General features: G+C 66.8%; 53 protein-coding genes, 1 pseudogene and 1 riboswitch (2 of these 55 cut by a window edge). Of the genes and pseudogenes, 20 read left to right on the top strand and 34 right to left on the bottom strand.

The window, feature by feature from the left end:
• From ACZ9J7_RS05095 to ACZ9J7_RS05075, 5 genes are all read right to left on the bottom strand, one after another.
• Positions 1-998: the 5' portion of an aldo/keto reductase gene (locus ACZ9J7_RS05095; RefSeq protein ID WP_476207573.1), read on the bottom strand. It extends 31 nt beyond the left edge of the window; only the first 998 of its 1029 coding nucleotides appear in the window; it begins with the start codon at positions 996-998; its stop codon lies off the left edge, out of view.
• A 30-nt stretch (positions 999-1028) separates the two neighbouring features.
• A complete protein-coding gene (locus tag ACZ9J7_RS05090; RefSeq protein WP_476207572.1) occupies positions 1029-1655 on the bottom strand; it encodes a nucleoside/nucleotide kinase family protein in 627 nt (208 codons plus the stop codon).
• 9 nt (positions 1656-1664) lie between these two features.
• Positions 1665-2030 carry a DMT family transporter gene (locus ACZ9J7_RS05085; RefSeq protein WP_476207570.1) on the bottom strand — a complete coding sequence of 122 codons (366 nt, stop codon included), beginning with the start codon at positions 2028-2030 and terminating at the stop codon, positions 1665-1667.
• On the bottom strand, positions 2030-2353 hold the full coding sequence (locus ACZ9J7_RS05080; RefSeq protein WP_476207568.1) for a DMT family transporter: 324 nt from the start codon (positions 2351-2353) through the stop codon (positions 2030-2032). The genes ACZ9J7_RS05085 and ACZ9J7_RS05080 overlap by 1 nt, the downstream gene beginning before the upstream one ends.
• A 9-nt stretch (positions 2354-2362) precedes the next feature.
• Positions 2363-2428, bottom strand: a riboswitch (guanidine-III (ykkC-III) riboswitch).
• Positions 2429-2494: 66 nt separating this feature from the next.
• On the bottom strand, positions 2495-3064 hold the full coding sequence (locus ACZ9J7_RS05075; protein ID WP_476207566.1) for a HutD/Ves family protein: 570 nt from the start codon (positions 3062-3064) through the stop codon (positions 2495-2497).
• Positions 3065-3169: 105 nt separating this feature from the next.
• Here ACZ9J7_RS05075 and ACZ9J7_RS05070 point away from each other — a divergent pair, with 105 nt between their 5' ends.
• Both ACZ9J7_RS05070 and ACZ9J7_RS05065 read left to right on the top strand, forming a co-directional pair.
• Positions 3170-3781, top strand: a complete 612-nt coding sequence (locus ACZ9J7_RS05070; protein WP_476207564.1) for a phosphoribosylanthranilate isomerase — start codon at positions 3170-3172, stop codon at positions 3779-3781.
• A 109-nt stretch (positions 3782-3890) separates the two neighbouring features.
• On the top strand, positions 3891-4292 hold the full coding sequence (locus tag ACZ9J7_RS05065; RefSeq protein ID WP_141159156.1) for a YccF domain-containing protein: 402 nt from the start codon (positions 3891-3893) through the stop codon (positions 4290-4292).
• A gap of 10 nt (positions 4293-4302) precedes the next feature.
• Here the strand turns inward: ACZ9J7_RS05065 and ACZ9J7_RS05060 are convergent, their stop codons facing one another.
• From ACZ9J7_RS05060 to ACZ9J7_RS05050, 3 genes are all read right to left on the bottom strand, one after another.
• Positions 4303-5112, bottom strand: a complete 810-nt coding sequence (locus ACZ9J7_RS05060; RefSeq protein WP_476207563.1) for a 2-phosphosulfolactate phosphatase — start codon at positions 5110-5112, stop codon at positions 4303-4305.
• On the bottom strand, positions 5109-5975 hold the full coding sequence (locus ACZ9J7_RS05055) for a DUF4031 domain-containing protein (protein WP_476207561.1): 867 nt from the start codon (positions 5973-5975) through the stop codon (positions 5109-5111). Before ACZ9J7_RS05055 ends, ACZ9J7_RS05060 begins: the two co-directional genes overlap by 4 nt.
• A 179-nt stretch (positions 5976-6154) precedes the next feature.
• Positions 6155-6376 (bottom strand): hypothetical protein, encoded by a 222-nt coding sequence (locus ACZ9J7_RS05050; protein WP_476207559.1) that lies wholly within the window; start codon positions 6374-6376, stop codon positions 6155-6157.
• A 345-nt stretch (positions 6377-6721) separates the two neighbouring features.
• On the opposite strand from ACZ9J7_RS05050, the gene ACZ9J7_RS05045 reads away from it, so the two are divergent.
• The 6 genes and pseudogenes from ACZ9J7_RS05045 (at position 6722) to clpB (ending at position 13278) form a co-directional block, all read left to right on the top strand.
• On the top strand, positions 6722-7132 hold the full coding sequence (locus tag ACZ9J7_RS05045) for a TOBE domain-containing protein (RefSeq protein ID WP_476207557.1): 411 nt from the start codon (positions 6722-6724) through the stop codon (positions 7130-7132).
• Positions 7129-7974, top strand: coding sequence for a molybdate ABC transporter substrate-binding protein (gene modA, locus ACZ9J7_RS05040; RefSeq protein ID WP_476207555.1), 846 nt, complete (start codon positions 7129-7131; stop codon positions 7972-7974). Before ACZ9J7_RS05045 ends, modA begins: the two co-directional genes overlap by 4 nt.
• A gap of 101 nt (positions 7975-8075) precedes the next feature.
• Positions 8076-8510, top strand: a complete 435-nt coding sequence (locus ACZ9J7_RS05035) for an SRPBCC family protein (protein WP_476207553.1) — start codon at positions 8076-8078, stop codon at positions 8508-8510.
• Between the two features lie 55 nt (positions 8511-8565).
• Positions 8566-9411 (top strand): ABC transporter permease, encoded by an 846-nt coding sequence (locus ACZ9J7_RS05030; protein WP_476207550.1) that lies wholly within the window; start codon positions 8566-8568, stop codon positions 9409-9411.
• On the top strand, positions 9408-10481 hold the full coding sequence (locus ACZ9J7_RS05025; RefSeq protein ID WP_476207548.1) for a sulfate/molybdate ABC transporter ATP-binding protein: 1074 nt from the start codon (positions 9408-9410) through the stop codon (positions 10479-10481). The genes ACZ9J7_RS05030 and ACZ9J7_RS05025 overlap by 4 nt, the downstream gene beginning before the upstream one ends.
• A 153-nt stretch (positions 10482-10634) precedes the next feature.
• Positions 10635-13278 (top strand): annotated as a pseudogene (gene clpB / locus ACZ9J7_RS05020) (ATP-dependent chaperone ClpB).
• Positions 13279-13322: 44 nt separating this feature from the next.
• Here the strand turns inward: clpB and ACZ9J7_RS05015 are convergent.
• Positions 13323-14003: a septum formation family protein gene (locus tag ACZ9J7_RS05015; protein ID WP_476207546.1), complete on the bottom strand. Its 681-nt coding sequence runs from the start codon at positions 14001-14003 to the stop codon at positions 13323-13325.
• 272 nt (positions 14004-14275) lie between these two features.
• On the opposite strand from ACZ9J7_RS05015, the gene ACZ9J7_RS05010 reads away from it, so the two are divergent.
• Both ACZ9J7_RS05010 and ACZ9J7_RS05005 read left to right on the top strand, forming a co-directional pair.
• A complete protein-coding gene (locus ACZ9J7_RS05010; RefSeq protein WP_387561713.1) occupies positions 14276-14509 on the top strand; it encodes a DUF3073 domain-containing protein in 234 nt (77 codons plus the stop codon).
• 166 nt (positions 14510-14675) lie between these two features.
• The gene (locus ACZ9J7_RS05005; RefSeq protein ID WP_476207545.1) at positions 14676-15452 is read left to right on the top strand and encodes a VOC family protein; all 777 of its coding nucleotides are present in this window, start codon (positions 14676-14678) and stop codon (positions 15450-15452) included.
• A 46-nt stretch (positions 15453-15498) separates the two neighbouring features.
• Here the strand turns inward: ACZ9J7_RS05005 and purM are convergent, their stop codons facing one another.
• From purM to ACZ9J7_RS04990, 3 genes are read right to left on the bottom strand one after another with little or no spacing between them, the layout of a single operon-like run.
• A complete protein-coding gene (purM, locus tag ACZ9J7_RS05000) occupies positions 15499-16644 on the bottom strand; it encodes a phosphoribosylformylglycinamidine cyclo-ligase (RefSeq protein ID WP_476207543.1) in 1146 nt (381 codons plus the stop codon).
• Positions 16641-18302, bottom strand: coding sequence for an amidophosphoribosyltransferase (purF, locus tag ACZ9J7_RS04995; protein WP_476207541.1), 1662 nt, complete (start codon positions 18300-18302; stop codon positions 16641-16643). The genes purM and purF overlap by 4 nt, the downstream gene beginning before the upstream one ends.
• 59 nt (positions 18303-18361) lie before the next feature.
• Positions 18362-18676: a hypothetical protein gene (locus tag ACZ9J7_RS04990; protein WP_476207539.1), complete on the bottom strand. Its 315-nt coding sequence runs from the start codon at positions 18674-18676 to the stop codon at positions 18362-18364.
• A 315-nt stretch (positions 18677-18991) separates the two neighbouring features.
• On the opposite strand from ACZ9J7_RS04990, the gene ACZ9J7_RS04985 reads away from it, so the two are divergent.
• The 6 genes from ACZ9J7_RS04985 (at position 18992) to fdhA (ending at position 27609) form a co-directional block, all read left to right on the top strand.
• A complete protein-coding gene (locus tag ACZ9J7_RS04985; RefSeq protein WP_476207537.1) occupies positions 18992-20092 on the top strand; it encodes an S-(hydroxymethyl)mycothiol dehydrogenase in 1101 nt (366 codons plus the stop codon).
• Positions 20092-20712 (top strand): MBL fold metallo-hydrolase, encoded by a 621-nt coding sequence (locus tag ACZ9J7_RS04980; RefSeq protein WP_476207535.1) that lies wholly within the window; start codon positions 20092-20094, stop codon positions 20710-20712. The genes ACZ9J7_RS04985 and ACZ9J7_RS04980 overlap by 1 nt, the downstream gene beginning before the upstream one ends.
• A 117-nt stretch (positions 20713-20829) precedes the next feature.
• Entirely contained in the window at positions 20830-23184 is a 2355-nt protein-coding gene (locus ACZ9J7_RS04975) for an FdhF/YdeP family oxidoreductase (RefSeq protein ID WP_476207533.1), read from the top strand.
• Between the two features lie 373 nt (positions 23185-23557).
• Positions 23558-24862 carry an aromatic ring-hydroxylating oxygenase subunit alpha gene (locus ACZ9J7_RS04970; protein WP_476207531.1) on the top strand — a complete coding sequence of 435 codons (1305 nt, stop codon included), beginning with the start codon at positions 23558-23560 and terminating at the stop codon, positions 24860-24862.
• Entirely contained in the window at positions 24859-26259 is a 1401-nt protein-coding gene (locus ACZ9J7_RS04965; protein WP_476207529.1) for a ferredoxin reductase, read from the top strand. Before ACZ9J7_RS04970 ends, ACZ9J7_RS04965 begins: the two co-directional genes overlap by 4 nt.
• 135 nt (positions 26260-26394) lie before the next feature.
• The gene (fdhA, locus tag ACZ9J7_RS04960; RefSeq protein WP_476207527.1) at positions 26395-27609 is read left to right on the top strand and encodes a formaldehyde dehydrogenase, glutathione-independent; all 1215 of its coding nucleotides are present in this window, start codon (positions 26395-26397) and stop codon (positions 27607-27609) included.
• Between the two features lie 164 nt (positions 27610-27773).
• Here fdhA and ACZ9J7_RS04955 read toward each other — a convergent pair whose 3' ends face one another.
• The 7 genes from ACZ9J7_RS04955 to purU form a co-directional block, all read right to left on the bottom strand.
• Complete coding sequence (locus ACZ9J7_RS04955; RefSeq protein WP_476207525.1) at positions 27774-30281, bottom strand: GcvT family protein; 2508 nt, start codon at positions 30279-30281, stop codon at positions 27774-27776.
• Between the two features lie 255 nt (positions 30282-30536).
• Positions 30537-31949, bottom strand: coding sequence for an MFS transporter (locus ACZ9J7_RS04950; RefSeq protein ID WP_476207523.1), 1413 nt, complete (start codon positions 31947-31949; stop codon positions 30537-30539).
• A gap of 527 nt (positions 31950-32476) precedes the next feature.
• Complete coding sequence (locus ACZ9J7_RS04945; RefSeq protein ID WP_476207521.1) at positions 32477-33763, bottom strand: molybdopterin molybdotransferase MoeA; 1287 nt, start codon at positions 33761-33763, stop codon at positions 32477-32479.
• A 198-nt stretch (positions 33764-33961) separates the two neighbouring features.
• Positions 33962-34867 carry a bifunctional 5,10-methylenetetrahydrofolate dehydrogenase/5,10-methenyltetrahydrofolate cyclohydrolase gene (locus tag ACZ9J7_RS04940; RefSeq protein ID WP_476207519.1) on the bottom strand — a complete coding sequence of 302 codons (906 nt, stop codon included), beginning with the start codon at positions 34865-34867 and terminating at the stop codon, positions 33962-33964.
• Positions 34864-35490: a cyclodeaminase/cyclohydrolase family protein gene (locus ACZ9J7_RS04935; protein WP_476207518.1), complete on the bottom strand. Its 627-nt coding sequence runs from the start codon at positions 35488-35490 to the stop codon at positions 34864-34866. Before ACZ9J7_RS04935 ends, ACZ9J7_RS04940 begins: the two co-directional genes overlap by 4 nt.
• Positions 35491-35494: 4 nt before the next feature.
• Positions 35495-37987 (bottom strand): GcvT family protein, encoded by a 2493-nt coding sequence (locus ACZ9J7_RS04930; RefSeq protein WP_476207516.1) that lies wholly within the window; start codon positions 37985-37987, stop codon positions 35495-35497.
• Positions 37988-38035: 48 nt separating this feature from the next.
• Complete coding sequence (gene purU, locus ACZ9J7_RS04925; RefSeq protein WP_476207515.1) at positions 38036-38941, bottom strand: formyltetrahydrofolate deformylase; 906 nt, start codon at positions 38939-38941, stop codon at positions 38036-38038.
• 123 nt (positions 38942-39064) lie between these two features.
• On the opposite strand from purU, the gene ACZ9J7_RS04920 reads away from it, so the two are divergent.
• Entirely contained in the window at positions 39065-39745 is a 681-nt protein-coding gene (locus tag ACZ9J7_RS04920; RefSeq protein ID WP_476207513.1) for a GntR family transcriptional regulator, read from the top strand.
• Positions 39746-39873: 128 nt separating this feature from the next.
• On the top strand, positions 39874-40152 hold the full coding sequence (locus ACZ9J7_RS04915) for a hypothetical protein (RefSeq protein WP_476207511.1): 279 nt from the start codon (positions 39874-39876) through the stop codon (positions 40150-40152).
• A 279-nt stretch (positions 40153-40431) separates the two neighbouring features.
• Here ACZ9J7_RS04915 and ACZ9J7_RS04910 read toward each other — a convergent pair whose 3' ends face one another.
• The 7 genes from ACZ9J7_RS04910 to ACZ9J7_RS04880 form a co-directional block, all read right to left on the bottom strand.
• Complete coding sequence (locus tag ACZ9J7_RS04910) at positions 40432-41241, bottom strand: IclR family transcriptional regulator (RefSeq protein WP_476207509.1); 810 nt, start codon at positions 41239-41241, stop codon at positions 40432-40434.
• 82 nt (positions 41242-41323) lie between these two features.
• A complete protein-coding gene (gene uraH, locus ACZ9J7_RS04905; RefSeq protein WP_476207507.1) occupies positions 41324-41662 on the bottom strand; it encodes a hydroxyisourate hydrolase in 339 nt (112 codons plus the stop codon).
• Positions 41659-42156 carry a 2-oxo-4-hydroxy-4-carboxy-5-ureidoimidazoline decarboxylase gene (uraD, locus tag ACZ9J7_RS04900; RefSeq protein WP_476207505.1) on the bottom strand — a complete coding sequence of 166 codons (498 nt, stop codon included), beginning with the start codon at positions 42154-42156 and terminating at the stop codon, positions 41659-41661. Before uraD ends, uraH begins: the two co-directional genes overlap by 4 nt.
• Before the next feature lie 179 nt (positions 42157-42335).
• Entirely contained in the window at positions 42336-42761 is a 426-nt protein-coding gene (locus tag ACZ9J7_RS04895) for an ATP-binding protein (protein WP_476207503.1), read from the bottom strand.
• Positions 42754-43086 carry an STAS domain-containing protein gene (locus ACZ9J7_RS04890; RefSeq protein WP_476207501.1) on the bottom strand — a complete coding sequence of 111 codons (333 nt, stop codon included), beginning with the start codon at positions 43084-43086 and terminating at the stop codon, positions 42754-42756. The genes ACZ9J7_RS04895 and ACZ9J7_RS04890 overlap by 8 nt, the downstream gene beginning before the upstream one ends.
• Entirely contained in the window at positions 43086-45044 is a 1959-nt protein-coding gene (locus tag ACZ9J7_RS04885) for a glycosyltransferase family 2 protein (RefSeq protein ID WP_476207499.1), read from the bottom strand. The genes ACZ9J7_RS04890 and ACZ9J7_RS04885 overlap by 1 nt, the downstream gene beginning before the upstream one ends.
• A complete protein-coding gene (locus ACZ9J7_RS04880; protein WP_476207497.1) occupies positions 45041-46153 on the bottom strand; it encodes a PP2C family protein-serine/threonine phosphatase in 1113 nt (370 codons plus the stop codon). Before ACZ9J7_RS04880 ends, ACZ9J7_RS04885 begins: the two co-directional genes overlap by 4 nt.
• Positions 46154-46397: 244 nt before the next feature.
• Between ACZ9J7_RS04880 and ACZ9J7_RS04875 the strand changes: the two genes are divergently transcribed.
• Positions 46398-46679 carry a hypothetical protein gene (locus tag ACZ9J7_RS04875; RefSeq protein ID WP_476207496.1) on the top strand — a complete coding sequence of 94 codons (282 nt, stop codon included), beginning with the start codon at positions 46398-46400 and terminating at the stop codon, positions 46677-46679.
• A gap of 172 nt (positions 46680-46851) precedes the next feature.
• Here the strand turns inward: ACZ9J7_RS04875 and ACZ9J7_RS04870 are convergent, their stop codons facing one another.
• Positions 46852-47424, bottom strand: a complete 573-nt coding sequence (locus ACZ9J7_RS04870; RefSeq protein ID WP_476207494.1) for a GNAT family N-acetyltransferase — start codon at positions 47422-47424, stop codon at positions 46852-46854.
• Between the two features lie 97 nt (positions 47425-47521).
• Between ACZ9J7_RS04870 and ACZ9J7_RS04865 the strand changes: the two genes are divergently transcribed.
• Positions 47522-48910, top strand: a complete 1389-nt coding sequence (locus ACZ9J7_RS04865; RefSeq protein ID WP_476207492.1) for an MFS transporter — start codon at positions 47522-47524, stop codon at positions 48908-48910.
• A 67-nt stretch (positions 48911-48977) separates the two neighbouring features.
• Here the strand turns inward: ACZ9J7_RS04865 and bcp are convergent, their stop codons facing one another.
• From bcp to ACZ9J7_RS04830, 7 genes are all read right to left on the bottom strand, one after another.
• The gene (gene bcp / locus ACZ9J7_RS04860) at positions 48978-49457 is read right to left on the bottom strand and encodes a thioredoxin-dependent thiol peroxidase (RefSeq protein ID WP_476207491.1); all 480 of its coding nucleotides are present in this window, start codon (positions 49455-49457) and stop codon (positions 48978-48980) included.
• Positions 49458-49538: 81 nt separating this feature from the next.
• A complete protein-coding gene (locus ACZ9J7_RS04855) occupies positions 49539-50207 on the bottom strand; it encodes a winged helix-turn-helix transcriptional regulator (RefSeq protein ID WP_476207489.1) in 669 nt (222 codons plus the stop codon).
• A gap of 9 nt (positions 50208-50216) precedes the next feature.
• Positions 50217-51560 carry an allantoinase AllB gene (gene allB, locus ACZ9J7_RS04850; RefSeq protein WP_476207487.1) on the bottom strand — a complete coding sequence of 448 codons (1344 nt, stop codon included), beginning with the start codon at positions 51558-51560 and terminating at the stop codon, positions 50217-50219.
• Complete coding sequence (locus ACZ9J7_RS04845) at positions 51553-52746, bottom strand: glycerate kinase (protein ID WP_476207485.1); 1194 nt, start codon at positions 52744-52746, stop codon at positions 51553-51555. The genes allB and ACZ9J7_RS04845 overlap by 8 nt, the downstream gene beginning before the upstream one ends.
• Before the next feature lie 2 nt (positions 52747-52748).
• On the bottom strand, positions 52749-54539 hold the full coding sequence (gene gcl, locus ACZ9J7_RS04840; protein ID WP_476207484.1) for a glyoxylate carboligase: 1791 nt from the start codon (positions 54537-54539) through the stop codon (positions 52749-52751).
• Positions 54540-54704: 165 nt separating this feature from the next.
• Complete coding sequence (locus ACZ9J7_RS04835) at positions 54705-55583, bottom strand: 2-hydroxy-3-oxopropionate reductase (protein ID WP_476207482.1); 879 nt, start codon at positions 55581-55583, stop codon at positions 54705-54707.
• Positions 55584-55631: 48 nt separating this feature from the next.
• Positions 55632-55792 carry the 3' end of a hydroxypyruvate isomerase family protein gene (locus ACZ9J7_RS04830; protein WP_476207480.1) on the bottom strand. It continues 640 nt past the right edge of the window, so the window shows 161 of its 801 coding nt (coding positions 641-801); its start codon lies beyond the right edge, outside the window; its stop codon occupies positions 55632-55634.

Raw genomic sequence — 55792 nt, 5'->3', positions numbered from 1 at the left:
TCCGCGGAACGGGAGCCGACGACCGCGTCGGACGCTGCGTCCAGGGCCTCCAGGTGCGCCGTGGCCAGCTCCAGGGACAGCGCGCCGAGGTTTTCGTCGATCCGGGCGGCCTTGCGGGTACCGGGGATGGGGACCACCGGCAGGCCCAGCCGCTTGCCCTGCGCGAAGATCCACGCCAGGGCAACCTGCGCTGGAGTGGCGGCCAGTTGGTCCGCCACGGACCGTACGGCGTCCACCACGGCTTGGTTGGCGCCTGCGGCGTCCGGGGCGAATCGGGGAATATTCCGCCGGAAGTCCTTTGCGCCCAGGCTGGCGGTGTCCACCGTTCCGGTGAGGAAGCCACGGCCCAGCGGGGAGTACGGGACAAAGCCCACCCCCAGGCCGGCGGCGGCCGGGACCACGTTGCGTTCCACGTCCCGGCTCCAGATGGACCATTCGCTCTGGACCGCCGCGATCGGGTGGACCGCCGAAGCGTCCTGCAGTTCCTGTGCCGTCACCTCGGACAGGCCCAGGTGCCTGACCTTCCCCTGCTTCACGAGCTCCGCCATCGCGCCCACGGTTTCCTCGATGGGCACGCGGACGTCGCGGCGGTGCATGTAGTAGAGGTCGATCACGTCGGTACCCAGCCGCTGCAGGCTCCGATCCACTGCTTCGCGTACATAGGAGGCGTCGCCGCGGATGTCCGTGTAGCCGTCCGTGGGCGTGCCCACCAGCGCGAACTTGGTGGCCAGCTGGACTTCGTCCCGCCGGTCCTTGAGCAGCTGGGAAATGAGTTCCTCGTTGCTGCCGCCGCCGTAGATGTCAGCGGTGTCGATGAAGCTGACACCGGCGTCGACGGCGTGGTGCAGGGTCTGCAGCGCCTCGGCAGGGTCCACCTCGCCGTACACCGGCGTGAGGGCCATGCCGCCGAAGCCCAGGGGGCTGACGGTCAGTCCATCACCGAGGTGGACATTTCGTGCGGCTTCATTGCTGCCGGATTCGCTGGGTGCGCTTGCCATGGTTCTCCTGTTCGTTTCCTGCGTTGAAATTTACAGCCAAGGTAGGACGCGGTCCGCCGCCGGGCGGGTGGCCTGGATCAGGCGGGCATTGGCTTCGTCGGGTCCAGTGGCCCAGGCAACCGCAGCCTCACGTTGCATGCCGAACGAAACGTGCCGGTCCACCAGGCGCTGCAGCCGGAGCGCCAGCGGAGTTTCGAGGAACCACACCTCATCCAGCTGCGCCCGCACGTCCTTCCACGGTTCCTGGTCCGCCAGCAGGTAGTTCCCCTCGGTGATCACCAGCTGGACCTCGGCGGGGACGGCAATGGAAGCAGCCACCGGCTCGTCCAGGGTGCGCCGGAACTCCGGTGCGTACACCACCGCCTCGTCCCGGAGAGCCAGGCGGCGCAGCAGCGCAAGGTAGCCGCCGGCGTCGAACGTATCAATGGCTCCCTTGCGCTGCCTGAGCGGGGTCCCCTCGATGATTGCGTTGCCCAGGTGGAAGCCGTCCATCGGCACCACCACGGAGGTGCCGGGGCTGAACTGCTCCTGCAGCCAGGCGGCGAAGGTGGACTTGCCGGACCCGGGCGCCCCCGCTACGCCCAGGATGGTCCGCGTTCCGGGCACCAGCCGGCGCCGCAGCGTATCCACGGCGATGGTGATCTCGGGGGAGTGCATGGCAAAAGCCTAGTCACCGCCGGGTGCCGGCCGCGCATCTTTTTCTGCCGGCAGCGCTTTCAGGCCCGCGGCGCAGCCCACGATCCCCGTGATGAACAGCAGCTTCACCACGCTGAAGGGCTCCACGCCGGTGGCCATGGCCCAGCCCACGGTCAGCGCGGCGCCGATGCCCACCCAGATGGCGTAAGCCGTGCCCAGCGGGATGTTCCGGATGGCCACGCCGAGGCCCAGCATGCTGAGCGTGGCGGTGACGGCGAAGACGGCGGTGGGCAGCGGGCGGCTGAAACCGTCGGACAGGCCGAGCGCGGTGGCCCAGACAGCTTCCAGGACGGCCGACGCCAGCAGCACCATCCACGGAACGGAACGCTTCAACATCACGCCACCACCTTGAGGCCAACCACGCATGCGGCGATGCCGGACAGCAGGAGCAGGCGCGCCGCCGTCGGACGTTCAACCCTGGTGGCCATCGCGTAGGCGGAGGTGAGGACCACCCCCACGCCCACCCACACGGCATAGGCCGTTCCAGTGGGAATGGACTGCATGGCCACGGCAAGGCCGCCGGTGCTGGCGGCAACGGCCGCCAGGAACAGGGCCCCGGGGGCGATTCGGCGGCGTCCGGAAACCTGTGCGGCCCGGTGCAGCGCAGCTGCCCAGACGGCCTCCAGCGCGCCGGAAAGAATGAGGATGATCCACGGCATGACAGTTCCTTTGGCCAGTCTTGTCGCGTGCCGGGTACTGAACCGTCGTCCGGAGGCCGGGGTGGGGGCCTTGGCTTCCAAGGTAGCAAGGCACGACGGCGGGCTGCCACCGTTGGTGCGCAACCTCACCAGCCCAGGTGCTTACGTTGCAGGATCCTGAGGGTCGATGGACACCACAGCCAGGAAGCCGCGGCCAAGGATTTCCGGGGAATCGCTGTCGGACCCCACCACGGCGTCGTAGCGGCCAAGCTCCAGCGGTTCGCCGGCGCTGTCGCTGACCTTCGCCTGTCCCTGCAGGAGCACCCCAAGCTGCCCTTCGAATACGGGGTGGGCGCGTTTCTTGGACAGTTCGATAATGGAGGTGAAGGCCTTGAACGCCCCGGTCCGGGTGATGACGTTGAGGTCACGGATGTCCCCGGTGGGCAGTGCCGCTGTTGTGGGGGCGCCGCCGTCGAAACGGAACGGACGGTACTTCTCAAGGGGCTGTTCCGCGCCGCCAACGGTCAGCAGCAGCAGTTCCCCCTCGATGACCGTCAGTACCCGCTCCATGCCGGGGAAAGCGGAAAAGTCGCCGGCCTTGGCCACATCCGCGATGCTGACCCGCCAGTCCCAGCCGCCGTCCGCCGACCCCTGGCGTGCGATTTCCCTTGTCACCCCGCCACCGTTGCGCCATGGTTCGGCCTTGAGCCCTGCGAAGCGGATGATCTGCATCAGCCCAGCCTAGTTCCCCGCCGCGGATGCCCGTCGCACGCCGGTCCCGTGCCTGTTACTCTCCTCCGGGGGGTCAACACGAAAAAAGCCTGAAGGAGCCCGGGAATGTTCGTCAAAGTGTGTGGTCTCAGCACGCCCGAATCGGTCCGCGAAGCAGTGGACGCCGGCGCGGATGCGGTGGGTTTCGTCCTCACCGCCAGCCCCCGGGTTGTCTCACCGTCACAGGCCGCCTCCCTGCTGGCCGGGGTACCGGACACCGTCTCACCGATCGGTGTCTTCCGGGAAGAGCCCGTCGCCGACGCCATCGCCATCGCCCGGGCCGCCGGCCTGGAGTGGGTCCAGCTGCACGGGGCCCGGTCCCGCACGGACGTGGCAACAGTGCACGACGCCGGCATGAAGCTGGTCAGGGCCATCACCATGGGTGCCTCGCCGGACGAGTTCGAGGACTGGGGTGAGGACCTCCTCCTGATCGATGCCGCCGTACCGGGTTCCGGGGAGTCCTGGGATTACGCTTCCGTGGCTGCCCTGCCCGTGCTCCGGGGACGGAACTGGCTGCTCGCCGGTGGCCTGGAGGCGGCCAACGTGGGCCAGGCAGCGGCCGCTGCGCACGCCTGGGGCGTTGACGTGTCCTCCGGCGTCGAGGCGTCCCGCGGCGTGAAGGACCTGGCCAAGATCCGGGCGTTCGTCCAGGCTGCCAAGGCCGCTGCCACGGTCTAGCGGCCATCCACGTGTGCCCGGCGGCCGCGGGTCAGGGCAAGCTCAGGGATGTCCCCCATCTTTTGTCCGGAGGGCCTTTTTGTCAGGGGGTCGAGGGCACAATGGGTGCATGAAGACACTTCTGAACATCATCTGGCTGGTTTTCGGCGGCTTCTGGCTGGCCCTGGGCTATTTCCTCGCAGGCGTGGTCTGCTGCCTGCTGATTGTCACCATCCCCTGGGGCATCGCCTCATTCCGGATTGCTTCCTACACGCTGTGGCCGTTTGGCCGGATGGTGGTGGACAAGCCTGGCGGTACTGGTGTCTTTTCGCTGCTGGGCAACGTGATCTGGCTGCTGGTAGCCGGAATCTGGATTGCCATCGGACATGTGGTCACCGCCTTCGCCATGGCCGTGACCATCGTTGGAATCCCGCTGGCCATCGCCAACCTCAAACTCATTCCGGTATCCCTGATGCCGCTCGGCAAGCAGATCGTGCCAACCAGCACTCCGTTCGTCAGCACCTACCGCTAAGGATTGCCGGTTATAGCGGCCGGAACGACCCATCCCTGAGGATGGCCGTCCGCTCACTGCCGTCCAGCTCAGCGGCGATGTCCACGTCCTCCGCGTAGCCTGCCCCGGACAGTTCCCGGCCGCTGGAGCAGTTCTGCAGCAGCTCGCGCAGCCGTGGTTCGGCGGACTCGAAAACAGCCATGGCCGCCACTGCCTCCGGAGCATAGCCGTGCCGCCCGTCACCGGCTTCGTAGCCGCCCTTCCCGGCGGCCACCAGCCCCGCGATGAAGGCGCCGGCTCCGATCTGGTCCTCCACGGAAGGCCGGATTGTGCCGTCGGGCCACCGCTCGCCGGCGGCGACCACGGCCACCACCGCATCGGCAGCGAGGTTGGCCGCCACCCATTCCGCCGTGGCCGCCGCGTTCCGCAGGCAGGCTGCGGCCACGAGCGGCACTTCGGCGGCCAGCGCATGGCAAAGCTCGGAACCGTTGGGCGAGGGCAGCACCACACGGTCCAGCGACTCCGCGGCGCGGAGGCTTGCGGGCGACAGACTCAGGCCTCCACCGCCGCGGGGCCCGGCCAGTTGGGCGCGGTGGTGGGCGGCGAAGTCCTCGGCCGTGGTGTCCCGCCAGCGGTAGGGAAATACTTCGGCGCCCCGGTCCAGGGCCACGCTGACGCAGGTACTGAAGGACAGGACATCCACCACTACCGCGATGTCGGCCCCGGCCGCCACCGTCCTGGCACCCTCCAGCCCCCACTCCAGCCGGACGGTGAAAGGGAGTTGGCGGTGCGCCGCATTGGCGGAGTGCGTGTGCCGCGGGCTCGTGCCGGGTGCGTTCATGCCAGTTCGCCTTCCAGGTTGCGGTGTGCGGTGTCCAGCCAGAGGGCCCTTGCCCGCCGGTGGTGGAACAGCGGGTCCAGTTCCAGCAGGTGGCGGACGACGGCGGACCGGCCGGCTGCGAAGTCGGCGTCGCCGATGTGTGCGTAGTCCTTCCGCACGGCAGCGACGTAGCGGGCGTACTCGTCCGGTTCGGCGCCCAGGATGGAAAGGTCCGCGTCGCACAGGAGGGCCCCGTCGTCGTCACCAGGCTCCGGCCGGTGGTCCGACGTCAGCCGGACCAACCGGGCGACTTCCGCCACTTCTTCCTCGGGCAGACCTGCGTCGGCCAGCCGGTCTTCGGCCAGCCGCGCCGATTCCTCCTCGTCCTGTTCCGCGATCCCGCGGTACACGGCATCGTGGAACCACACCGCCAGCAGCACCGTCCGCGGCGGGTCGCCAGGTTCCGTGAGCAGGTCGATCGCCTCAAGGACCGAAAGCAAGTGGGTACAGCCGTGGTAGTGGCGGTGTGGTTCGCTCCACCGGTCCAGCAGGTCCAGGAACAGTGCGTCGTGCCCGGGCATAATGGCTTCCCAACGGTTCAGCAGCGGGACCTTCAGCGACTTGTTCCGCCGGCGCGCCGGGATCCGCAGGCCGCTGGCGATGAGCCGGCGTACCAGCACCCTTCCCTCCACCGGAGCGGCGCCGGCAGCCACCAGGTCATCGAACCGGCGTTCCGGCACATCGTAGTGGTCGCCGTCGAAGGCCCGCTCAGGAATCCCGGCGGCAGCAGCGAACGAATGCAGCTCATCCAGCGATGTGTCCGACACCAGGTGCGAGAAATGCGTTCCGTGGGCAGGCCACAGCGGCGGGTCGATGTATATCAAGTGATCCTTTCCCGGACCGCTACTGTCGCGGGTTTCCGCTGGATAGATCCTAGCCCGGGCCATGCCCTCCCCTGAGGGGTCCCAAGGGCGGCTGGCTGGAGCATCAAAGGGAAGAGTCCACCCGGTACAAGACCGGGTGGACTCTTCCTTGTAGCTTTGCCAATGGCCGGAGGCGCCCGTTAGTCGGTTTTGCCGGCCAATGCCACCAGCACGCCGGCCGTAGCGAAGAACTTGTTGCTGCCCAAGTCACGGATGGTCTTGATGCCCATGCCTGCGAGCAGTTCGTCGTGCTTTTCCGTCAACCCCGCGAGTGCCGAAGGCGGCGCAGCCAGAACTTCATCAAGGGTTGAGTTTTCGAAGGCCTTGTCAAGCGCCTTCCCCAATTCAACTGATACAGCCATCTGCATGTCCTTTCGTCGATAAGGAAAATCTGCACATCCGCCACGGTGCCGCCCGCAGGGCGGGAAGGCTATGCACGGTGCGGGGACGCTTCCGCGCCCCTGCCGGACACGCTATCGCAGAGCACCCGACAAAACCTGGAAAGCGGCATCGACTTTTGTTTCGACAACGCCCGCGGACACCCGGATAGTGCCGGTTGCGGCGGAAGACCTGTGCGCAGCCGGTCAGCCGGTCCATTTTGAGCCACCTGTGCCGATCGGCGGCCTACAACGCCAGATCCAGCACGATTTCCTCATTTGCGTCATATTTTCATCATTGGAATTTCATTTGCGGCATATAATCCTCACATGGCACTCATCCGCGTCTCCGAAGCAGCCCGGTTCCTGGGCGTAAGCGACGATACTGTGCGCCGGTGGACGGAGCAGGGGACCCTGACCGCGCTTCGGGACGCCTCCGGCCGCCGGGCGGTGGACGGACTGGAACTGGCAACGCACGCACGGAAGCTCGCCCAGCTCCCGGACGACCCCAAAAACGGCAGCAGCTCGGCACGGAACCGGTTCGTCGGCCTGGTCACCAATGTCATCACGGACAAGGTCATGGCACAGGTGGAACTGCAGTGCGGTCCTTTCCGGGTGGTCTCCCTGATGAGCAGCGAGGCCGTGCGCGAACTCGGGCTGGAACCGGGGGCCGTTGCCACCGCCGTGGTCAAGGCGACCACTGTCATCATCGAATCATCGAAGGGCCGGGCCACCGCATGAACCAGCCACTTGCCCGGCCCGGGCACCCACCACTCCGGAAACGCATGCTTTCGCTCGCTGTCCTGCCAGTGGTCGCGCTGCTGCTGGCGGTCCTCCCGGGCTCCGCCGCAGGGGGCTCCGCGACGGATGCCGGTGCCGGCACCACCGCAGACGGCAAGCCCGGCGGCGGGATCACCGTTTTCGCGGCGGCCTCCCTCAAGCAGGCCTTTACCGAGCTCGCCAGCACTTTCGAAGCGGAGCATCCCGGCACATCGGTCGCGCTGAGTTTCGCCGGTTCCTCGGACCTCGCAAGCCAAATAAGCCAGGGTGCACCCGCCGACGTCTTCGCGTCCGCGGACACCGCCAACATGAAGAAAGTGCAGGACGCAGGCCTGGCCAATGGCACGCCGGAAAACTTCGCCACCAACACCCTGGCCATCGCTGTGCCGCCGGGCAATCCTGCCGGAGTCACATCGCTGAAAGACCTGGCCCGGCCCGGCATCAAGCTGGTGACCTGCGCCAGCCAGGTTCCCTGCGGCGCCGCCGCGGCCCGCGTGGCCCAGGCGGCGGGGCTTACGCTGAGCCCGGTCAGTGAGGAAAACGCAGTCACCGACGTCCTGGGCAAGGTCACCTCCGGCGAGGCGGACGCCGGGCTGGTCTACGGCACTGACATCAAGGCGGCCGGGACCAGGGTGGCAGGCATCCAGTTCCCGGAGTCGGGGAGTGCCGTGAACACCTACCCGATAGCGGGCCTCGCCGGTGGCCGGAACCAGGCCACCGCGCACGCCTTCATTGACCTGGTGGCAGGCCCGGAAGGCCAGAAAGTCCTTGCCGCCGCGGGTTTCGGACCCGGCGGACAGTAGGGTGGGGCCAGGAGCGGCCGGCGGTTCGCCGGGCCGTGCCGGTCAACACCACCCGTCCAGCATCCACCGTTCTTCAGCCGACATGTCCGGAGGAAACCAGCATGGCCCACGCAGAAAACAGCATCACCATCAACCGGCCGGCACGCGAGGTCTACGACTTCCTGGCCGACGGCCTGAACAACACCGCCTGGCGTGAGGGCGTAAAATCCATTTCCCTCAAGGAAGGCAGGGCAGGTGAGCCCGGCGCGATCTACAGCCAGACGCTGACCGGACCCAAGGGCCGCCCGCTGCCGGGTGACTACAGGATCACCACCGCAGAGCCCGGCCGCCTGCTGCGCTTCGAGGTGGTTGCGGGGCCGGCCCGGCCCACCGGCACGTACACCCTGGCCGGGGAAGCCGGCAGCACCACCGTGCATTTCGCCCTGGACGCCAAGCTTCCGCTCCTGATGCGCGTCCTCGATTCGATGGTCACGAGGACCATGGAATCCGAGGTAGCCCAGCTGTCCAGGCTCAAGCAGGTCCTCGAAAGCCGCTGAGCACTTGGGTACAGCAGGCACGGAAACGGGGAAAGGCAGCGGGGGAGCGCGACAGGTGGACAGACACGCGTACTCCGGCATCCCCGCATGGGTCCGGGTGCTGGCGGTCCTGGCGGCCGTCGTCGTCGTCCTTCCCCTGCTGGCCATGGTGCTGCGCGTCGACTGGGCCCAGTTCATTCCGTTGGTGACGTCGGGCCCATCCCTGACGGCGCTTGGGCTGAGCCTTCGAACCTCCGCGGCGAGCACCGTGCTGTGCGTCGTGCTGGGCGTTCCGCTGGCACTGGTCCTGGCCCGCGATTCCTTCCGGCTGCAGGGACTCCTGCGCTCACTGGTACTCCTGCCGCTGGTGCTTCCGCCGGTGGTGGGCGGCATCGCCCTGCTGTACACATTCGGCCGCCAAGGGCTGCTGGGGCAGACCCTGGAGGTGCTCGGGCTGCGCATCGCCTTCTCCACCACGGCCGTGGTCCTGGCGCAGACGTTCGTGGCGCTGCCCTTCCTGGTCGTCAGCCTGGAAGGGGCCCTGCGGACGTCCGGCTCCCGCTATGAAGCAGTGGCCGCCACGCTGGGGGCGCCGCCGGGCACGGTGTTCCGGCGGGTCACGCTCCCGCTGGTTCTGCCAGGCCTCGCGTCCGGCGCCGTGCTCTCATTCGCCCGCAGCCTGGGCGAGTTCGGCGCCACGCTCACCTTCGCCGGCAGCCTCCAGGGGGTGACCCGGACCCTGCCCCTGGAGATCTACCTGCAACGGGAAACGGACCCTGATGCCGCCGTCGCGCTGTCCCTGCTCCTGGTGGCAGTCGCTGTCGCCGTCGTGGCGCTCGCATACCGGCAGCCGGCAAAGAGCCGCCCCTGGACTGCAAAACGCACGACGCCGCCCGCACCCGTTCGCGGGGAAGTCCCGTGACGCTGTCCTTCCGGGCAGCCGTGGCCGGGCGGCGTTTCGACGTGGACCTGGCCGTCCAGCCGGGCGAAACGCTGGCCGTGATGGGACCCAACGGCGCCGGCAAATCAACCCTGCTGGCCAGCATCGCGGGCCTGCTGCGGCCGGACAGCGGCCGGGCGGAACTCAACGGCAGGACGCTCTTCGATGTCGACGGCGGCAAGCGGACCTGGCTGCCTCCGCATCATCGCGGCACGGCCCTGCTCGCCCAGGAACCCCTGCTGTTTCCCCACCTCAGCGCGGTGGACAATGTCTCCTTCGGGCCCCGCAGCGCCGGCGTCCCCAAGCGGGACGCGAAGGAGCAGGCCATGCGCTGGCTGGCTGATGTGGAAGCGGAACACCTCGCCGGACGCCGTCCCGCAGAACTGTCCGGCGGCCAGGCCCAACGCGTGGCCGTGGCCCGTGCGCTCGCCGCCGATCCCGCGCTCCTGCTGCTCGATGAACCGCTGGCCGCCCTGGACATCCATTCCGCGCCGCTGCTGCGCCGCCTGTTCAAGCGGGTCCTCGCGGGGCGGCAGGCCATCATCGTCACGCATGATGTCCTGGATGCGCTGATGCTCGCGGACCGCGTGCTCATCCTGGAAGACGGCAGGATTGCGGAGGAGGGGCCCACGCGGGAAGTCCTGGAACGCCCCCGCAGTTCCTTCGCCGCCGGACTCGCCGGACTGAACTTTATCCCTGGCACGTTGGACGGCGCGGGAGTGCGTACCTCCCGGGGCCTGAGGATCGCGGGGCACGACCAGGAACCAGCCTCCGCCGAACCCGGCCCGCTGCCCAAGCCGGCCGGTGCGGGCGTGGCCGTCTTCCCGCCGTCGGCCGTCTCCGTGTTCCTCGACGACGCCCATGGAAGCCCGCGGAACTCGTTCGCCGTCACCATTACCGACCTCGAACCCCACGGCGACCAGATCCGCGTCAGGGCAGGCGGGCTGGCCGCCGATATCACGCCTGCCGCCTCCGCGGACCTGGGCCTTGCGCCGGGCATGACGGTGCACTTCGTGGTCAAGGCCACCGCCGTCTCCGTCTATGGGACCTAGCGGCAGGCCGGCAGCCAAGCGACCCCGGGCAGGAAGGACCTCCGGCTCTGGACAGCCGTTTCGCCGTGGGCAAACATGGCTAAGGAACGTCGCCGCGCAAAGTTGAGCGTAGTACACTCAACTTAGTAAACCAGCCCCCGAAAGGAGCTCTCTTTGGACGTCAAATTCACCACCAAGAGCCAGGAGGCTCTTTCCGCGGCGGCAATGAACGCCTCCACGGCCGGCAACCCCCAGGTGGAACCGGCGCACCTCCTCAAAGCCCTGATGGACCAGCGGGAGGGCGTCGCTGTTGCGCTCCTCCGCGCCACGGGCACCGACCCGGACGTTGTCAGCGTCCAGGCCAGTAGCGCCATCAAGGCCCTGCCCGCCACCTCGGGCGGCTCCAGCCAGCAGGCGCAGCTGTCCCGGCCCGCACTGCAGGCCATCCAGCACGCCAAGGAGGAGGCCGACCGGCTGGGCGATTCCTTTGTGTCCACCGAGGTGCTCCTGGTGGGCCTCTCCGCCGGCAACGACGCTGCTGCCCGGCTGCTCCGCGAGGCAGGCGCGTCCCGGGAAGCCCTGCTCGCTGCCCTCCCCGGAGTCCGCGGCGACCGCAAGGTGGACAGCCCGGACCCCGAAAACACCTTCCAGGCGCTGGAGAAGTACGGCACGGACCTCACTGCCATGGCCCGCGCCGGCAAGCTGGACCCGGTGATCGGCCGGGACTCGGAAATCCGCCGCGTGGTCCAGGTGCTCTCCCGGCGCACCAAGAACAACCCGGTGCTGATCGGCGAACCCGGCGTGGGCAAGACCGCCGTCGTCGAAGGCCTGGCCCAGCGCATGGTGGCGGGCGACGTCCCGGAAAGCCTGCGCGGCAAGACGCTGATCTCCCTGGACCTTGGGTCCATGGTGGCCGGCGCGAAGTACCGCGGAGAGTTCGAGGAGCGGCTGAAGGCTGTCCTCGAGGAGATCAAGGGCTCCGAGGGCCAGGTTGTCACGTTCATCGACGAAATCCATACCGTGGTGGGTGCGGGCGCCACCGGAGATTCCTCCATGGACGCCGGCAACATGCTCAAGCCCATGCTGGCCCGCGGCGAGCTGCGCCTGATCGGTGCCACCACCCTGGACGAGTACCGCGAGAACATCGAAAAGGACGCCGCCCTGGAACGCCGCTTCCAGCAGGTGTACGTGGGCGAGCCCAGCGTGGAGGACACCATCGGCATCCTCCGCGGCCTCAAGGAGCGCTACGAGGCGCACCACAAGGTCTCCATCGCCGACTCTGCCCTGGTGGCCGCTGCCACGCTGTCCAACCGCTACATCACGGGCCGGCAACTGCCGGACAAAGCCATTGACCTCGTGGACGAGGCAGCATCCCGCCTCCGCATGGAAATCGACTCCGCTCCGGAGGAAATCGACCAGCTGCGGCGGCAGGTGGACCGGCTCACCATGGAGGAACTGGCCCTGACCGGCGAATCGGATCCCGCGTCCGTGGAACGCCTGGCCGCACTCCGCGCCGACAAGGCGGACAAGGAGGAGGAACTCTCCGCGCTGAACGCCCGGTGGGAAGCGGAGAAGGCCGGCCTCAACCGGGTGGGTGACCTGAAGGCAAAGCTGGATGAACTGCGCTCCGCGTACGACAAGGCTGCCCGCGAAGGCGACCTCGAAACCGCCTCCCGGATCCTCTATGGGGAGATCCCGGCCCTCGAGCGCGAGGTGAACGCCGCTGCCGAGGCCGAGGCCGCCGTGACGGACAAGTCCACGCAGATGGTGGCCGAGGAAGTGACCGCTGAGGATATCGCCGAGGTCATCTCCGCGTGGACGGGCATCCCGGCCGGCCGCATGCTGCAGGGCGAAAGCCAGAAGCTGCTCCACATGGAAGAGGAGCTGGGCCGGCGCCTGATCGGCCAGGCCAAGGCCGTGACGGCCGTGTCCGACGCCGTCCGCCGCGCGCGGGCCGGCATCAGCGACCCCAACCGGCCCACCGGTTCCTTCCTGTTCCTGGGCCCCACGGGCGTGGGCAAGACCGAACTGGCCAAGGCGCTGGCGGATTTCCTGTTCGACGACGAACGCGCCATGGTGCGCATCGACATGTCCGAGTACGGCGAGAAGCACAGCGTCGCCCGGCTGGTCGGGGCGCCTCCGGGATACGTGGGCTACGAGGAAGGCGGCCAGCTGACCGAGGCCCGTCCGCCGCCGCCCCTACTCCGTGGTGCTGCTGGACGAGGTGGAGAAGGCACACCCCGAGGTTTTCGACATCCTCCTGCAGGTGCTCGACGACGGCCGCCTCACCGACGGCCAGGGCCGCACCGTGGACTTCCGCAATGTGATCCTGGTGCTGACCTCCAACCTGGGCAGCCAGTTCCTGGTGGACCAGTCCCTGGACGCGGCGGCCAAGCGCAGCGCGGTCATGGCCACGGTCAACGCGTCCTTCAAGCCGGAGTTCCTCAACCGGCTCGACGAAGTGGTGCTGTTCGACGCCCTCACGGTGGAGGAACTGGCCCACATCGTGGAGCTGCACGTGGAAGAGCTGGGGCGGCGGCTGCGTGAACGGCGGCTCACCCTGGAAGTCACCGACGGCGCCAAAGCCTGGCTGGCACTTTCCGGCTACGACCCCGCCTACGGCGCCCGGCCGCTGCGCCGCCTGGTGCAGCGCGAAATCGGCGACCGGCTGGCCAAGGCCATCCTCGCCGGTGGGATCAGCGACGGCGACACCGTGCTTGTCGACACCGCCGCGGACCTTGGGGAGCTCACCGAGGGCAACGTGGACGCGCTGACCGGTGCCCCAAGCTCCGGCCTCTCAGTACGGCGGAAGGACTAACCGGCCGGCAGGGCCGGCGGAGTGCTGCCCTGGCGGGCTGGACGTCAGGGCAGCACGCTCGCGTTGATCACGTTGCCGGCATCGGCCGTGACGTAGCAATCCACCCTGCGGTCCCCGGACTCCCAACTCGTGTTGCTGGGAAAGCTGCGCTGGTAGTTGAGCTGGAACTGCTTGGCCGCCGGGCCGAGTTTCGCTGCCTGGCAGACTTCCAGCGCCTTGGCCTTGAGCGGGTCCGCTCCCGGATACTTGGCGCTCTCCGGGTAGTGGAGGGTGGCTACGAGCTGCGCTGAATGGCCCGTGTCGCACGGCACCAGGGTGGACGCCAGGGCCTGCGGGTCGAAGTCCTTGAAGCAGTCGCCCACTGCATAGTCTGCCGGCGCAACCCCATCACGTGGGAGGGGTTGCGGGGTGGCCGGCGGGGTCACTGCGGTCTGCAGCACGCCATGATCTGAACTTTTCGCCGGGTCCGTCCCGGGCGACGCGTTCAGCCACACGGCGAGCCACACCAGCGAACCGGCGACGGCAATGATGACAGCGGCGAGGAATGCCTTCCAGAACGCAGGCCTCCTGTTGACGCGCTGGTCCGGTCCCGGATCCCGGCGCGGCTGGGACCAGGTGACAGACTCCGGGGCGGGCGCTGGACCGGCGTCCCGGCCCGGCACCGTGGGCAGGTTTCCGGTTCGGGGCGGGAGGGCCGGCTTCGGCGGGACGTCCTGGTGGTTCACGGGTGCGCATCCTCCTGGGTTTTGGTTCCGCGGCTCGCCAAAGGCCACACAAAATCGGCACTTCTTTAGTGACTCTACCGAAGAAAAATCCCGGAATCCCGCGGGTGGAGGTGCGTCATGGTACCCCACGCCACTGCCCGGGCCGATTGGCGGCAAGCAGGGGCCGCCGAAAGCATGTAATCTAGGTGTACGACAAATTGACCAAACATTCCGGGGCCTCACCGATCGCCAAGGTGACCACCTCCGGTCCAAGTACAAAAGGGGGTCACGCCATGGGGCGCGGCCGTCAAAAGGCAAAAGCTACCAAGCAGGCTCGGGACATTAAGTACTACTCCCCGAACACTGACTACTCGGCACTTCAGCGTGAGCTGACGGGTCCGGGCAGTCGTTCGACGAGCCATTACTCGAGTGAGCCGGTTGAACCGGACTATTCGGCTTATGTGGACAAGTACGCGGATGATTTGGATGACGATGACGACGAGGTTGACAACCGTCGCATCGGATAGTTGTCGCAAGCCTGCCGTGGCCCAGCGCCCGGCTGCTGTGATCTCCTTCTTGTAACCCGGATTCGGGTGACCGCTTACATCATGGAGCCCGTTGCTACACCGGAGTGCCGGTGCGGCAACGGGCTTTCCGTGTTTGTCCGACGCCCCGGCTTGGTAACCTGACCGGATGAGTGTTCGGACCACCTATGCCACCGGCGAGCCCTGCTGGGCAGACCTGCAGACCCCCGATGTCGCGGCCGCCAAGGACTTCTACAACCGCATCTTCGGCTGGACGTACAAGGATTTTCCCACCCCGGACGGCCGCAGCTATGCGCAGGCCTTTGTCCGCGGGCAGCTGGTGGCCACCATCGCACCGCAGAGCCCGCTGCAGCTGCAGGCCGGCACCTCGGCAAAGTGGAACGTCTACTTCGCCACCGCAGACGCTGCGGACCTGCTGGCGGAGGCCGGCCATGCAGGAGGGGCGGTCCAGTTCGGGCCGGAGCAGGTGGGTGATACCGGTGTACTGGGCTTTATCGCCCCTCCCGGAGGCGGCACCACAGGTATCTGGCAGCCAGGAACCCACTACGGCAGCCAACTCTTCAACGAGCCGGGCGCGCTGGCCTGGGCGGAACTTTTCACGCCCGAGCCGCAGGCCGCCGTCGGCTTCTTCCAGCAGCTTTTCGGGCATGACGTCACGGAATACCCCCAGGACGACGGCGGCAGCTACAGTACCCTGCTTACCGGCGGCAACGAGGTGGCCGGGGTCGTTCCTGCCGATCAGGGCGATGAGGCGGACTGGCAGGTCTATTACGGTGTGGCAGACGTTGCCGCGGCGGCAGCGGCCGCGCAGGCTGCAGGGGGCCAGATCCTGGTGGAGCCTGACGGGCGTCCCGCGGACGGATCACTGGCCACCATCGAGGACCCGCAGGGCGGCGTCCTCAACCTGATCCAAACCACCGCATAAACGCCGAGTGCTCCCCGCCGCTGGCGGGGAGCACTCGAAGAAGGCCCTATGCGTAGGCGTTGACCAGGCGGACAGCGCCGCCGTCCACGCCCTTGGCGCCCTGGACATAGTCAGGTCCGGACTTGGAAATGGCGTCTGAGTCCTCGGTGACGGTGCCCATGATCCAGGACGGCAGGCCCCGTTCGTTCAGGCGCGCGACGGCGGCATCCGCGGCTTCGGGGGACACGATGGCCACCATGCCCACGCCGAGGTTCAGGGTACGTTCCAGGTCGGCCAGCGGAACGTTGCCCAGCTCGGACACCAGCTTGAAGATGGCCGGCAGCTCCCACGTGGCGCGGTCCACCGTGGCCACCAGGCCCTGGGGGAGGACGCGGGCCAGGTTCGCGGCAAGGCCACCGCCGGTGACGTGGCTGAAGCCGTGGACGGCTGCGCCGGTGCTGACCGGGAAGGTGCGGGCCAGGTCCAGGCAGTCGGCAGCGTAGACGCGGGTGGGCTCCAGGAGCTCCTCGCCCAGGGTGCGGCCCAGTTCGGAAACCTGGCGGTCCAGGGCCCAGCCGGCGTGGTTGATGACGCGGCGGACCAAGGAGTAGCCGTTGGAGTGCAGGCCGGAGGAGGCCATGCCGATCACCACGTCGCCGGCGCGGACGCGGTCCGGGCCCAGCAGGGAATCGGCTTCCACAACGCCGGTGGCAGCGCCCGCGACGTCGTATTCGTGTTCACCCAGCAAGCCGGGGTGCTCGGCGGTCTCGCCGCCCACCAGGGCGGTGCCGGCCACCGAGCAGGCAGCGGCGATGCCGCGGACGATCCCGGCGATGCGCTCGGGGACAACCTTGCCGCAGGCGATGTAGTCGGTCATGTACAAGGGCTCGGCGCCCACCACCACGATGTCGTCCACCACCATGCCCACCAGGTCGAACCCGATGGTGTCGTGGATGTCCATGGCCTGGGCGATGGCTACCTTGGTGCCTACGCCGTCCGTGGAAGTGGCCAGCAGCGGCTTCTTGTAGGTCAGCAGCCGGGAGACATCGTAGAGCCCGGCGAAGCCGCCCACCCCGCCGATCACCGAGGAATTGTGGGTTGCCTTGACGGCATCCTTCATGAGCTCGACGGCGCGGTCCCCGGCTTCGACGTCCACGCCCGCGGACGCGTAGGTGATGCCGGCGTTGTCTGCGGCGGGGCTGGCGGAGGTCATACGGAGTCCTTCTTGTCGGCGGCGTGTACGTCGGGCACGAGGTCGGCTTCGGTCAGCAGGTTCTCGAATTCGGAGTCCGGGCCCGGATCGCAGCCCGTGGCGCCGGCCTTTTCCGCCGGGTCCTCGGTGGCGTCAACGGCCAGGGCGGCCGTTTCGCCGGGCAGGGCGGCGGGGGAGGGCTTGATGCCGCCCAGGTCGGTACGTTCCAGCAGGTTCTTGCCCAGCTTGTCCGCGTCGGGCAGCTTGATGGGGTACTTGCCGGTGAAGCAGGCGGTGCAGAGGCGTTCGCGCGGCTGCCGGGTGGCGCCGATCATGCCGTCCTCGGAGATGTAGGCCAGCGAGTCCGCACCGATGGCCTGGGAAATTTCCTCGATGGTGGCGCCGTTGGCGATCAGCTCGGCGCGGGAGGCAAAGTCGATGCCGTAGAAGCAGGGCCACTGCACGGGCGGGGAGGAGATCTTGACGTGCACGGCAGCGGCGCCGGCTTCCCGGAGCATCCGGACAATGGCCCGCTGGGTGTTGCCGCGGACGATCGAGTCGTCCACCACCACGACGCGCTTGCCGCGGATCACGGACTCAAGGGCGTTCAGCTTGAGCCGGATGCCCAGTTGGCGGAGGGTCTGCGAGGGCTGGATGAAGGTGCGGCCCACATAGGAGTTCTTGACGAAGCCGTGGGCGAACGGAATGCCGGATTCCTCGGCGTAACCCACGGCTGCCGGAGTGCCCGATTCCGGCACGGGAATGACGATGTCGGCCTCGTGGGTGTTCTCCCGGGCCAGTTGGCGGCCCATCTCCACGCGGGACTCGTACACGGAACGGCCGGCGATCGCGGCGTCCGGGCGGGCAAGGTAAACATATTCGAAGACGCAACCGGCCGGCGTCGGCTTCGCGAACTTCTTGGACCGCACGCCTTCTTCGTCGATGGCGATGAACTCGCCCGGCTCGATCTCACGGATGAAGCTGGCGCCCACCGTGGCCAGTGCGGATTGTTCGGAAGCGACAACCCAGCCGCGCTCCAGGCGGCCCAGGACCAGCGGGCGGATGCCGAAGGTATCGCGGGCTGCGTACAGGGTTCCCTCGTCCATGAAGACGAAGCAGAAGCCGCCCTTGATCTTGGGCAGGAGCTCGGTGGCCGTCTCTTCCAAGCTCTTGCCCGGCTCGCCCTCCAGCAGGGCGGTGACCAGGGCGGTGTCCGAGGTGTTGCCCTGTTTCATTTCGCCGGTGAGCTGCCCGCCGTTGCGCTCGGTGATCATGGCGTTGAGTTCGGCGGTGTTCGTCAGGTTGCCGTTGTGCGCCAGGGCCACCGTGCCGGTGGAGGTGGCGCCGAGAGTGGGCTGCGCGTTGGCCCAGTGGCTGGCGCCGGTGGTGGAGTACCGGCAGTGGCCTACGGCCAGATGCCCGGTCAGGGTGTTCAGTGTCGTCTCGTCAAAGACCTGGGACACGAGGCCCATGTCCTTGTAGACGTTGATCCGTTTGCCGTCGCTGGTCGCTATGCCAGCCGACTCCTGACCGCGGTGCTGCAGTGCATACAGCCCGTAGTAGGTAAGTTTTGCTACTTCTTCACCGGGTGCCCAAACACCGAAGACGCCACAGGCATCCTGGGGTCCTTTTTCGCCGGGAAGAAGATCATGGGAAAGTTTGCCATCGCCGCGTGCCACTGATCGATTATCGCACGATATGGGGTATGACTTTCCCCTGCTTCAATTTGTGACCCCGGTCAGTCCTGGGGATCGGTATCGGCTTCCGAATCCGGAACGGCCTCCACGACGGCCCGTTCCTGCCGCTTCACGCTGCGGCGGTCCAGGACAAGCGCCAGGGCTGCGCCAAGGATGGCGCCGACGGCGGCAAACATGATCAGGAAGAATCCGAAAACAGCGCCGGGATCGAACGTCGAGTCACCGGGCGCTGCGTAGGCCACCACTGCAGCGGCAACAATGCCTGCCACTGCCCCCAGGATCAGGAAGGGGACATACTTCGGCGCGCGGCGCACGGTCACCTCGCGCCGTTCGGCAGGGGTCTGTTCAAAAGCCATGCCATCCAGCCTAATGCCGGACCCAAGGACGCGTGTAACGCAGTGCAGGGCGCTTGGGCGGTGGATTGGTGGAGGCGGACGCCGAAGGCCCGACCTGGTAGCCGCGGAGCCTGGAACTGATATATCTATTGACATGGAGTGTGGCCACTGTCATATTTTCCCGTAGGCGCTATGTGCATCTTGTTGTGTAATACGCAATTAGGCGCGGCCGCCGTGGCGGCATGACGTGGTCTCCCGACGTGGCATGTCAGCTAGATTGGCACTTGGTGCCGACTCACCGGATCCGGCCGGATCCAGGAAAGGAACACAAGAACCATGGTCCATAAAGTTCAAGCTGTCGTTGTCCGGGAGAAGAATGCCCCGGTGTCGCTGGAGACCATCCTGGTGCCGGATCCGGGCCAGGGGGAGGCCCTGGTGGACATCCTGACCTGCGGTGTTTGCCACACAGACCTGCACTACAAGCAGGGCGGTATCGGCGATGATTTCCCGTACCTGCTGGGCCACGAGGCCACCGGTGTGGTCTCTGCAGTTGGTCCGGACGTGACCTCCGTGGCCCCCGGTGACCGGGTCATCCTGAACTGGCGCGCCGTCTGCGGTGAGTGCCGGGCCTGCGCCAAGGGCCAGCCGCAGTACTGCTTCAACACCCACAACGCCACTCAGAAGATGACCCTTGAGGACGGCACGGTCCTCTCTCCCGCCCTGGGCATCGGTGCCTTCGCGGAGAAGACGCTGGTCGCCGCGGGGCAGTGCACCAAGGTCGATCCCGAGGTGGACGCGGCCGCGGTGGGCCTGCTGGGCTGCGGCATCATGGCCGGCATCGGTGCCGCGATCAACACCGGCGAGGTCAAGCGCGGGGAATCCGTGGCAGTGATCGGCTGCGGCGGTGTGGGCATCGCCGCGATCGCCGGGGCGAAGTTGGCGGGTGCGACGACGATCATCGCCGTTGATATCGACGACAACAAGATTGAAATGGCCAAGTCCCTCGGCGCCACCCACGGCGTGAACTCCAAGCAGGAGGACGCGGTGGAAGCCATCCGGGCCCTGACCGGAGGCAACGGGGCCGACGTGATGATTGACGCCGTCGGCCGTCCCGAAACGTACAAGCAGGCGTTCTACGCCCGCGACCTCGCCGGCCGCGTGGTCCTGGTGGGCGTCCCCACGCCGGAGATGCAGCTGGAGCTGCCGCTGCTGGATGTCTTTGGCCGCGGCGGATCGCTGAAGTCCTCCTGGTACGGCGACTGCCTGCCGTCCCGGGACTTCCCCATGCTGGTGTCCCACTACAAACAGGGCAACCTGGACCTCGATGCGTTCGTGTCCGAACGCATCACCATCGACCAGGTGGAGGAGGCTTTCGGCAAGATGCACGAAGGCAAGGTCCTGCGTTCCGTTGTTGAAGTCAGCCCGGTGGAGGTCTGATGGCCGTCACCATCGAGAACCTGGTCACCTCGGGCACGTTCTCGCTCGACGGCGGAACCTGGGATGTGGACAACAACGTCTGGATCGTGGGCAACGACGAGGAATGCGTCATTATCGATGCGCCCCACGATGCCGCCGCGATCATCAACCAGGTGCGCAGCCGGAAGGTCAAGGCCATCCTGCTGACCCATGCGCACAACGACCACATCGGTGCCGCGCGGGAAGTCGCTGACGCCCTGGGCGCCCCGATCCTCCTGAACTCCGAGGACCTGGTGTTGTGGGAGCAGGTCTACCCTGACGCCAAGCCGGACCGCTACCACTCCGACGGGGACGTGTTCGAGGTGGGCGGGGCAACGCTGAAGGCGATACATACGCCGGGCCACTCGCCGGGATCGACGTGCTTCTACCTCGAAAGCGAAGGAACGGTCTTCACCGGGGACACGCTGTTCAACGGCGGCCCGGGTGCCACCGGCCGGTCCTACAGCGACTACCCCACCATCCTGAAGTCCATCCGCGAACGGCTGCTGACGCTGCCGGCGGAGACCGTGGTCCGCACCGGCCACGGCGGGGACACCACCATCGCCGCCGAGCAGGAAACGCTGGCGAAGGTTCCCCAGTAGCGGCAATACGCGACGACTGCCCTGGAGGCGCGCCGGGATTCCCGGCGCGCCTCCAGTGCACATGAACAACAGAGGCCGGCACGGGAACTCCCCGGTGGCGGCGAGGAAGTGGGAACAATGAAGTTCGGCAAGCAGCCTGCCCCCGTTGTGGACATCGACGAGGACACGCTCGAAGTCCACAAGCCCAAGACCGAGGCTGCCGGGGTCAAGGCCGTCATGGTGGCCCTGGAACGCGCAGTGGCACAGGCCGGCGTGACCCGCACGGCGCAGTCCCTGCTCCGGCTGAACCAGCGCGGCGGCTTCGACTGCCCGGGCTGCGCGTGGCCGGAATCGGACAAGAAGCGCAAAGCGGCCGAGTTCTGCGAGAACGGTGCCAAGGCCGTGGCCGAGGAGAACACCCTGCGGACCGTGGGCGCGGAGTTCTGGGCCAAGCATTCCATTGCCGAGCTGTCAGGGAAGACCGAATACTGGCTGGGGAACCAGGGCCGCCTCAGCGAACCGATGGTGATCCGCGAGGGCGACACCCACTACTCGCCGATCTCGTGGGCTGACGCCTTCGAGCTGATCGGAGAGCACCTCCGGGCGACCACCCCGGACCGCAGCGTCTTCTACACTTCCGGGCGAACCGCGAACGAGACCGCCTTCCTTTACCAGCTGTTCGCCCGGTCACTGGGCACCAACAACCTGCCGGACTGCTCCAACATGTGCCACGAGTCTTCCGGATCCGCGCTGAACCCCACGATCGGCATCGGCAAGGGCACCGTGTCCCTTGACGACATCCACGACGCCGAACTCATCTTCGTGGTGGGCCAGAACCCCGGTACCAACCACCCCCGCATGCTCTCCGCGCTGAAGGAATGCAAGGACAAGGGCGGCAAGGTGGTGGCCGTGAACCCGCTGCCCGAGGCCGGCCTGTTCAACTTCAAGGACCCCCAGACCGTTTCGGGCGTGGTGGGCGGCGGCACCCCGCTGGCTGACGAGTACCTGCAGATCAAGGTGGGCGGAGACCTGGCGCTGTTCCAGGCGCTGGGCCACCTGCTCCTGGAGGCCGAGGAACAAAACCCGGGGACCGTCGTCGACCATTCCTTCATCGCCGCGCAGACGGACGGGTTCGACGCCTACCGCGACGCCCGCCGTGCCCTTGATTGGGACGAAACTGAAACTGCGACCGGCCTGGCCCGGGAGCAGATCGAGAAGGTGGCCGGGATGCTGGTGGCGTCCAAGGCCTCAATCTTCTGCTGGGCGTTGGGCGTGACGCAGCAGCCGCACTCGGTGGACACCATCAAGGAAATGGTCAACGTCCTGCTGCTCCAGGGGAACTTCGGCAAGCCGGGTGCCGGGGCCTGCCCGGTCCGCGGGCACTCCAACGTGCAGGGCGACCGGACCATGGGTATCTGGGAGAAACCCAGCGAAAAGCTGCTCGCCGCGATCGACGCCGAGTTCAGCATCTCGTCCCCGCGGCACCACGGCTTTGACGCCGTCGAGTCCATGGAAGCGTTCGAACGGGACGAGGTGGACGTGTTCGTCTCGATGGGCGGCAACTTCTCCCTTGCCTGCTCGGACACCGAAACCCTGGAAGCGGGGATGCAGCGGATCGGGTTGACAGTGCACATCTCCACCAAACCCAACCGCTCCCATGTGGTCCACGGGCGCACGTCCCTGATCCTGCCAACCTTGGGCCGGACGGACAAGGACGACAAGCACCCCAAGGGCGCCCAGTTCCTGTCCGTGGAGGACTCCATGTCCGTGGTCCACTCCACCCAGGGACGGCTCACCCCGGTCTCCGAACACCTGCTGGCCGAGCCTGTGATCGTGGCCCGCATGGCCGAAGCCACCTTCGGGCCGGACCACCCGGTGGACTGGCGCGGCATGGCCGAGGACTACGACGTGATCCGCGACCATATTGCGCGCGTCCTGCCCGGCTTCGAGGACTTCAACGCACGCGTCCGCACCAGGAACGGCTTCGTGCTGCCCAACCCGCCGCGCGACACCCGCTCCTTTGCCACCGACATCGGCCGCGGACGGTTCACCGTCAGCCCGCTCGAATACCTGACGCCGCCCAAGGGGCACCTGGTGCTGCAGACCATGCGCAGCCACGACCAGTACAACACCACCTTCTACGGCCTGGACGACCGCTACCGGGGCATCTCCGGCGGCCGCCGCGTGATTCTGATCCACCCGGAGGACCTCGCCGAAGCCGGCTTCCAGGACCGCGAGCTCGTTGATGTAGTGAGCACGTTCCAGGGCGTTGACCGCAGGGCAGACAAGTTCCGCCTGGTTGCGTACCCCACCGCGAAAGGCTGCGCCGCGGCGTACTTCCCGGAGGCCAACGCCCTGGTCCACAAGGAAAACGTGGCCCGCGTGTCCAACACCCCCGGTTTCAAGGCCATGTTCGTCCGATTCGAACCGCACAGGGGTGCCGAAGCCGTGGCTGAGGAGGCGGCAGGGGAGCTGGCAGGCACCCCGGCGTAGCCGCGGTCACCTCCACTCCACAGGCCCGCGACGGCGGCACACCGGCAGCCCGGTGTGCCGCCGTTTTTGTGCTGCCGTTTTCGAGCCGGGAGCCGGCGCACGGGCCCTGAACGCACGCCCGGTGCGGCACCCCGCGCAATGCTTTTTCGTCATATCCGAAATTGATTGACACTGGGCGTGGCAAGAGTCACACTGTTGCATATGGTGATCGCTGTTGCGTTAGGTGCTTCCAGATTTTCTTCTGGAGTCATCGCTTCTGTTCCCGATTGACCTCCCCACATTCGGGAACAGGGTCTTGGACACCCCCTGATGCCCCGCCTGCTCCGTAATCACCCAAAATGCTCACAACCCAGCCCTATTCGGGAGGAAACACATGACTACCTCAGTGAACGCGCCGCTCAGCGCACGCGGAAAGCTCGCCTCAACACTGCCTGCCGAGCAGCTGGCTGAAATTACGGAGCTGTTCGCCCTGCGGCGCACGGGCTACTCCCTCGATGCCCCCTTCTACACTGACCCGACGGTCTTCAAGCTCGACATGGAGGCCATCTTCGGCCAGCACTGGATCTTTGCCGGCAGCGTCGCCGAGCTTCCGGAGCCGGGCGACTACATCACGGTCGACTACGGCCCCTACTCCCTGATCGTGCTGCGCACCGATGAGGGCGAGGTCAACGTCCTGCACAACGTCTGCCGCCACCGCGGTGCACGCGTCCTGACCGAGGCCGCCGGTTCCACCGGAAACCTGGTCTGCGGCTACCACTCCTGGACCTACTCGCCCGAGGGCAACCTGATCCACGCCTCCGCCCCCGGCGAGGCCAAGTTCGACAAGAACTGCTTTGCGCTCAAGCGCGCCCACAGCCGCGAAGTTGCCGGCCTTATCTTCGTCTGCATCGCCGACGTTCCGCCCGCAGACTTCGACGAGACCGCCAAGATCTTCGAGCCCTACCTGGCACCCCACGACCTGTCCAAGACGAAGATTGCCTACCAGCAGAACATCATCGAAGAGGGCAACTGGAAGCTCGTCATGGAGAACAACCGTGAGTGCTACCACTGCGACGGGCACCCGGAACTCGCCTGCTCCCTCTTCCCCACCTGGGGCCTCACCGAGGGCCTGATCCCAACCCACCTCGAAGAGGTGTGGGACCGCAACAAGGAAGCCCAGTCCTCGCTCGAGGAGAGGTGCCGCCGCTACGGCCTGCCCTACGAAGTGGTTGAGGAACTCGATACCCGCATCGCCGGCATCCGCATTTCCCGCGAATCCCTTGACGGAGAAGGCGAATCGTTCTCGGCCGACGGCCGCAGGCTCTCCAAGAAGCTGCTCGGGGACCTGCGGGACTTCCGCCTGGGCCGCTGCTCCATGCACCTGCAGCCCAACAGCTGGTTCCACTTCCTGGGCGACCACGTCATCACGTTCGGCGTCTTCCCCATCAACGAGCACCAGTCCCTGGTCCGCACCACCTGGCTGGTGGCCGACGACGCCGAGGAAGGCGTCGACTACGACCTCGACAAGCTCACCTACACCTGGAAGCAGACAAACATCCAGGACAAGGCATTCGTTGAGCTGTGCCAGCAGGGTGCTGCCAGCCCCGCCTACGAACCCGGCCCCTACATGAAGAGCGAATACCAGGTGGAGGCCTTTATCAACTGGTACGTCCAGCGCGTGCAGGAGCACTTGGCATGATTGAGGTCCTCACTGAGACGCCCGTCCAGGAACCACAGCGAATCCGCGGCCTTGAAATGCCGTGGAACCGGGTGATGGGCAGCATCGAAGGACCGGCCAGCGCAGCCAAGGCGCTGGGCCCGTGGCATCCGCAGGAGTTCATGGCCGAATGCGTCGAGACCGTTCCCGAGGCGGGCGGCATGATGACGTTCGTGTTCCGCCGCTGCGACGGCGCCCCACTGGCGTTCCGTCCGGGCCAGTACGTCAACATCGCCTTCCCCGTGAACGGCGGGGACCAGGAACCGGTGGACCGCAGCTACTCGCTGTCCAGTTCGCCCACGGAACCCTGGACCTTCAGCGTCACCGTCAAACGCGATGCCGGCGGACTGGTTTCACCCTGGGTGCACCAGAACGTCAGGCCCGGCACCGTCCTGGACATGCTGGGACCTGTGGGGGCGTTCCACCTGCCTGATGCGGACCGGCGCGCCCGGTACCTGTTCCTGGCCGCCGGCGCCGGCATCACGCCCATCATGTCGATGGTGCGGACCATCCGTTCCCTGCCGGGAACGGCCGACGTGGTGGTGCTGTACCACGGCGCGGAAGCCGGCGGCTTTGCCTTCCACCGGGAGCTGGCCTACATCGCTTCCGTGGACTCGCGCATCAAGGTCTTCTACGCCCTGGGCGACCGCGGCAGGCCCGAGGACTGGGAAGGCTTCAGCGGGCGGCTGACCTCAGCCATGATCGATGAGGTGGCACCCGACGCCAACGGCCGCCAGGTGTACGCCTGCGGACCCGAGGGGTACCTGAACACCGCCACTGAACTGCTCGGGAGCGTGGGCGTCGACGACACCTCCATCTACATGGAGTTCTTCTCCGGGGACCGTCAGACCCTCCTTGAATACCAGGCGGAGCTCGCCCTGGCGGCGGACATCGCCGAGGAGATCGCTGAGGAAATCGCGGAGTCCGCGGAAGACTACTTCGAAGGCCAGCCCGCGGCGTTCGGGATGTACGAGCCCGGCTACGACGAGGATGGAACCCTGCAGGCCACGGGACTCGCGCTGGAAGCCGCCACCCCGGAAGCCGCCCCCGGCACCCCGGCTGCGGCCCCGGAAGCGCAGACCCCGGACGCCTCAAGCTTCGACACCGTGGGAACCGGCAGCCTTACCCTGTCCTTCATGCGCTCCGGGATCAATGTGCGGATCGACCCCGAGCAGCACATCCTTGAGGTGGCACAGCGCGCCGGTGTCCGGATCGGCGCCAACTGCAAGGAGGGCATGTGCGGCTCCTGCAAGGTGGTCAAGCTGTCCGGGGAGATCGACATGAACCACCAGGGCGGAATCCGTAAACGGGAAATCGATGCAGGCAAGTTCCTTCCCTGCTGCTCCACCGCGCGCACCGACATGGTGATCGACGCGTAGGCCCCTGGAACGGCGGGAGCCATGCGCACCCCCCAAAGATTCACTGCAAGTGAAAAGTAAGACCACACGGAAGGCCTGAGGCATTAGCGTCAGGCCTTCCGTGGCAATCGCACGCCAACGATAGGAGCCATGCCCATGTCAGGAAACAAAGCTGTTGCCTACAAAGAGCCCGGAGTCGTCGAGGTCATCGACACCCCGTATCCCACGTTTGAACTGAAGGCCGGACCCGGCGTCAATCCCGCCAATATTGGCCGGAAGGTTCCCCATGGCGTCATCCTGCGCACCGTGAGCACCAACATCTGCGGGTCCGACCAGCACATGGTCCGCGGCCGGACCACCGCCCCCGCCGGGTTGGTCCTGGGGCACGAGATCACTGGCGAAGTTATCGAGACCGGGCCCGACGTCGAGTTCATCAAGGTCGGGGACATCGTCTCGGTCCCCTTCAACATCTCGTGCGGGCGCTGCCGGAACTGCAAAGAGCGCAAGACGGGGATCTGCCTGAACGTGAACCCTGACCGTCCCGGCTCTGCCTACGGCTATGTCGATATGGGCGGCTGGGTGGGCGGCCAGGCGGAGTACGTGCTGGTTCCCTACGCGGACTGGAACCTGCTGCGGTTCCCCGACCGGGACCAGGCACTGGAGAAGATCATGGACCTGACCATGCTCTCCGACATCCTGCCCACCGGCTTCCACGGTGCGGTCACGGCCGGCGTCGGTGTGGGGTCCACCGTGTACGTTGCCGGAGCGGGTCCGGTGGGCCTTGCCGCGGCCGCCAGCGCCCAGCTGCTGGGAGCCGCGGTGGTTATCGTGGGCGACCTGAACGAGGACCGCCTGGCAAGGGCCAAGTCCTTTGGCTGTGAAACCGTCAATGTGGCCAACGGCGACCCCGCCGACCAGATCGAGCAGATCCTCGGCGTCCGGGAAGTCGACTCCGGCATCGACGCGGTCGGTTTCGAGGCCCGCGGCCACGGCCACGGCGCCCAGGAAGCGCCGGCCACAGTGCTCAACTCGCTGATGGACCTCACCACTGCCGGCGGCTCCGTGGGCATTCCCGGGCTCTACGTCACGGGCGATCCGGGAGCTGCGGACGAGGCCGCCCGGAAGGGAAGCCTGTCCCTGTCCCTGGGTACCGGCTGGGCCAAGTCCCTGTCCTTCACCACGGGCCAGTGCCCGGTGATGAAGTACAACCGGCAGCTGATGATGGCGATTCTGCATGACAGGATCCAGATCGCCAAGGCGGTCAATGCAAAGGCCATTTCGCTCGACGACGCCCCGCGCGGGTATGCGGAGTTCGACGCCGGAGCTGCCACGAAGTACGTCCTGGACCCGAACGGCTACCTCAACAACTGATATCCGGAGCCCGGTTTCTGAAGGGCAAAGGAACCAGTCCCAAGGATCAACCTTGGGACTGGTTCCTTTTTCGTTGCCGCAGTGCCCGCTCCATTGGGCAACAAAAAGGTGGTTGGGCCTGCTGGTCTCAAGCAGGCCCAACCACCTGGCGTGGTGTGGGCAGGTTAGCCGCGGAGGCGTTCCATCCCCGGGTCAAAGAGCGGCTCGGCGCTGACGGTGGCGGCTACGCGCCGGCCAAAGTACTCGATTTCCACGGAGTCCCCTTCGGTCACCGACGTGGGCAGCCAGGCGTAGGCGATGGGCTTGCGGACGGTGTAGCCGTAGGCCGCGCTGGTGACGTACCCAACGGCTTCCCCGCCCACATACACCGGTTCCTTGCCCAGCACCACTGACGTGCCGTCGTCGACGGTCAGGCAGCGCAGCGTCTTAGCTGCCGGCTGTTCCTTGCGGACCGCCAGTGCGTCGGCACCGACGAACCCGGTCTTGTCCTTGGCCACGGAGAAGCCCAGGCCGGCCTGGTACGGGTGGTGCTCGGTGGTCATGTCCGTGCCCCAGAGCCGGTAGCCCTTCTCCAGGCGCATGCTGTTGAAGGCGCCGCGGCCGGCAGCGATGATGCCGTGCTCGCGGCCGGCCTCGAACAGCAGGTCCCACAGCTTCAGTCCGTATTCGGCGGTGGTGTAGAGCTCCCAGCCGAGTTCGCCAACGTAGGAGAGCCGCATGGCCGTGACGGGGATGCCCCCAACGGAGATCTGCTTGGTCCGGAAGTACTTGAGGCCGTCGTTGGTGAGGTCGTCGTCGCTGACCTTGCCCATCACCTCGCGGGCCAGCGGACCCCACAGGCCGATGCAGCAGGTGCTGCCGGTGATGTCGGTGACGTGCGCCCACTGGGAGGGATCCGCCGCTGACTGCCGGCGGGCCTCCACCCGGAGGTAGTCGAAGTCCACGTTGCTGTTCACGCCCAGCTGGAATTCCTCCTCAGCGAGCCTGGCCACGGTCACGTCGCTGCGGATGCCGCCGTCCTCCGCCAGCAGCAGGCAGTACGTCACGGCACCCGGCTTCTTGGCGATGTTGCCCGTGCTGAGCCGGTGCAGCAGCGCCTGGGCGCCGGGGCCGGTGACGGAGAGCCGCTTCAGCGGCGTCATGTCGTAAAGCCCGACGGCGGTGCGCGTCCTCCACGCTTCGGCGGCGGAAATGGGGGAGTGGAACATGTTTGCCCACTCCTCGCGCTCCGGGGCGCGCCATTCTTCCGGCAGTTCGGCCAGGAGTCCGCGGTTGGCTTCGAACCAGTGCGGGCGTTCCCAGGCGGCGGACTCCAGGAAGAAGGCGCCGAGTTCCTTCTGGCGGACGTTGAACGGGCTCACGCGCAGGTTCCGCGGCGATTCGCGGGGCTGCAGCGGGTGCATGACATCGTAGATCTCCACGAAGTTCTGCTGTGAGGTCTCGCTGACGTAGGCGTCGGAGGTCTGCACCTTCTCGAAACGGGTCAGCTCGCAGCCGTGCAGGTCGGTCTGTGGCTGGCCGTCGATGATCAGCTCTGCCATGGCCTTGGCAACGCCGGCCGAGTGCGTGACCCAGACCGCCTCGGCCACGAAGAAGCCCTCGAGGTCCGGTGCTTCGCCCATGAGCGGACCGCCGTCCGGGGTGAAGGAGAAGATGCCGTTGAAGCCGTCCTGGATTTCGGTGCCGCGAAGTGCCGGCAGCAGGTCCTGGCTGTCCTCCCAGGCGGGAATGAAGTCTTCGAGGGTGAAGTCCAGGCGGGAAGGCATGCGGTGGTCGGACATGTCCTCGGCAGGGACCTTCGGCAGTGCGGACATGTCCACGGGCATCGGGCGGTGGGCGTAGCTGCCGATGCCGATGCGGTCGCCCCACTCGCGGTAGTACAGGTCCTTGTCCTGGTAGCGCAGGATGGGCTTGCCGGCGCCGTTGGGGAGCTCGTTGACGCCCTCGAGTTCGGCCAGCGGCGTGCTGACTGCATACTGGTGGGCCAGCGGCAGGAGGGGTACTTCCAGGCCCACCATCCGGCCGAGCTCACGGCCCCAGAACCCTGCGCAGGAGACCACGATGTCGGCGGGGATCACGCCGGAGGAGGTTTCGACGCCGGTGACCTTGCCGCCCTCCTGGGCGATGCCGGTGACGGTCGTGGAGCCGCGGTACGTCACGCCTTGTTCGCGCGTGCGCTCGATCAGCAGCTGTACCGCACGGGCCGCCAGGGCGAGTCCGTCGGTGGGGATGAGCAGGCCGCCCAGGACCTCGCGGCCGCCGGAAAGCTTGCCGGTGTTCAGCAGCGGGTAGATCTTTTCGCATTCGTCGGCGTCGATGATCCGGCTTTCGACACCCCAGGAGGTCATCAGGCCCATCTTGCGCTTGAGGTCGGCCAGGCGTTCGGGAGTGGTTGCCAGCTCCAGGCCGCCCACCTGGTTAAAGCAGGATTGGCCGTCCTTGCCCAGGGCGAGGAGCTTGTTGACGGTGTACGTGGCGAACTCCGTCATGGTCCTGGACGGATTGTTCTGGAACACGAGGCCCGGGGCGTGCGACGTGGAGCCGCCGGCGAGCTCCAGCGGGCCTTGTTCGACGACGGTGATGTCGTCCCAGCCGCGGCTTGCCAGCTCGTCGGCGAGGTTGGTGCCGACGATGCCGGCTCCGATGATGACGACGCGGGGTGATGCGCTCATGATTTTTGGTTCTCCTGGTTGGTGCTGGAATCCGCCTGACCGGGTGATGGAATTTGCTTCGCTATGAGCAACGCGCATCACTATATGCAACAGGGTGTCTCAGCTCACATGGGATGTCAAGGGTTTCCTGCTTTGTTGCGGCCATGGGCGGGGCTGTGTCCATAGGCGGCAAAGAGGCCCCCGCCGCTGGTGCGGCGAAGGCCTCTTGTGTGCAGCGCCGGTTATCCGGCGGCGCGTAGCCGTGCTGTGCCGGTATTAGTGGGAGACGTCTGCAGAGATCTCGGCGAGGGTGCGCCCCTTCGTCTCAGGCGCGAGCCATTGCGAAAGGACTGCGCCGAGCAATGCGACGATGGCGGCCACGACCATGCTTGGGCCCAGGCCGATGTTGCTGATTGCCCACGGCAGGGCGAAGGTGCCGAGTGCGGCTCCGATGCGGCTGAAAGCCGCGGCGAAGCCCATGCCGATGCCGCGCAGGGGGGCGGGGAATACCTCGGCCGGATAGACCTGGGTCAATGTGGTGTAGCCGGCGTTGAAGAAGGAGAACGCGAGGAACAGGGCGAGCACGAGGATCGCTGGTGCGTCCGCCCATACGCCGATGACCAGCAGGATGCCTGCGCAGAGCCACTGTCCGGGCACGGTGAGGATCCGGCGGCCCAGCTTGTCGATCAGAAGCACGGTGGTAACAACACCCGCGGCCGCAAGTGCGGACAGGCCGACTCCACCGGCCCAGCCGCCGCCGAAGCCGAATTGGCTGAGCACGTCGTCGGCGAAGGTCGCGATCGCAAAGTACGGGGTGACCGCGCAGAACCAGAACCCCGCGGTGAACAGGGTGGTCCGCCAGTGCTCCCTCGAGAACAACATTCCAAAGGAGGCGTTCTTGATTTTGGTCCGGCCCTTTGCGGCCTGGGCCTCCTGGATCATCCTCAGGTCGATCTCCTCGGTGATGCTGTTGTGCATCTGTGGCGATTCGACGTATTTGTGGGCGATCGCGAGTGCTTCCTCACGCCGTCCCTTCGTGATGAGCCAGCTCGGCGATTCGGGGAGGCCTATGCGCGCGATGAACAGAACGAAGGCCAGTATCGTGCTCGTGCCGATGACAAGGCGCCAGGGGGTGCCGGCGTCGTGCAGGAGGGTGCCAATGATGAATGCCATCATGAAGCCGACGTACCAGGCGATCAGGGTCAGCCCGAGCAGCCGCCCGCGGAGCTTCGGAGGGGAGAACTCTGACAGCAGCGGGCCGCCGATTGAGTACTCGCCGCCGATCGCGACGCCCATCATGAATCTGATGAGCGCCAGCTGGATCACGGCGCCGTCTCCGGAGGTTACGAAGAACTGGGCCGCTGAGGCGATCAGGAACAGGCCCATGTCCACGAGGAACATCGGCTTGCGGCCGAATTTGTCAGTAGCCCACCCGGCCAGCGGGGAGCCGATGAAAATGCCAGCCAGCGGGCCTGCGGCAATCATGCCCAGCGACAGGGCGTCGAGCTGGAGATCTGACCTCATGGGTCCGGTGACGGGGCCGATGATGCCGAGGATGTAGCCGTCGAGGAACATCCCGCCGATGAAGACCGCGACAAGCCGCACCATGAAGCGGCGTTTGAACTTGGAGCTGGTCTCTTTTGATGAGGAGGTGTAGACGGGGCCCGTCGTCTTGGTCGGATTGATCATTGAGATTCGTTCCCTTCCGGCTTCAGCGCAAACCGCTGAAGGCGCCAGAGCGTTGTTTCCTGGACCCGCGGACAGGCTTCGGCGTCGTTCCCCGGTTTCGGCGCCCCGCGCTGCTTTGATCGATGGTGCTGCCATCCCTGATAGTCATAGACAGTTTCCTTTGGTGATCTGGCGCTGCCGCATGGATGCTGGCAGCGTTGTGCGGCCGATGCGCAGGCCAGGGGCCCTTTTGGATCGGCCATCATGAATTCGTTCGTCTGTTCCCCAAAGTCATCACGGGTGGAGCCGGGGGACGGGAGGAGCATATCCGGGTGGGCTTCGTTCCGTGATGATCAACAACCTTCGCTGTATGCAACAAAATCGTGCGCTAGCTCACATTCAATGTCAAGAGTGTGACCCGCTAAAGGCGAAGTAAGTAGGCGCTCCTGTGGGTACTCCAGGGCACGCCAAAAGCCCTGCCCTCTGGGACAGGGAAACCTCTGCCGTACCGGGTGCCTGGTGAGGGGTAAGCAGGGCAAATCTCAGCGTCAGGGTGGGATGGTGGCCTCCGCCCTGGGTGCCCTTGCGGTTTCTGGTTGTGCTGCCCACGGAAGCGGGAGCACGGGAACGGGTCCTCCGGAATCAACGCCCTCTGGTGGAACGGCCATCACGGCGTCCGCCCAGGCAAGCCCCCGCATCATGCCGGGGCCGGTGTGCTGGACCGGGAACGCGAGGCCGGACAGGAACCGGCAGGGGACCAGGCGTGTCCTTCCCGGATCGCCTTCAAGGTCGCAGCCGGACATTACGAGCTGCAACGGAGGCAGCTGGGTGCCCCCAAGCGAGGCGATCAGGGGTGCGCCGATGGTGAGCAGGGCCATTACGGCCGCCAGGGGATTGCCTGGAAGGCCGATCACGAACCGCCCGTCGGGAAGCCCCGCGAGCACGGCCGGATGCCCGGGGCGCATCGCTATGCCGTCCACCAGCAACAGTCCGCCCAGGGCGTCGATGGCGGCACGGAAATGGTCCGTCCCGGACTTACCGGTGCCGCCGGTGGTGATGATGACGTCTGCGGCGCCGGAGGGCCGGACGGGGCTGTCCAGGGCATCCAGCCAGCTGCCCAAGGAGTCGCCGATCCGCTGCGGGGCGCCGGGAACGCCACCCAGGAGGGAAACGACGTTTCCCAGCTGCGGGCCAAAGGTGTCCCGGACCTGCCCGGGCGCCGGGATGCCCTGCGTCACCACTTCAGCCCCGGTGAGTACGACGGCGACGGCCGGCCGGGCGCGGACCTGCAGGGCGTCGTGCCCTGCCGCCGCAGCCAGGGCCACCTGCACGGGATTTAGGACAGTGCCGGCGGGTATGAGGACGTCCCCGGACCGGGCTTCCTGCCCGGCGGGACGGATGTGTTGGCCGCTGCGCGGCTCTCCGGCCTTCGCCTCCGGGCGGAGTCCCAGGACGTGGTTGCCTTTGGTGTCCCTTGCAGCAAGGCCACTTTCTTTCCGCAGGACGGCATCGGCGCCATGCGGTATTAGGCCGCCGGTGGCAATCACGGAGGCGCTGTTTGCAGGCAAAAATCTGTTGCCTTCGCGGGGCAGGGATGGGTACTGGCCGGATCCGGCCAGCAGCCAGGGGCCGGGTCCGTTCACGGCCCAGCCGTCCATTGCGGACGAGGCATAGTGCGGCAGGTCCTGGAGCGCGGTGACATCCCGGCTCAAGGTCCGCCCAATGGCCTCAGCGAGCGGGACGTTCACCGGCGGGAGCGGAATGGCCGAGCCGTAGGCGACATGGCGCGCTTCAGACCACGGTATGCATCCCCGTTCCTGGACGGGACCGGGCATGCCTGCACTTCTGATAACGGTAGTTGTCGGTCCAGTGCCGGGCATCCGGCCCCCTCCTAGTTGATTGGCGGGCGCACACCGGCCACGGGGCCCCGTTTTCCGAAAACGGTGCTTCGATGAGGAATACCTCCCCAGGTCTTAGGCCCACCGAAGCACCTTTTACGAAAAACGGGACACCCGTAGCTGACGCTGCCTTTCCTAGCCCGCGGCTTCCAGGACCTGGGCCCCAGCGGCTTCGGCCGGCAGCGGCAGGGACGACGATTGCCGGCGTGCAGCCTCCACGGTGTGGAGGAGCAGCAATGCCGTGGTGACAGACCCCACCCCGCCAGGAACAGGGGTGAGTCCGGCTGCGGTCCCGGTGACGCTGGCTTGGTCCACATCACCCACCAGCGAGCCGTCGGCAAGGACGTTCGTGCCGACGTCGACCACTATGGTCCGCGCAGAGACCTGGCTGCCGGTCAGCAGCCCCGCGCGCCCGGCTGCGACCACCACGACGTCGGCATCCTTTGTGTAGCGCTCCAGCGGGCCCGACTTGGAATGGCAGACGGTCACGGCTGCGTCGCGTGCCAGCAGGAGGAGGGAGAGCGGCTTGCCCACAACGGCGGACCGGCCCACCACCACTACGTCCTTGCCCGCCACGGGAACCTGGTAGTGGTCCAGGATTTCGACGACGGAGCGGGCGGTGGCGGGAGCAAAGGCCGGCTGGCCCACGGCGAGTCGGCCGAGGCTCAGCGGGTTGGCGCCGTCAATGTCCTTTTCCGGGGCGATGAGGCCCACGAGGTTGTCGGTCCGGACCCCTTCCGGCAGGGGGGTCTGCAGGATGATGCCGTTCACGGACGGTTCGGCGCTGAGGTCCCGCAGGACACCGGCCAGCGCCGGTTCCGTTGCATCATGGCCAAGGTCGATGACCCGGCAGCCGATTCCGGCGCGCTCCGCTGCCCGCTCGATGGAACGGACGTACCAGCGCGTCGACTCATCGGCGGTCGCCATGACCACCGCCACGACCGGGCGGACGCCGTCCCGTTCAAGCGAGCGGACCTGGTCCTGGACCTCCTGCTGGATCAAACCGGCCAAAGGCTTTCCGGAAAGTACTGCGGTGCTCAACCCAGGATCCTTTCCCTCACGCGGGCCGAGAGGGCGTCTGCCGCCAGGACCACTTTCTCTTCGATGCCGTCCGTCTGCCGGGCCAGCAGCGCGCGTGCCTCCGGATCCTTGACCGCCACGACGTTGATGTCGATGTTGACGCGCGCCGTGGTGGCAGCTGCCCGGGCGGCGTCCGCGGCCGCGGCAACGTCGCTGATGACGTTGGCGTTGGCGACGTTGAACAGTTCGGTGGCAAGGTCCACGATGCCGCCCGACAGCTCGATGAGCCGGGCAGGGGTCTGTGCCGCCTGGATAAGCGCTGACTGGATCCCGGCCGCCCGGGCGGCCTTGAGGTCATCGGTGCCGGACGGGAGCTTGTAGGAGTCGATGACCGCCTGGAAGGCCTGTTCATCCGCTTCAGCCAGGCGCAGCGCCTCGGTGACAAGGTCGTCCGCAGCCTGGGTGATGCGCTCTACCAGTGGTGCGTGCTCTTCGTATTTGGCGCCGGTGGTGTAACGCGCCACCATGGCCACCAGGGCGGCGCCCTGGGCTGCGTGCAGGGCCGCGGCGGCGCCCCCGCCCGGCGTCGGCTGCTTTGCGGCCAACCGGGCGAGGTAGCTGCTGACTGTTTCTGAACTGATCATGGTGCTAGCCGCGCAACCGGGACATGGTGGGGTCGTACAGCGGATCCTGGGTCACGGTGGCCACAATCCGGCGGCCGAAGTACTCGATCTCCACCGAATCGCCGACCGAGACCTCCGCGGGCAGGTAGGAGTAGGCGATGGGCTTGCGGACGGTGTAGCCGTAGGCGGCGCTGGTGACGTAACCCACCGCCTGGTCCTTGTAGAACACCGGTTCCTTGCCCAGCACCAGGCTGCGTCCGTCGTCGACCGTGAGGCAGCGCAGGCGGCGCCCGGAGTTTTCTTCGGTGCGTCCTTCCAGGGCCGCCTTGCCGACGAAGTTTTCCTTGGCCATCTTCACCGCGAAGCCGAGGCCTGCCTCGAAGGGGTCGTGTTCAGTGGTCATGTCGGTGCCCCAGGAGCGGTAGCCCTTTTCCAGGCGGAGCGAGCTGAACGCGGCGCGGCCGGCGGCGATGATGCCGAACGGCTGGCCGGCCTTCCACAGCGCGTCCCAAAGGCGCTGGCCGTTGTCGGCGCTGGTGTACAGCTCCCAGCCCAGTTCCCCGACGTAGGACAGCCGCATCGCGGTGACCGGGACGCCGCCGATGACCACCTGCTTGGACCGGAAGTACTTCAGGCCGTCGTTGGTGAAGTCGTCGCTGCTGACCGCGCCGACCACCTCACGGGCCAGCGGACCCCAGAGGCCGATGCAGCAGGTGCCGCCGGTGGTGTCGCGGACCTGGACCCAGTCTTCGGTGCTGCCGCTTTCGGTCTGGTGCCGGGCAGCCCGCTCGAAGTAGGCGGTGTCGATGTTGCCGTTGGCGCCGAGCTGGAAGGTCTGCTCGTCCAGGCGGGCCACGGTGATGTCGCTCCGGACCCCGCCCTGCTCGTCCAGCAGGAGTGTGTAGGTGACGGCTCCGGGCTTCTTGTCCATTTCTGCGGTGGTCAGTTCCTGCAGCAGCTTCAGGGCGCCGGGTCCGGAGATTTCGAGGCGCTTGAGCGGGGTCATGTCGTACATGGCGACGGCGGTGCGCGTCTTCCATGCCTCGGCCGCGGCAATGGGGGAGCTGAACATGCCGGACCAGGAGTCGCGGGCCGGCGGCTGCCAGTCTGCGGGCATTTCCTTGAGCAGCTCGGCGTTCGCTTCGAACCAGTAGGGGCGTTCCCAGGCGGCGCCTTCCAGGAAGTAGCCGCCCAGCTGCTTGTGCCGGGCGTGGAAGGGGCTGACGCGCAGGTTGCGCGGGGAGAGCTTGGGCTGCAGCGGGTGCAGCACGTCGTAGATCTCCACGAAGTTCTGCTGCGAGGTTTCGCTGACGTACTCCGGGGTCAGCTGCACTTCCTCGAAGCGGTGGATGTCGCAGTCGCCCAGGTCGATCGAGGACTTGCCGTCCACCAGGAGCTCGGCCACGGCGCGGGCGATGCCTGCCGAGTGGGTGACCCACACGGCTTCGGCGACGAAGAATCCGTCCACTTCCTTTGACTCGCCCACCAGCGAGCCGCCGTCCGGGGTGAAGGAGAAGATGCCGTTGAAGCCGTCCTCGATCTCGCTTTCGCGCAGGGCGGGCAGGATCTGCTTGGTGGCCTCCCATGCGGGAAGGAAGTCCTCGAGGGTGAAGTCCAGGCGGGAGGGCATGTTGTGCTCGCTGATCTCGTCCGGCTTGAAGCTGCCGAGTTCGTCGAGGTCCACGGGCATGGGCCTGTGGGCGTAGGAGCCGATTCCGTAGCGGTCGCCGTGTTCGCGGTAGTAAAGGTCCTGGTCCTGGTGGCGGAGGATGGGCAGCCGGGCGCCGTTGGGCAGTTCGTTCTTGCCCCGCTGCGCCGGGACCGGGGTGGTTTTGACGTACTGGTGCGCCAGCGGCAGCAGCGGCACGGACATGCCGATCAGCTCGCCGACCTTTGCACCCCAGAAGCCGGCGCAGGAGACCACGATGTCTGCCGGGATCACGCCGTCGGGCGTCTGGACGCCGGTGACCCGGCGGCCGGACTGCTCGATGCCGGTGACTTCGGTGTTGCCGATGTACTTTACGCCGGCCGCTTCGGTGCGCTTGATCAGCAGCTGGACCGCGCGGGCGGCCAAAGCGAGGCCGTCGCTGGGAACGTGGAGGCCGCCGAGGATGTCCTCGTCGTTGATGAGCGGGTAGAGCTCCTTGCATTCGGCCGGGGAGAGGATGGAGCCCTCGATGCCCCATGCCTGTGCGTAGCCGAGCTTGCGCTTCAGGTCCGCGAGGCGGGTTTCGGTGGTGGCAACTTCCAGGCCGCCCACCTGGTTGAAGCAGCTGACGCCGTCTTCGGTGAGGGACAGCAGCTTTTCCACGGTGTACTTGGCGAACAGGGCCATGGACTTTGAGGGGTTGGTCTGGAAGACCAGGCCCGGGGCGTGCGAGGTGGAGCCGCCGGGCATGTTGAGGGGGCCCTGGTCCAGGACGGTGATGTTGTTCCAGCCGCGCGTGACGAGTTCATCCGCGAGGTTGGTGCCGACGATGCCGGCGCCGATGATGACGATGCGTGGTGACGATTCCAAGGGAGTCTCTCCTGCTGCTTTACGGGTTAGGTCTGCGGACGGGGGTGCTTAGCGGAACACCACGGTGCTGGTCTGGTCCAGCAGCACGCGGTGCTGGCAGTGCCAGCGGACGGCGCGGGAGAGGGCGAGGGCTTCGGCGTCCTGGCCAACGGTGGACAGCTGGGCCGGGCCGTAGGTGTGGTCCACGCGGATGACTTCCTGTTCGATGATCGGACCCTCGTCCAGGTCGGCGGTGACGTAGTGGGCGGTGGCGCCCACCAGCTTGACTCCGCGGTCGTAGGCCTGGTGGTAGGGGCGTGCGCCCTTGAAGCCGGGGAGGAAGGAGTGGTGGATGTTGATGGCCCGGCCCTCCAATGCCCGGCAGAGGTCGTCGGAGAGCACCTGCATGTAGCGGGCCAGGACCACGAGGTCGGCCTCGTACTCGTCCACCAGCTCCAGCAGCCTGCGCTCGGCATCGGCCTTGGTGTCCGGGGTGACGGGGACGTAGATGAAGGGGAGCCCGGCGGCTTCCGCCATGGCGCGGTGGGTCTCGTGGTTGGAGACAACTGCCACCAGTTCGCCTCCGAGGCTGCCGCCCCGCCAGCGGAAGATGAGGTCGTTGAGGCAGTGGCCGAACTTGGACACCATGACCAGGACGCGCTTGGGGGTCTGGTCGTGGAAGCTGAACTTCATGTCGAACCGGCCGGCGATGCCTGCGAACTCTTCCTCGAGCATGGCAGGCGTGTAGTTGGGGGAGCCGGAGAACGCGGTACGTAGGTGGAGCGTCTCGCGCAGGCTGTCGTCGAACTGCTGGTGCTCGTCGATGTTGAAGCCACGTTCGAACAGGAACGTGGTCACGGCCTGCACAATTCCTGCCTGCTCCTTGCACGACAGGGTCAGCACCAACTTCTGCTTCTGCTCTTCCTTGAGCGCCGGCAGGGTGATGGTTGCTGAGGCTGTTTCGATGAGGGTCATGGCCCCTCCTCCTTCTAGATATATTCAAAAGCAACGGACTGATATATTAGATTGAGTGCCAGCGTATACTGGTCCCCAGGCGAGGTCAATAGTTTTTTCTGGTCGGGAAGAAGGGGCTCAGCAATGGCATTCGAAGCTTTGGCGGTGACGGACGACGCGGGGAGGAAGTCCCTGGCCGAGGTCGCCTACGAAAGCATCCGCGACTGGCTGCTGACCCTTGAGATCAAACCGGGCGAGCTGCTGAACGACGAGCTCCTGGCCAAGAACCTTGGCGTGGGGCGGACTCCCGTGCGCGAGGCCCTGAAGCGGCTGGAGCTGGACCGGCTGGTGAAGACCTATCCCCGGCGGGGCACGTTCGCCACCAGGGTGGACGTGACCGACCTTTCGTTCATTTCCGAGATCCGCGCCCAGCTCGAACCACTGGCGGCGGCGCGTGCCGCGCGGGTGGCTTCCCCCGCGGTCCGGGACGGGCTGCGCGCCATTCTCGAACAGGTCGAGGAATTCGACGTGTCCTCGGCAACGGTGACAGAAACGCTGCAGCTAGATGCCCGGGTGCACCAGGGCATCTACGCCGCCGCTGCCAACCCGCACCTGGAAGACATCCTGATCCGCTATGACAACCTGGCAACGCGCATTTGGTGCATGGTCATCGACCGGCTGCCTGACTTGTCCCACCACGTCCATGAGCACCTCGATCTGCTCCGTGCAGTCATCGATGGGGATGAGGAACGGGCTGCGGAGCTTGCCCGCGCCCATGTCAGCGGATTCGAAAGTGCGGTCCGGGAGGCCCTTTTCAAGGCGTAGCCCCAGCCGCCCTGGGCGCCTGTTGACACGGAGTGTGACCTGGACCATACTCGGATTCCAGATTGATATATCAATCAAATATCAGTGATGGTTTCGAGCGGCGACGGCGCCGGTGATTGGAGTGACCAGTGAATTCCCAGGCAACCCTTGAAGCCCCACATCGTGCCACTGGCCTTGACCCCGAACAGGATGGGCAAAGCGGCACCTCGAAGAAGGCTCTCGGCCTCCGCGCCGACTGGGCACGCCTGCCGGGCCGCAGTGTCGAAGTGTGGCTGCGGGGAGAGCATGTGGCCAGCGGGGTGGTGGACCAGGCTGCGGAGGACGGCACGGTGCTCTGGATAGCCGCCGAGGGCATCAGCACACGCCGCATCTTCGACAAGTCGTCCGGCTATCAAATCTGGACATAGCCCCTGGATTGGGAGCTTCAGCTCCCAATCCAGGCAATAACCATGGAGCCCCGGCGCTGTACGCGCCGGGGCTCCATTCCACATGGCTGGTTCTGCAAAGATCAACAGAGTTCGCGTTAAGCAACAAGTGTGCTTTACGTCATTTTCAAAGCCAGGGCGACGTGCCCCAGAAACGCGGTTCGGCAGGCGGGCGGAGGGGAACAGGCCGCCGCTTAAAGAGGCAGTGACCCGGGGTTCCAACGAACCCCGGGGTCACTGCGTTGCTGACGCTGGCGGCCTTCAGCGCTGCGTGTACCCCATGTTGGCGCTGACTTTTAGTCCCGCGTCCTTGAGGGTTTCCAGCAGGCCCGGGATCTTCTCGGGCTCGAAGCGGAATGCCGGCCCGGAGATGCTGAGGGCGCCGATCACGGCCCCCTGGTGGTTGTAGACGGGCACTGCCACGGCATTCAGGCCGATCTCGAACTCCTCCCGCACTACCGCGTAGCCCTTGGCCGCTACCTCGAGCAACTGGGCATCCAGTTCCTTGCGGGAGGTGATAGTCCGGGCGGTGCGGGCAGTCAGGCCTGTCTCCTTCAGGATCCTGTCCCGGTCGTCCGCCTCCAGGGCCGCGAGGAGGACCTTTCCGCTGGAGGTGGCGTGAAGCGGGGTCAGGCTTCCCACCCAGTCGTACGTGGCCAGGGTGGAAGGGCCCATGGCCTGGTCCACGTTCACGGCATAGTTGGAGCGCAGGACGGCCAGGTTCACGGTTTCCTTGAACTCATCCGCCAGGCTCTCCAGGACGGGCCGTGCCTCCCGGACCAGGCTCAGGCGGCCCGGAATCGAGCTGGCCAGGCGAAGGATCCCAAAACCGAGCTGATACTTCCCGCGCTCGCTGTTTTGATGGACCATCTCGCGGGTGACCAGCGAACCCATCAGCCGGGACACGGTGGACTTGTGGATCCCCATTTCCTCGGCGATTTCGCTCACGCCCGCATGTCCCTCGCGTGCCAGGATCTCCAGGACGGTCAGGGCCCGCTCCACGGACTGTACGCCGCCGGACTGTCCGCCTTCCGCATCGGTATCGGATTCAGTTTCCTTATTCGAAGCCATACTTCCTGATCCTATGCCGGTTAATGTGATGGCCATGACATTGCGGCAGTCCGGCCGGCCTGCGGAAGCCCGGGGCGGACTGCTAGCTGCCGCGGTAGGTGGAGTAGGCGAACGGGCTCAGGAGCAGCGGAACATGGTAGTGCTCGGGGCCGGTGACCTCGAAAACCAGGTCCACTTCCGGGAAGAACGTCTGCGTCTGCAGACCTGCGTAGTAGGCGCCCGTGGCGAAGTTCAGTTTGTAGTGGCCCGGTTCCAGTTGGTCCGGCCCCAGGTCCTTGGCCCGGCCGTCGGCGTCGGTGCTGGAGGCGGCCAGCTCACGCCAGGTGCCGGCGTCGTTCCGTGAAAGGACGACGGCGACCCCCGCCGCCGGGCGTCCGGCACCGGTATCGAGGATGTGGGTGGTCACGTGGGAGACGCTCATTCGTTGATCAGTCCTTCGAGCCGCAGTACGGCGATTTCGCGCAGCTGCTGGGCCACGATGCTGTCTTCTTCTTCGGGGGAATTGGTGAGCCGCTGCTTCAGGGCCGCAAGGATGTCCTGGGCGCTGCGACCGGCTGCCCGGATCAGGAAGACGCGGCCGAACTTCTCCTCGTACTCCCGGTTCCCGCGCGCCAGGGCATCGGCGACAGCAGTATCGGCAGGGTCCACGCCGGCCTGCTCGGAACGGGACATGGACGCCTCGGCGCTGGCCGCCGTCGGGCGTTCCCCGATCCTGGGGTGGTGGGCCATGGCGGCTTCAACCTCTGCCGAGGTGAAGGGGCTGGCCGCTTGGGCGGCGAACTCCAGGAGCTGATTGCGGGCGGCGAAGGGCCGGGCCCCGGCTACGGCCTCCACCCAGCGGCTGACGTCGATGCAGGGCCGCAGGAGGGCCTGGGCGGAGGCCGGATCCGCGCTGTTGAATTCGGCAAGCTTCATGCTGGCAGTAATCCTTGGGGTGATGCTGGCATCCATGGTGACGGCTATGCGGACGCCGGAAAACCCGGCACCTGCCTGTGGAAACTCCACAAGCAGGCTTCCGCATCATGGAACTGTTATTTCAGCATACGTAATATTCAAGAGCAGGCGCGCTGCACTGTCAAGCGGTTCGGGAGTCCCTAGTCCTGCGACGACGTCCGGGACAGGACCCACGTGTTGGTGCCGTCCTGGCGTTCGAAGGTCACCGTGGTCACCAGCGCCTCGATCAGGGCCAGCCCGCGCCCCGACTCTGCGTCCTCGCCGGGGACGGCCGGCTCCATGGGGCCGAACGGCGGCTTCGCGTGGTAGGCGCTGACCCGTGCCTGCAGCATGGCCTGCTGCACGGTGGTCTCCACACCCAGTTCCACGTCCCGGTCGCCGGCGGGCTGGGCGTGCTGGACGATGTTGGACGCGGACTCGATGACCGCGGTGGTGAACGTCATCTGGTCCATGTCGTTGACGAACGGAACGTCGAGCCACAGGCTGTCGAGGTCGTTGTGGACTGCCTCGATGGCGTCCTCGGCGGCGGGTCCCCGGAAGCTGCGCGAAGCCAGGACCTCAGTCATTGCTGAACGCCTCCTCGGCCGTGGGGTAGGCGGTGAGGACCCTGTCCATGCTGGTCAGCTTCAGCACCATGTTCACCTGGGGCTGGACGGCGGCGATCCTCAGGTCCCCGCCGGCCTGGCGGGCGGCCTTCAGGCAGCCGATCAGCGCGCCGAGTCCAGAGGAATCCATGAACGCCGTGTTTTCCAGGTTGACCACGATCCGGTTGGACCCACCCGCGATCACATCCGTCACGAACTCGCGCAGCTTCGGCGCGGAGACCATGTTCAGCCGCCCGTCCGCCTTGACCTCCGCGTACGAGTCTTTGACCTCATAACTGAACTCCATCAGGATTCCTCTCTGTTTGCAGGTTCTGCGGCCGGCTCGTACCCCTTGTAGAGGACGGCGCGGACCAGGATGCTCATGACCACCAGGTCAAAGACCACCCAGACGACGTTGACCAGGGTGCCCAGCGGTTCCGCCAGGCCGGTGGCCAAGCGGACAATCCCGACGACGGCCGCCAGGGCGAGCAGGATGGACACCACGATCTGGGGCCGGATGAGGCTCCAGCTGGGTCCACCGCTTTGGCGTGCCTTGGGGGTGACGGCAAACCCGAGGGGACGGCCGAACCAGACGTTGCGGGCCGCCGTCGTGCACGCCTTGATCCAGGTGGGGAACAGCGCAAGGCTGTACTGCTGGCCGCGCCAGGTGGGGATGCCGCGGCCAGCCACGGCGAACAGCAGCTGGTTGACCACCATGAACGGGATGAACCGGATGAAGAAGTCCCAGCTGAGGCTGCTGACCGGCAGGATGCCCAGCAGCAGGTAGATGATGGGGGCCGCGAAATAGATGACGGCGGCGAACCCGCTGAGGTACGTCCACATGGTGGCGAAGTACATCAGGCGCTGGCCGATTTTGAGGCCCTTCTGCACCAGGGGGTTCTCCCGGAGCAGCACCTGGATGGTGCCCTGGGCCCAGCGGAGACGCTGCGTGAGCATGGTGGCGATGTCCTCCGGCGCCAGGCCATACGCCAGGATTTCGTGGTGGTACACGCTCTCCCAGCCCATGGCGTGCATGCGCATCGCCGTGGCCATGTCCTCGGTGACCGAAATGGTGGCCAGCGGCATGACGGGCTGTGCCTCGTTGCTGCGTTCCACGGTCAGCGCATCCAGCACGGCCTGGACGGATTCCAGGGCACCCAGGGGGGACCAGTCGCGGGCGGACATCCGCTGCACGGCGTCGTCCGCCACCACCGGGACGCCGGACTCGCCCACATGGGCCAGTTCCATCGCGGCGATTTCCTCGAGGTCGGCCTGCAGGGCTGCGACGTCGGCCTGGACCAGGGTCTGCACGGCGGCGTCCACGCGGCGGCGGACCCGGTACGTGACTTCGCTGAGGGGCCGGCCGGCGTCCACTTCCTCCTGGGCTTCGCGGGTGGCGGCCTCTACCTCGTCCAGGACCTCCGCCACCAGGGGTGACTCCACGTCCGCCGACTTCCGGGACTGCTTGATGGCTGCCCGGGAGGCGGCCAGGGCGCGGCGGATGCTCTTTTCGGTCTCCTTGACGTAGCCCACCAGGCCCAGCTGCATCAGGGCCTCGCGGCGCAGGATGGCGTTGGATCCGCAGAAGAAGGCGGCGTTCCAGCCGTCCTTGCCCTGCTGAATGGGGCCGTAGAACAGCGGTGCCTGGCTGCCCAGCGGATCGCTGGCAGGAACATTGCTGAAGTACTGGGGCGTCTGGACCAGGGCCACCCGGCGGTTGTTGAAGTAGCCCAGGGTCTTTTCCAGGATGTCCGGCTCGGGGATCTGGTCCGCGTCCAGGATCAGCAGGAACTCACCGTGGGTGACCATGAGGGCGTTGTTAAGGTTGCCCGCCTTGGCGTGCCGGGGCAGGTCCTTGGTCCAGTCATCGCTCCGGGTGACGTAGCCCAGGCCATGCTTTTCGCAGAGGGCCTTGAGCTCAGGGCGTGCGCCGTCGTCCAGGATCCACGTGCTGTGCGGGTGCCGGATTTTCTGGGCCGCCAGTGCGGTGGTGAGGACCATGTCCAGGTCCTCGTTGTAGGTGGTGATGAACACATCCACGGTGGCGTCGTGCGGCGGCTCCGGCGCACCCTTGCGGATCTTCAGCTTCCACACGGTCATGCCGAAGAGCATGACGTCGATGAGGCTGTAGGTTTCGGCCGCCACCAGGGGGAGGGCGATCCACCAGGCGTCCCAGTTGAGCGAGGACATCCAGCGCCAGGCGATGTAGTTCAGGCCGGTCAGGACGGTCAGCACCACCACCAGGCGGGTCCAGAAGCGGGTCACGCGGCCACGCCTTCGGGGAGGCGGCGGACCACGACCACCGTGACGTCGTCCTCGGCCGTCTCTGCAGGAGCCAGGGCCAGGATGGCGTTGGTGGCTTCCTGCGCCGAACCTGCCAACTGCGTGGCCCGCCGGACGGCGTCGGTGAAGTCCTCCACCGATTCAAAGACGTCCAGCACGCCGTCACTGACCACCACCAGCGAGTCGCCGGGTGCCAGTTCCAGTTTGGCCTGCGGCCATTGTGTCCCCGGCCAGGCTCCCACCGGTGGTCCGCCCGAGGGGAGGCGGTCCGCCGGCCCGGCAGGCTGGACGTGCAGTGCCAGGCCGTGCCCGGCGTCGACATAGCTGACGTTGCCGGACGCCGCGTCCAGGCGGGCGTGGAACAGGGTCACGAAGGAGTTGGAGGAGTCCAGGTCCGTGGCGATCGCCTTGCTGGCGGAGGCGAAACCGGCGTCGAGGTCCTGGCGCAGGCCGGTGGAGCGCATGACGGCGCGGACGGTGGCCGCGATCAGGGCCGCGCCCATGCCCTTGCCCATGGCGTCGGCGAAGGTCAGGTGGAGCCCGTCAGGGGTCTGGTACCAGTCGTAAAAGTCGCCGCCCACGTTGCGGGAGGGCCGGAACAGGCCTGCCACGTCGTAGCCGTCCACCCGGATGTCCTCTTTCGGCAGGAGGCTTTGCTGCACCTCCGTGGCACGTTCCAGCTCGCCCCGGGCCGCCGATTCCGCGGCGGCGGAGGGCCGGCGCCGGAACAGGGCATTGATCCTGGACTGCAGTTCGCGGGGGCTGAACGGCTTGCTGATGTATTCGTCGGCGCCGTTGTCCAGGCCGGTCAGCTTGTCCAGTTCGTCTGCCCGGGCGGTGAGCATCACGATGAACGCATCCGAGAATTCGCGCAGGAGCTTGCACACCTCCAGCCCGTCAAGGTCCGGCAGGTTCAGGTCAAGCGTCACCAGGTCCGGCTTGCGCCGGCGGACTTCCTCCACGCCCGGCAGGCCGGCGCCTGCGTGCGTGACGTCGAAGCCCTGCTTGACCAGGACACGGACCAGCAGTCCGCGGATGTCCGGATCATCTTCGATGACCACCGCACGGCGGGATTCGGAGGGAGAGACCATGCTCTACTTCTACAGTATTAAGGCGCACAGGGCATGTCTTAGGCTTCACAGTTTCTGGTGACGTCGCTGACAAACGCGTGGTGCAGGAACCACGCCGACCCGATCTTGCGGAAATCTTGGGACCTGCTTGCCGGGACGTTGAGGAACGCCGGTCACACTCGAAACAACGCAGCAGCTTTCCGTGAACCAGGGTACGACGACGACCGCGCGGAAGCTGGCCAGCTTGCGGAAGGCGGGGAAGCCAATGGAACACGTAAAACAAAACGGGATGGACAAAGCCAAGGCCTTCCTGCGCGTCCTCTTCCACTCACGGAAGGTACGGGCCGCTGCCAGGGAACTGGAGCAGGCACTCGCCGAATCCCGGGAGGTCTCCAGCTGGCCCGGGGACCGGCTGCAGGTTGGCGAGGACATGTCCAGGCAGGTGGAAAAACTCACCCACCGGCTCAAGCTGGAGACCGAGGCGCACCACAGGCTTGAGGCCCTTTTAAAGACTGCGGGCGGAGGGCATTCCGTCGCTGCCTTGTAGGTGCCACACTTAGCAGCAATCGATTGGCTGGGGATAGTCAGGAGATTGCTGTGAGTTTGTTTGTCGGTTGGTCGTACCTGATGGCTGGACTCATGACCATGGACGCGATGCTGCTGGCATTGTGGGCCATGGAAATCGATTGGGGAAAGTACTGGCGCCGGAAGTAGCGCGGTTACTCCAGTTCCAGCCGCATCAGCACCCGCGGGAAGCCGTTGAGCACCGAGGTGGTGTCCGCAGCCTTCGTGAAGCCGGCATCCTCGAAGAGCTTGCGGGTACCCACGTATGCCATGGTGAGGTCCACCTTGTGGCCGCCGTTGTCCACGGGATAGCCCTCCACCACGGGAGCGCCATAAGCGCGGGCCATGGCAACGGCGCCGGCCAGCAGATGGTGCGAAATTCCCTTGCCGCGGTGGCCGGGACGGACGCGGAGGCACCAGACCGACCAGGCGTCCTGGCCGTCGACGTGGGGAATCCGCCTGTTCCGGGCGAAGCTGGTGTCCGCCCGAGGGTGCACCGCTGCCCACCCGACTGGTTCGCCGTCGTCGTACGCCACGACGCCCGGCGGCGGATCATGGGCCACCAGTTGCCTGACCAGCTCCCCGCGCTCCTCGCCCCGCAAGGACGCGTTCTGCTGCGGGGGGATGCGGTAGCTCAGGCACCAGCAGACGGTGGCGTCGGGCCGTTTGGGCCCCACCAAGATCCTGACGTCCTCGAAGCCCGTTGCGGGGCGCACCTCAATGTCCATGCTGCGATGCTAACCCTGGACGCCTCCGGCCCCCAGCTGCCTCCCAGTCCGGCTTCCACCCTGTTGGCGCGCGCCGGCCCTCATTACACTGGGACGCATGACCCCGCAGGAACCGGGCAGTGCTGCCGCGGATCCGGATACCGTTGCCGCCTCCCTGCGAACGCCGGGCGAACGCTCCCGCACCTTCGCCGGCATCCTGGTTAACACCGCACTGGCCAACATCACCACCAGCTACCTGTGGTTCGCGCTGACGTTCTGGCTGTACCTGGAGACGCGCAACGTGATCGCCACCGGGGTGGTGGGTGGCGCCTACATGCTGTTGATTGCACTGTCCAGCATCAGCTTCGGCACGTTCGTGGACCGGTACCGGAAGCTGGCCGTGATGCGGTTCGCCGCCGCCTTCACCCTGGTGATGTTCGTGCTCTCAGGAGTGATGTTCCTGCTGACGCCTGCCGCGTCCCTGCTGGACCTGGGGCGGCCGTGGTTCTGGATCTTCACCGTGGTCATCCTGGTGGGGGCCGTGGTGGAGAACCTGCGGAACATCGCCCTGTCCACCACGGTGACCATTCTCATCGAGCCGGAGCGGCGGGCCAATGCCAATGGGCTGGTGGGGATGGTGCAGGGGCTGATGTTCATTGTCACGTCGCTGCTGTCCGGACTCTCGGTCGGATTGCTGGGCATGGGCTGGACCATCGCCGTCGCGCTGGTGCTCACGGCGCTGGCTGCGGCGCACCTCCTGACGCTCCGGATGCCCGAGGAGGTCCAGGTGGCGGCATCGGACGCCCACGGTGGCTTCGACCTTCGGGGTTCGTTCACTGCCGTCCTGGCCATATCGGGGCTGTTCGCGCTGATCGTGTTTTCCACGTTCAACAACTTCATCGGCGGCGTCTACATGGCGCTGATGGACCCGTACGGGCTGGAGATGTTTTCGGTGGAGATGTGGGGCGCCGTCTTTGCGGTTGGATCCACGGGGTTCATCATAGGGGGCGCGCTGATTGGCAAATTCGGGCTCGGCGCCAACCCGCTGCGGACCCTGCTGCTTGCGGTGGCGGCCATGGGGGTGCTCGGCGCGATGTTCACGCTCAGGGAGTGGGCGTGGCTCTACGTCCTGGGGATCTGGCTGTACCTGGTGCTGGTGCCGTTCGTGGAGGCCGCTGAACAGACCGTCATCCAGCGGGTGGTGCCGCTGGAACGGCAGGGCCGTGTCTTTGGCTTCGCCATGGCCTTCGAGTCCGCTGCCGCCCCCGTCACGGCGTTCCTCATCGCCCCCATGGCCCAGTACTGGATCATCCCGTACGCGCGGTCCGCGGACGGCGCCGCGCGCCTGGCACCACTCCTGGGTGAGGGCACCTCCCGCGGCATCGCCCTGGTGTTCCTGGTGGCCGGGATCATTATGATCGTGGCCGCCCTGCTGGCCTTCCTGGCCCCGGTCTACCGCCGGGTGTCGGCATCGTACGCGCAGGCGGCAGCGGAAACTGCGGCTTAAGCCCGGACGCCCCGGCACACAGGGTGCCGGGGCGTCCGCGGAAATGCTGCGGGAAGGGGTGGCGGGTCTAGAGTCCCAGCGCTTCCTTGAGGCGGGCGACGTGGCCGTCGGCCTGCACCTGGTACTGGGCCAGGGTGACGTTTCCTTCAGGGTCCACCACAACCGTGGAGCGGACGATGCCTTCGTGGATTTCGCCGTGGACCAGCTTTTCGCCCCAGGCGCCGTAGGCCAGGGCAACCGCGTGGTCGGGATCGGAGAGGAGGGGGAAGGTGAGGGAGAAGTCGCCGGTGAAGCCGGCCAGGGCTTCCTGGGCGTCCGGGGAGATGCCGACTACCTCGTAGCCCTTGCCCTGGAGGGAGGCGAGGCTGTCGCGGAAGTCGCAGGCCTCCGTGGTGCAGCCGGGGGTTGCGGCCTTCGGGTAGAAGTAGACGATGACGTTCTTGCCACGGTAATCGGCCAGAGAGGTCTCGCGGCCCTGGGCGTCCCGGAGGGTGAAATCAGGAGCCGGGGTACCGGGCTGAAGCTTGGTGGTCAGGGTGGGGCTCATGGCGTTCCTTTGTAAGACTCGGTCAGTGATGGCCAAACATCAAGTGAAGCGGGTCACCGCTTACTGATACAAACCAGCGCGTCATATGCAGTATTCCGCCGGACCCCGAACGGCCGCGAGCGGGCCCGGCACAAACTGGTAGCCGCCGCCGCGGACGGTGGCCACGGCATGGCGGGCGTTGCCCAGTTTCTTGCGGATCCTGCCAACGTAGACGTCGATGGAACGGGCGGTGGCGCCGGGGAAATCCAGTGATTCCAGGAAATCCTGCAGTTCTTCGCGGCCTACCGTGCGGGACAGGTGCGTCACCAGGTAGCGCAGCACCTTGTATTCGACGCCGGTCAGCGCCACCGGGCTGCCGTCCAGCAGGACGGAGTCGGCGGCGAGGTCCACGGCGACCCGGCTGACGGGGCCGGCCGACGGCGGCAGTCGCGTGCCGCCGTCGGGCCTGGTTGCGCCGGGGTTCTCCGCCGCGGAAGGAACGCGAGAGGAGTCGGCTGCGGCTCCTTCCGTGCCGGCGGAGACCCCGGACGTGGGGGCTCCGGCGGCAGGCCAATGGACTTCCGCCTCCGGAGCAGTTTCGAGGGCCCTGGCGAGGACCATTTGGGCGGCGTGGCGCAGGAGTTCCGGGGTGGTTCCTTCGGCGGGAACCACCCACACGGCCAGCCCGTGGGCGGTGGCCCGCCTGGCCGGAACCGCCTGATGGGCCGGGTGCGGAACAGCCGTCCGGGGATGGTGTGCTTCCACTGCCATGGCGCGTCCCTAGACGCCGCCGCGGCGGATCAGCCTGCCCGTAGGGGTCTGGCCGTCCACTGCGGCGCCGCGGAGGAAGGTCCTGCGCACCACGCCGGATAGGGCCTTGCCGTCGTACGGGGTGATGGGATTCTTGTGCTTGAGCTTGGACACGTCCACCACGAATGCCTCGTCCGGGGCGAACACGGCAAAGTCGGCGTCATAGCCCAGGGCGAGCTGGCCCTTGTTGGTGAGCCGCGCGAGGTTGGCAGGCCGTTCCGCCATCCAGGACACCACCTGTTCCAGCGGGATGCCGCGGTGGCGCGCTTCTGTCCAGATCAGGGACAGGCCCAGCTGCAGGGACGAGACGCCGCCCCAGGCCACGGCGAAGTCGCCGTTCTCAAGGTCCTTCAGGTCCAGCGTGGAGGGGGAGTGGTCCGAGACGATGCAGTCGATGGTGCCGTCCAGCAGGCCCTGCCACAGCAGTTCCCGGTTGGAGGCTTCACGGATGGGCGGGCAGCACTTGTAGGCGGTGGCACCGTCCGGGATTTCCTCCGCCATCAGGGTCAGGTAGTGCGGGCAGGTCTCCACGGTGAGCTTGACGCCGTCGCGTTTGGCGCTGGCAATCATGGGCAGGGCGTCCGACGACGACAGGTGCAGGATGTGCGCACGCGCACCAGTCCAGCGGGCGCGTTCAATGACCTCGGCAATCGCCTTGTTCTCGGCGCCGCGGGGGCGGGAGGCCAGGAAGGTTTCGTAGTGGTCCCCGCCCGGGTGGGGTGCGCGGTCGATGGCGTGCGAGTCCTCGGCGTGGACGATCATGAGCGAGTCGAAGGACTTCAGCTCGGCCATGTCCTCTTCCATCTCGTCCGCCTCGAGGTGCGGGAATTCGTCCACGCCGGAGTGCAGGAGGAAGCACTTGAAGCCGAAAACGCCTTCGTCGTGCAGGGGACGGAGGTCGGCCTTGTTGCCGGGGATGGCGCCGCCCCAGAAACCGACGTCGACGAACGCCTGGTCCTCGGCCACTTCGCGCTTGAGCTTGAGGTTTTCCACGGTGGTGGTGGGCGGGACGGAGTTCAGCGGCATGTCGATGATGGTGGTGACGCCGCCGGCTGCCGCGGCGCGGGTGGCGGAGGCGAAGCCCTCCCATTCGGTGCGGCCGGGCTCGTTGACGTGGACGTGGGTGTCCACCAGGCCCGGGAGCAGGGTCTCGTCGTCGGCCAGTTCGATGACCTCGGCTCCGGCCAGGCCGTTGCCCAGTGGCTCGATGGCCACGATCCTGCCGTTGCGCACCCCCACTTCGCGCGGGGCGATGCCGGCGGTGGTCAGGATGCGCCGGCCCCGGATGACGAGGTCAAAGCGTTCTTCAGACACGGAGGTCCTCCTTGGTACTTGCGGTGGCAGGCCTGTTGGCCGCCAGCCCCGCACTGATCTGGGTGCCCAGTTGCTCCAGCAGCGGCCCTGCCTCTGCTATGCACCTGTTTACATCGGTTTCGAGCGCCGTCAAAGCATGGATGTCCTCGAACCCGGCTGCCGCGGCCTGGTCCGGGTCCAGGGTGGTCCGGCCGCAGACGGCCAGGACGGGAACGCCCTGGGCCGCCGCTGCCCGGGCAACACCCATCGGCGTTTTGCCCAGCAGGCTTTGTTCGTCCAGGCTGCCTTCACCCGTGATCACCAGGTCGGCGCCCGCCAGGCGGTCCGCCAGCCCCGTGAATTCAAGGACGACGTCGATACCCGGCCGCCGCGTTGCGGCCAGGACGGCGATGGCGGCGTAGCCGACCCCGCCGGCTGCCCCGGCTCCGGGAGCCTCGGCAGCCTTGACGGCGCGGAATCCGATTTCCCTGGCCAGGACTTCGACGAACCTGGCCAGGGCGGCGTCGAGCATGCCGACGTCTTGTTGCGCGGCGCCCTTTTGCGGACCAAAGACCGCCGCGGCGCCCTGGGCGCCCAGCAGCGGGTTGTCCACATCGGATGCCAGCACAAACCGTGTGTCCACCAGGCGGGGTTCGAAATCGGTGAAGTCGATGCTGTGCAGGTTTGCCAGCGCAGCCCCGCCCGGTGGGAGTTCGTTGTTCCTGTTGTCCAGGAACCTGGCGCCGAGCCCCTGGAGGAGCCCCGCGCCGCCGTCGGTGTTGGCACTTCCGCCCACCCCGAGGATGATCCGACGGCAGCCGGCGTCCAACGCTGCCCGGATCAGCTGTCCGGTGCCCAGACTGGTGGCCGTGGTGGCATCCGCCGAATCCGGACGGCGGCCGGTCCGGACGCTTGGCACCAGGGCAAGCCCGGACGCCGTCGCCATCTCGATCACGGCCTCGTGGCCCCGGACCGCGAATTCCGCCGCCACGGGCTGGCCGGTGGGGCCGCTCACCGTTGCCGTGCGGCGGGTGAAACCGGAGCCGACGGCGGCGTCGAGGGTGCCCTCGCCGCCGTCGGCCACCGGAATCCGGACAATGTCCAGGTTGCCGCCGGCACCGCGCTGCAGGCCCTTCTCAAGGTAGCTGCACACCTCCGGGGCGGACAGCGATCCCTTGAACTTGTCCGGGGCAATAACCACGCGCATGGTTATGCCTGCAGGGCCAGGATGGCGGTGGGGGCGTCGGCGGCGGTCTCTGCCAGTTCCTCGAACTCGTTCACCGCGTTGATTTCGACACCCATGGAGATGTTGGTGACCTTTTCCAGGATCACTTCCACCACCACGGGAACCTGGAACTCGCCCATCAGGGCCTTGGCCTTGTCGAACGCGGCGGCCAGGTCGTTGGGGTCCTCCACGCGGACGGCCTTGCAGCCCAGGCCCTCGGCCACCTTCAGGTGGTCCACGCCATAGCCGCGGGTGTCCCCGGACAGGTGCGCGCTGTTGATGTTCTCGAACGCCAGGGACACGTTCTGCTCCATGTTGAATCCGCGCTGGGACTGGCGGATCAGGCCCAGGTAGGAGTTGTTGACCACCACGTGGATGTACGGCAGGTTGAACTGCGCGCCCACGGCCAGTTCCTCGATCATGAACTGGAAGTCGTAGTCGCCGGAGAGCGCCACCACGGTCTGGTCCGGGTTGGAGCGGGCGACGCCGAGGGCTGCCGGGGCGGTCCAGCCCAGCGGGCCCGCCTGGCCGGCGTTGATCCACTTGCGCGGGCCGAAGACGTGCAGCATCTGGGCGCCGGCGATCTGCGACAGGCCGATGGTGGACACGTAGGTGGTGTCGCGGCCGAAGGATTTGTTCATCTCCTCGTACACGCGCTGCGGCTTGATGGGGATGTTCTCGAAGTGCGTCTTGCGGTGCAGGGAGGCCTTCCGGTCCTGGCATTCGGCAACCCAGGCGCTGTAGTCCGGCAGGGACCCGGCCGCTGCCCGCTCCTTGGCGAGCTCAACCAGCCCGGCCAGCGCCGCGCCGGCGTCGGACGCGATGCCCAGGTCCGGTGAGAACACGCGGCCGATCTGGGTGGGCTCGATGTCGATGTGCACGAACTTGCGGCCGGCAGTGTAGGTTTCCAGGCCACCGGTGTGGCGGTTGGCCCAGCGGTTGCCGATGCCGATCACGAAGTCGGACTGCAGGTAGTTCTCGTTGCCGTAGCGGTGGCTCGTCTGCAGGCCCACCATGCCGGCCATCAGCTGGTGGTCGTCCGGGATGGTGCCCCAGCCCATCAGGGTGGGGATCACCGGAACGTTGAGGGTCTCGGCCAGCTCCACCAGCTGCGCGGAGGCGCCTGCGTTGATGATGCCGCCACCGGCCACGATCAGCGGGTGCTTGGCGGCGAGCAGCATGTCCAGGGCCTTCTCCAGCTGCTTGCGCGAAGCCTTGGGCTTCTCGACGGGGAGTGGCTCGTAGGTGTCGATGTCGAATTCGATTTCTGCCATCTGCACGTCGATGGGCAGGTCCAGCAGCACCGGGCCGGGGCGGCCGGAACGCATCAGCTGGAAAGCCTTCTGGAAGGCGCCCGGAACCTGGCCCGGTTCCAGGATGGTCATGGCCATCTTGGTGACTGGCTTGGCGATGGACTCGATGTCCACGGCCTGGAAGTCTTCCTTGTGCAGTTTGGCCACCGGCGCCTGGCCGGTGATGCAGAGCATGGGGATCGAATCTGCCCAGGCGGCGTAGAGCCCGGTGATCATGTCGGTGCCGGCGGGGCCGGAGGTGCCGATGCAGATACCGATGTTGCCGTCCTTGGCGCGTGAGAAACCGTCGGCCATGTGGCTGGCACCCTCAACGTGGCGTGCCAGCGTGTGGCGGATGCCGCCGTGGGCGCGCATGGCGGAATAGAAGGGGTTGATGGCCGCGCCTGGCAGGCCGAACGCCTCGATGGCGCCTTCCTTTTCCAGGATGGCCACCGCTGCATCAACGGTACGCATCTTGCTCATGGGGTGCTCCTTGAAAGCTTGTGGTTTGGCCCGGTGGTTGAGCCTGTCGAAACCTGTTTTTGGGTGTGCTGAAGGAAGGCCCGGCGGTTCGGGCTTTCGAAGTTTGTTGGTTGAGCTTGTCGAAACCTGGATATCGACAAGCTCAATCACCGTTTAGTGGCCGGCCTATTTCCTGCCGCTGAGCTGCAGGACCTGCTTGAAGAGTCCGGAGTGGTCCAGTGCGCCGTCGCCCTGGTTGACGGTGGCGGCGACGAGCTGGGCGGCGACGGCGCCGAGCGGGATGGCGACGTTGGCTTCGCGGGCAGCGGCGGTAACGATGCCCAGGTCCTTGTGGTGCAGGGCCAGGCGGAAGCCGGGGTCGAAGTTGCGGTCCAGCATCTTCTGGCCCTTCTGGTCCAGGACCTTGGAGCCGGCCAGGCCGCCGCCGAGGACCTTGAGGGCTGCGTCGGTGTCCACGCCGTAGGCCTCGAGGAAGGCGACGGCTTCGCCGAGGACCTCGATGTTGACGGCGACGATCAGCTGGTTGGCAGCTTTAACCGTCTGGCCGGAGCCGGAGGGGCCAACGTGGACGATGGTCTTACCCACTGCGTTCAGGACGTCCTGGGCGTCGTCGAAGTCTGCCTTGTCGCCGCCGACCATGATGGACAGGACGGCGTCGATGGCGCCCTGTTCGCCGCCGGAGACCGGGGCGTCGAGGGGGCGGATGCCGGCTTCGCGGGCCTCGTCGCTCAGGCGCTTGGCGACGTCGGGGCGGATGCTGGAGGCGTCGATCCACAGGGCGCCCTGCTTCGCGTTGGCGAAGACGCCGTCCTTGCCGCTGACAACACCCTCAACGTCGGGGGAGTCCGGCACCATGGTGATGACGACGTCGGCCTCTTTGACTGCGTCAGCGATGCTGGAGGCGCCCTTGCCGCCTTCGGAGACCAGCTTGTCGATCTTGTCCTGGCTGCGGTTGAAGCCGGTGACGGTGTGGCCGGCCTTGACCAGGTTGATGGCCATGGGCAGGCCCATGATTCCGAGTCCGATGACTGCAACGTTGCTCATGATGGTTCTCTTTCTGAAGTCTTTATGTCTTGCTGGTGTGCGGTGGGGTCAGCGTGCGACGCGCTCGCGGATGGCCCAGCTGAAGGCCGTTTCCTGCGGTTCCTTGTACTCGAGGCCGATGTAGCCTTCGTAGCCGAGTTCGCGGCTGCGGGCGATCCATTCTCCGAGCGGGAGGGTGCCGGTGCCGGGGGCGCCGCGGCCGGGGTTGT

Source organism: Pseudarthrobacter sp. TE9888 (assembly GCF_056279345.1).
Note: the sequence above shows the minus strand (reverse complement) of the source record. Positions and strands in the feature narration are given on the sequence as shown.

Coding starts and splice junctions, on each gene's coding strand:
- ACZ9J7_RS04985 (WP_476207537.1), top strand. CDS start 18,992: ATGGTCCATAAAGTTCAAGCTGTCGTTGTCCGGGAGAAGAATGCCCCG.
- ACZ9J7_RS05060 (WP_476207563.1), bottom strand. CDS start 5,112: ATGAACGCACCCGGCACGAGCCCGCGGCACACGCACTCCGCCAATGCG.
- uraH (WP_476207507.1), bottom strand. CDS start 41,662: ATGAGCGTCTCCCACGTGACCACCCACATCCTCGATACCGGTGCCGGA.
- ACZ9J7_RS05005 (WP_476207545.1), top strand. CDS start 14,676: ATGAGTGTTCGGACCACCTATGCCACCGGCGAGCCCTGCTGGGCAGAC.
- ACZ9J7_RS04845 (WP_476207485.1), bottom strand. CDS start 52,746: ATGCGCGTGGTTATTGCCCCGGACAAGTTCAAGGGATCGCTGTCCGCC.
- ACZ9J7_RS04910 (WP_476207509.1), bottom strand. CDS start 41,241: ATGGCTTCGAATAAGGAAACTGAATCCGATACCGATGCGGAAGGCGGA.
- ACZ9J7_RS04895 (WP_476207503.1), bottom strand. CDS start 42,761: ATGACTGAGGTCCTGGCTTCGCGCAGCTTCCGGGGACCCGCCGCCGAG.
- ACZ9J7_RS04865 (WP_476207492.1), top strand. CDS start 47,522: ATGACCCCGCAGGAACCGGGCAGTGCTGCCGCGGATCCGGATACCGTT.
- bcp (WP_476207491.1), bottom strand. CDS start 49,457: ATGAGCCCCACCCTGACCACCAAGCTTCAGCCCGGTACCCCGGCTCCT.
- ACZ9J7_RS04945 (WP_476207521.1), bottom strand. CDS start 33,763: ATGCCCGGTCCCGTCCAGGAACGGGGATGCATACCGTGGTCTGAAGCG.
- ACZ9J7_RS05010 (WP_387561713.1), top strand. CDS start 14,276: ATGGGGCGCGGCCGTCAAAAGGCAAAAGCTACCAAGCAGGCTCGGGAC.
- ACZ9J7_RS05070 (WP_476207564.1), top strand. CDS start 3,170: ATGTTCGTCAAAGTGTGTGGTCTCAGCACGCCCGAATCGGTCCGCGAA.
- ACZ9J7_RS04835 (WP_476207482.1), bottom strand. CDS start 55,583: ATGAGCAACGTTGCAGTCATCGGACTCGGAATCATGGGCCTGCCCATG.
- ACZ9J7_RS04990 (WP_476207539.1), bottom strand. CDS start 18,676: ATGGCTTTTGAACAGACCCCTGCCGAACGGCGCGAGGTGACCGTGCGC.
- ACZ9J7_RS04875 (WP_476207496.1), top strand. CDS start 46,398: ATGGAACACGTAAAACAAAACGGGATGGACAAAGCCAAGGCCTTCCTG.
- ACZ9J7_RS04950 (WP_476207523.1), bottom strand. CDS start 31,949: ATGATCAATCCGACCAAGACGACGGGCCCCGTCTACACCTCCTCATCA.
- ACZ9J7_RS05065 (WP_141159156.1), top strand. CDS start 3,891: ATGAAGACACTTCTGAACATCATCTGGCTGGTTTTCGGCGGCTTCTGG.
- ACZ9J7_RS05085 (WP_476207570.1), bottom strand. CDS start 2,030: ATGTTGAAGCGTTCCGTTCCGTGGATGGTGCTGCTGGCGTCGGCCGTC.
- ACZ9J7_RS05045 (WP_476207557.1), top strand. CDS start 6,722: ATGGCACTCATCCGCGTCTCCGAAGCAGCCCGGTTCCTGGGCGTAAGC.
- ACZ9J7_RS04965 (WP_476207529.1), top strand. CDS start 24,859: ATGATTGAGGTCCTCACTGAGACGCCCGTCCAGGAACCACAGCGAATC.
- ACZ9J7_RS04870 (WP_476207494.1), bottom strand. CDS start 47,424: ATGGACATTGAGGTGCGCCCCGCAACGGGCTTCGAGGACGTCAGGATC.
- ACZ9J7_RS04935 (WP_476207518.1), bottom strand. CDS start 35,490: ATGATCAGTTCAGAAACAGTCAGCAGCTACCTCGCCCGGTTGGCCGCA.
- ACZ9J7_RS04955 (WP_476207525.1), bottom strand. CDS start 30,281: ATGAGCGCATCACCCCGCGTCGTCATCATCGGAGCCGGCATCGTCGGC.
- purM (WP_476207543.1), bottom strand. CDS start 16,644: ATGACCTCCGCCAGCCCCGCCGCAGACAACGCCGGCATCACCTACGCG.
- ACZ9J7_RS05035 (WP_476207553.1), top strand. CDS start 8,076: ATGGCCCACGCAGAAAACAGCATCACCATCAACCGGCCGGCACGCGAG.
- ACZ9J7_RS05050 (WP_476207559.1), bottom strand. CDS start 6,376: ATGGCTGTATCAGTTGAATTGGGGAAGGCGCTTGACAAGGCCTTCGAA.
- ACZ9J7_RS05090 (WP_476207572.1), bottom strand. CDS start 1,655: ATGCACTCCCCCGAGATCACCATCGCCGTGGATACGCTGCGGCGCCGG.
- fdhA (WP_476207527.1), top strand. CDS start 26,395: ATGTCAGGAAACAAAGCTGTTGCCTACAAAGAGCCCGGAGTCGTCGAG.
- modA (WP_476207555.1), top strand. CDS start 7,129: ATGAACCAGCCACTTGCCCGGCCCGGGCACCCACCACTCCGGAAACGC.
- ACZ9J7_RS05080 (WP_476207568.1), bottom strand. CDS start 2,353: ATGCCGTGGATCATCCTCATTCTTTCCGGCGCGCTGGAGGCCGTCTGG.
- ACZ9J7_RS04855 (WP_476207489.1), bottom strand. CDS start 50,207: ATGGCAGTGGAAGCACACCATCCCCGGACGGCTGTTCCGCACCCGGCC.
- ACZ9J7_RS04880 (WP_476207497.1), bottom strand. CDS start 46,153: ATGGTCTCTCCCTCCGAATCCCGCCGTGCGGTGGTCATCGAAGATGAT.
- ACZ9J7_RS04980 (WP_476207535.1), top strand. CDS start 20,092: ATGGCCGTCACCATCGAGAACCTGGTCACCTCGGGCACGTTCTCGCTC.
- gcl (WP_476207484.1), bottom strand. CDS start 54,539: ATGAGCAAGATGCGTACCGTTGATGCAGCGGTGGCCATCCTGGAAAAG.
- ACZ9J7_RS05075 (WP_476207566.1), bottom strand. CDS start 3,064: ATGCAGATCATCCGCTTCGCAGGGCTCAAGGCCGAACCATGGCGCAAC.
- uraD (WP_476207505.1), bottom strand. CDS start 42,156: ATGAAGCTTGCCGAATTCAACAGCGCGGATCCGGCCTCCGCCCAGGCC.
- ACZ9J7_RS04975 (WP_476207533.1), top strand. CDS start 20,830: ATGAAGTTCGGCAAGCAGCCTGCCCCCGTTGTGGACATCGACGAGGAC.
- ACZ9J7_RS04970 (WP_476207531.1), top strand. CDS start 23,558: ATGACTACCTCAGTGAACGCGCCGCTCAGCGCACGCGGAAAGCTCGCC.
- purU (WP_476207515.1), bottom strand. CDS start 38,941: ATGACCCTCATCGAAACAGCCTCAGCAACCATCACCCTGCCGGCGCTC.
- ACZ9J7_RS04890 (WP_476207501.1), bottom strand. CDS start 43,086: ATGGAGTTCAGTTATGAGGTCAAAGACTCGTACGCGGAGGTCAAGGCG.
- ACZ9J7_RS04920 (WP_476207513.1), top strand. CDS start 39,065: ATGGCATTCGAAGCTTTGGCGGTGACGGACGACGCGGGGAGGAAGTCC.